We start from the raw sequence: 57404 nt of genomic DNA on the forward strand, positions 1-57404 counted from the left end.
GGCAGGTCTCTTCAGCGTTTATCGGTACCGACGCCTTTCAGGAGATCGACGTTCTTGGCCTGTCATTAGCCTGCACTAAACACAGCTTCCTCGTTGAATCGCTGGATGATTTACCCTCGGTGATGGCGGAAGCTTTCGCCATCGCGCAGTCCGGCCGTCCGGGACCGGTACTGGTCGACATCCCCAAAGATATTCAGATTGCCAGCGGTGACCTGACGCCGCACCTGCTGCCGGTTGAAGAAGCACTGAGCCATTCACCGCAGCACATTGCCGAAGCGCGCGCGCTGATGGCGCAGGCGCAAAAACCGATGCTGTATATCGGCGGCGGTGTCGGCATGGCGCAGGCCGTCCCGGCGCTGCGGGCTATGGCGCAGGAGACCGGCATCCCGATGGTTTCTACCCTGAAAGGACTGGGCAGCGCCGAAGCCAGCAGCGATCTCTATCTCGGTATGCTCGGCATGCACGGCACCAAAGCGGCCAACCTGGCGGTGCAATCCTGTGATTTGCTGATTGCCGTCGGCGCACGTTTCGACGACCGCGTCACCGGTAAGCTGGATACCTTCGCGCCGCACGCCAGCGTCATTCATATCGATATCGATCCGGCGGAATTAAACAAACTGCGTCGCGCTCACGTTTCGCTGCAGGGCGATCTCAACCAGGTGTTGCCGGCGCTGAGCATGCCGCTGCAGATCGACGGCTGGCGTACTGAAGTTAAAGCGATGAACGCGGAGTTCGCGTGGCGTTACGACCATCCCGGCGAGGCGATCTACGCGCCGCTGCTGCTGAAGCAGTTGTCAGATCGTAAACCTGACAGCGCGGTGGTAACCACCGACGTTGGCCAGCACCAGATGTGGGCGGCGCAGCACATGCGCTTCAGCGCGCCGGAAAACTTCATCACCTCCAGCGGCCTGGGCACCATGGGCTTTGGGCTGCCGGCTGCGGTGGGCGCGCAGGTTGCCCGTCCGGATGACACCGTTATCTGCGTGTCCGGTGACGGCTCAATCATGATGAATATTCAGGAGCTGGGCACCATCAAGCGTAAGCAGCTGCCGGTAAAAATCCTGCTGCTGGATAACCAGCGTCTTGGCATGGTTCGCCAGTGGCAGCAGCTGTTCTTTGATGGTCGCTACAGCGAAACCATCCTCACCGATAACCCCGATTTCCTCACGCTGGCCAGCGCCTTTGATATTCCGGGCCAGCGCATTAGCCGTAAAGATCAGGTCGACGCCGCGATTGATGCTCTGCTGAACAGTGAAGGTCCTTACTTCCTGCATGTTGCGATTGATGAGCATGAAAACGTCTGGCCACTGGTACCGCCGGGTGCCAGCAACGCAAACATGATGGAGAAAACCGTATGAACCAGCATCAATTGTCTATCGAAGCCCGCTTTCGCCCTGAAATATTGGAGCGCATTTTGCGCGTCGTGCGTCACCGTGGCTTCCAGGTCTGCGCGATGAATATGGCGTCCGCCGTCAATGCGGAGAACATTAATATCGAAATGACCGTTGCCAGCCAGCGCTCTGTCGATTTACTGTCTTCGCAGTTAAGCAAACTTATGGATGTCGCCTGTGTCGAGATCCAGCAACAGACAACACAACAAATCCGCGCCTAGTCGCCAAAGGAAATAACAATGAGTACGAAGAAAGCAGACTTTATCTGGTTCAATGGAGAGATGGTTAAGTGGGAAGACGCCAAGGTTAGCGTTATGTCTCACGCACTGCATTACGGCACCTCTGTGTTCGAAGGCGTTCGCTGCTACGACTCACACAAAGGTCCGGTGGTGTTCCGTCACCGTGAACACATGCAGCGTCTGCACGACTCCGCCAAAATTTACCGTTTCCCGATCAAAGCCAGCGTGGATGAGTTGATGGAAGCGTGCCGCGAAGTCATCCGCGTCAATAAACTGAAGAGCGCCTACATTCGTCCGCTGGCCTTTGTCGGCGACGTGGGCCTCGGCGTTAACCCGCCAGACGGCTTCACCACCGATGTGATCATCGCTGCGTTCCCGTGGGGGGCTTACCTGGGCGCCGAAGCGCTGGAGCAGGGCATTAACGCCATGGTTTCTTCCTGGAATCGCGTGGCGCCAAATACCCTGCCAACCGCGGCGAAAGCAGGCGGTAACTATCTCTCTTCCCTGCTGGTTGGCAGCGAAGCGCGCCGCCACGGCTATCAGGAAGGTATCGCGCTGGATACACAGGGTTATATCTCCGAAGGTGCTGGCGAAAACCTGTTTGAAGTGAAAGACGGCATCCTGTTCACCCCGCCGTTCACCTCTTCAGCGCTGCCGGGCATCACCCGCGACGCAATCATCAAGCTGGCGAAGGATCTCGGTATCGAAGTGCGCGAGCAGGTGCTGTCACGCGAATCGCTGTACCTGGCGGATGAAGTGTTCATGTCCGGTACTGCCGCAGAGATCACGCCGGTACGCAGCGTGGACGGCATCCAGGTGGGTGAGGGCAAACGTGGCCCGGTGACCACCAAAATCCAGCAGGCGTTCTTTGGCCTGTTCACCGGCGAAACCGAAGACAAGTACGGCTGGCTGGATCAGGTGAATCCATAACAAGACAGTAACGCGGGTGCAGCAGCGCCCGCGTCATTTTTCAGACTGGAGTAAATAGAGCATGCCTAAGTACCGTTCCGCCACCACCACCCATGGTCGTAACATGGCGGGTGCCCGTGCCCTGTGGCGCGCCACCGGAATGACCGACGACGATTTCGGTAAGCCGATTATCGCCGTGGTTAACTCCTTCACCCAATTCGTACCGGGCCACGTGCACCTGCGCGATCTTGGCAAACTGGTTGCTGAGCAAATCGAAGCCGCGGGTGGTGTAGCCAAAGAGTTCAACACCATCGCGGTGGATGACGGTATTGCCATGGGTCATGGCGGCATGCTGTATTCACTGCCTTCACGCGAGCTGATTGCCGACTCCGTGGAATATATGGTGAACGCCCACTGCGCCGACGCCATGGTGTGTATCTCCAACTGTGACAAAATCACCCCCGGCATGCTGATGGCCTCGCTGCGCCTCAACATTCCGGTGATCTTTGTCTCCGGCGGTCCGATGGAAGCCGGTAAAACCAAGCTGTCAGACAAAATCATCAAGCTGGATCTGGTGGACGCGATGATTCAGGGTGCGAACCCGAACGTCAGCGATGCCGACAGCGAACAGATTGAGCGTTCAGCCTGCCCGACCTGCGGCTCGTGCTCCGGCATGTTCACCGCCAACTCCATGAACTGTCTGACCGAAGCGCTGGGCCTGTCGCAGCCGGGCAACGGCTCGCTGCTGGCAACCCACGCCGATCGTAAAGACCTGTTCATCAACGCCGGCAAGCGCATCGTTAACCTGACCAAACAGTACTACGAGCAGGATGATGCGCGCGTGCTGCCGCGTAACATCGCCAGCAAAGCCGCGTTCGAAAACGCCATGACGCTGGATATCGCCATGGGCGGTTCCACCAATACCGTGCTGCACCTGCTGGCCGCCGCGCAGGAAGGCGAGATCGATTTCAACATTTCCGACATCGATCGCCTGTCACGCAAAGTGCCGCACCTGTGCAAAGTGGCGCCGAGCACACAGAAATATCATATGGAAGATGTGCACCGCGCGGGCGGGGTAATCGGTATTCTTGGCGAGCTGGATCGTGCCGGCCTGCTGCACACCGACGTGCGCAACGTGCTGGGTCTCAACCTGCGCGAAACCCTCGATCAGTACGACATCATGCTGACCAAAGACGAAGCGGTGAAGAAGATGTTCCGCGCCGGCCCGGCGGGCATCCGTACTACCCAGGCGTTCTCACAGGACTGCCGCTGGGATACGCTGGATGACGATCGTCAGGAAGGCTGTATCCGCACGCGCGAACACGCATTCTCTCAGGATGGCGGTCTGGCAGTGCTGTACGGCAACATGGCGGAAGATGGCTGCATCGTGAAAACCGCCGGCGTCGACAAAGAGATCCTCACCTTTAAAGGTCCGGCAAAAGTGTATGAAAGCCAGGACGATGCGGTGGAAGCGATTCTCGGCGGCAAAGTGGTCGCCGGTGACGTGGTGGTGATCCGCTACGAAGGGCCGAAAGGCGGTCCGGGCATGCAGGAAATGCTCTATCCGACCACTTATCTGAAATCGATGGGCCTTGGCAAAAGCTGTGCGCTGATCACTGACGGACGCTTCTCGGGCGGCACCTCGGGCCTCTCCATTGGCCACGCATCACCGGAAGCAGCGAACGGCGGCACCATCGCGCTGGTTAAAGATGGCGACATCATTGAAATCGATATCCCGAATCGCGGCATTAAGCTGGCGGTACCGGATAACGAACTGCATGCCCGTCGTGAAGAAGAGGAAGCGCGTGGTGAAGCGGCTTATACGCCGCACGGTCGCGTGCGTCAGGTCTCCTTCGCACTGCGTGCTTATGCATCGCTCGCCACCAGCGCTGACAAGGGCGCGGTGCGCGATAAGTCTAAGCTGGGAGGCTAATCTCTGATGGCTGAGTCTCAACCGCTTTCCGCGTCGCCCAATGGCGCGGAGTATCTGCGCGCGGTGCTGCGTGCGCCTGTGTACGAAATTGCCCAGGTGACGCCGCTGCAAAAAATGGAAAAAATTTCGTCGCGTCTTGGCAACACCATTCTGGTGAAGCGCGAAGATCGCCAGCCGGTGCACAGCTTCAAGCTGCGCGGTGCCTACGCCATGATTGCCGGGCTGACGGAAGAGCAGAAAGCGCGCGGCGTGGTTACTGCTTCGGCGGGCAACCATGCGCAGGGCGTGGCGCTCTCGGCCAGCACGCTCGGCATCAGGTCACTGATTGTGATGCCAGTGGCGACGGCGGATATCAAGGTTGATGCAGTGCGCGCGTTTGGCGGTGAGGCTTACCTGTTCGGAGCAAACTTTGACGAGGCAAAAGCCAAAGCGATTGAGCTGGCGGAGCAGCAGGGTTACACCTTCGTGCCGCCGTTTGATCATCCGGCGGTGATTGCCGGTCAGGGCACGCTGGCGATGGAGCTGTTGCAGCAGGATGCGCATCTCGATCGCGTGTTTGTGCCGGTAGGCGGCGGCGGTTTAGCGGCGGGTGTGGCGGTACTGATTAAACAGCTGATGCCGCAAATCAAGGTTATCGCGGTCGAGTCGCAGGACTCTGCCTGCCTGAAGGCGGCGCTTGATGCCGGCGAGCCGGTGGATTTGCCGCGCGTCGGGCTGTTTGCCGAAGGCGTGGCGGTCAAGCGTATCGGCAGCGAAACTTTCCGCCTGTGCAAGGAATACCTCGACGACATTATCACCGTAGACAGCGATGCCATCTGCGCGGCGATGAAGGATCTGTTCGAGGATGTGCGAGCGGTGGCGGAGCCTTCCGGCGCGCTGGCGCTGGCGGGCATGAAGAAGTACATCCAGCAGCACGACATCAAAGGCGAGCGGCTGGCGCACGTGCTGTCGGGCGCCAACGTCAACTTCCACGGTCTGCGCTATGTCTCCGAGCGCTGTGAACTGGGTGAGCAGCGTGAAGCGCTGCTGGCGGTCACCATTCCTGAGCAGCAGGGCAGTTTCCTGCGCTTCTGCCAGACGCTGGGCGGCCGCGCGGTGACCGAGTTCAACTACCGTTATGCCGATGCCGACAACGCCTGCATCTTTGTTGGCGTGCGTTTAACGCGCGGCCTTGAGGAGCGCAGCGAAATCATCAGCCAGCTGGCTGAAGGCGGCTATCAGGTGGTGGATTTGTCGGATGATGAGATGGCGAAGCTGCACGTGCGCTACATGGTGGGCGGACGCCCGTCAAAACCGCTGCGCGAACGGCTGTTCAGCTTCGAATTCCCGGAAGCACCGGGCGCGCTGCTGAAGTTCCTGCAGACGCTGGGCGCGCACTGGAACATTTCGCTGTTCCACTATCGCAGCCACGGCACCGATTTTGGTCGCGTGCTGGCGGCGTTCGAAATCAACGACAAAGAGCCGGATTTCGACACTCACCTCAACGCGCTCGGCTATGAGTGGCACGACGAAGCCAGTAATCCGGCATTTCGCTTCTTCCTCGCCGGCTAAACTACAGCAGGTGCCAGAAAGCATTGATCAGCGGCTCCCCGAGCCGCTTTTTTTGTACGCATACGCCAAGCTCCAGCGGCGCCACCGATTCGACATTCTCCAGCGTCAGCACGCGATTGCGCACCGGTTCCGGACTGTTTTCCAGCACCACATCCGGCAGCAGCGCGATGCCGCAGCCCAGCGCCACCATCGACACAATCGCCTCATGGCCAGACACCGTGGCGTAAATCTGCGGGTTGGCAATGCGGTGGCGGCGAAACCATAAATCAATACCGCGCCGCGCCGGCCCCTGATCCGGCAGGATAAAGGGAATCTGCGACCAGTCCGGCTGTTCCTGCGTCGCCTGGCTGCGCACCGGGCAGGGCAGCGCCGGGGCGATCAGCACCAGCGGGATCAAACCCAGCGGTGTAAAATCGATACTGGCGGGCAGCGACTCCGGCCGGCCGGCGATGGCCAGATCCGCTTCGCCGGACTGCACCATTTCAATGGCATCGGCAGCGTCGCCGGTGGTGAGTTTGATCTCCACCTGCGGATGCTCCGCGCGAAAGCGGTCGAGAATTGGCGGCAGATGGCTGTAGGCGGCGGTTACCGAGCAGAACAGGCGCAGCTCGCCGCTCAGCGACGGACCGTTCAGGTCCATGACATGGCGCAGTTGCTGATACTGCAGCAGGGTCTGCTGGGCGAACTGACGCAGCCGCTCGCCGGCTTCGGTCAGCGTCACGGTGCGGTTGTCGCGCAGGAACAGCGCGTGTCCGACATCCTCTTCCAGCCGCTGAATCTGGCGTGATAATGTCGACGGGCTGACGTGCATGGCGCGCGCGGTGCGGCCAAAGTGGCAGCTTTCCGCCAGGTGAAGAAACAGTTTCAGGTCTCGTAAATCCATGCGCGTTTTGCCCTCAGCGTGATGTTGCAAATTCTGCAATGTGACGTTGTTAATATATCAATTTAAGCAACAGATTTCCTGTCATATGATGGGGTCATTCGCGGCGCTAAATCCGGCGCCGTTACTGAACAAAAGCAAACACAACATCTGAGCGGAGTACCCATGGCTAACTACTTCAACACATTGAATCTGCGCAATCAGTTAGCGCAGTTAGGCAAATGTCGCTTCATGTCGCGCGATGAATTCGCGGATGGCGCTAGCTTCCTGAAAGGTAAGAAAGTGGTCATCGTCGGCTGCGGCGCGCAGGGCCTGAACCAGGGTCTGAACATGCGTGACTCTGGCCTCGATGTGTCTTACGCACTGCGCGCTGAAGCCATCGCTGAGAAGCGTGCGTCGTTCCGTAAAGCCACCGAAAACGGTTTTAAAGTGGGTACTTACGAAGAGCTGATCCCGCAGGCGGATCTGGTGGTTAACCTGACCCCGGACAAGCAGCACTCTGCCGTTGTGCAGGCCGTTCAGCCGCTGATGAAAGACGGTGCCGCGCTGGGTTACTCTCACGGTTTCAACATCGTCGAAGTGGGCGAGACCATCCGTAAAGACATCACCGTGGTGATGGTGGCACCGAAGTGCCCGGGTACCGAAGTGCGTGAAGAGTACAAACGTGGCTTCGGCGTTCCAACGCTGATCGCTGTTCACCCGGAAAACGATCCAAAAGGCGAAGGCATGGCGATTGCCAAAGCCTGGGCTGCAGCTACCGGCGGCGACCGTGCAGGCGTGCTGGAATCGTCCTTCGTGGCAGAAGTCAAATCAGACCTGATGGGCGAGCAGACCATTCTGTGCGGTATGCTGCAGGCCGGTTCACTGCTGTGCTTCGACAAGCTGGTGGCTGAAGGTCACGACGCGGCGTACACCGAGAAACTGATTCAGTTCGGCTGGGAAACCATCACCGAATCGCTGAAGTTTGGCGGCATCACGCTGATGATGGATCGTCTGTCTAATCCGGCAAAAATCCGTGCTTACGCGCTGTCTGAGCAGCTGAAAACCATCATGGCACCGCTGTTCCAGAAGCACATGGATGACATCATCTCGGGTGAATTCTCTTCCGGTATGATGGCTGACTGGGCGAACGACGACAAAAACCTGCTGACCTGGCGTGAAGAGACCGGCAAAACCGCGTTCGAAAATGCCCCGCAGTTCGAAGGCAAAATCGACGAGCAGGAGTATTACGACAAAGGCGTGGTCATGGTCGCGATGGTGAAAGCGGGCGTTGAGCTGGCATTCGAAACCATGGTTGACGCGGGCATCATCGAAGAGTCGGCTTACTATGAATCGCTGCACGAGCTGCCGCTGATTGCCAACACCATCGCCCGTAAGCGTCTGTATGAAATGAACGTGGTAATTTCCGATACCGCAGAATACGGTAACTACCTGTTCTCCTTCGCGGCCGTTCCGCTGCTGAAAGAGTTCATGACCACGCTGCAGCCTGGCGATCTGGGCAAAGCGGTGGAAGGCACGCAGGTGGATAACGCGCAGCTGCGCGACGTGAACGAAGCGATCCGCCAGCATCCAATCGAAGCCGTTGGCCGCAAACTGCGTGGCTATATGACCGACATGAAACGCATCGCCGTCGCGGGTTAAGGCACGCGAGACACAGTTTTCAGCCCAATCAAACCCCGGCCTGCCGGGGTTTTTTTATGTCTTATGTCTGGGGGCAGAAGGGTTTTTTCACCCTCACCCTGGCCCTCTCCCGCTGGCGGGAGAGGGAACCGTTCGGTGCGGGCTGATGTTTCTACACTTATCTATCAACATCGCGCGGACGCTCCCTCTCCCGTTTACGGGAGAGGGCCGGGGTGAGGGCCAGGGTGAGGGACACACCGCACCATCCCCACACCACCAATAAAAAACCCGGCCGGAGCCGGGTTCTGTCCTACACGCAATCAATCACACCGCTTCATACAGCGTCTGATGGCGCGTCTCTTTACAGGCGATCAGCGCGATCAGCGTCAGCACCGCCATGGAGGCCAGATAGAAGCCCACCGCCTGCAAGCCGTAGTTCGCATTCAGCCAGGTCGCAATATAAGGCGCCACCGAGGCACCAAGAATCGACGACAGGTTGTAAGAGAACGACGCGCCGGTATAGCGTACTTCGGTCGGGAACAGTTCTGGCAGCAGCGCGCCCATCGGGCCGAATGTCAGACCCATAATACTCAGGCCGAGCAGCAGGAAGCCCATCACCAGAATCTGCGAGCCGGAGCCGAGCAGCAGCGGGAACATCAGCGCAAAGGCGATGATCATCAGCGTAATGGTGATCATCGTTTTGCGACGGCCAAAACGGTCCGCCAGCAGGCCGGCAATCGGCACCATCACGCCAAAACCGATGACCGCCACCATCAGCATCCACAGGAAGCTGTTACGCGAATAGCCGAGACCAACAGGCGCCGGCGCGGTGCCGTAGCTCATCGAATACACCGTCATAATGTAGAAAAGTGTATAGGTCGCCAGCATGATAAACGTGCCAAGAATGGTCGCGGTCATATGCTTGCTCAGCAGCGTACCGATAGGGATCCGCACCTGTTTCTTCTCTTTCTGCACTTTGGCAAACACCGGGCTCTCATGCAGCGACACGCGCACATACAGACCGATAATCACCAGCACCGCAGAGAGCACAAACGGTACGCGCCAGCCCCAGTTCATGAACTGCTCATCGGTCAGCAGCCACGAGAGCAGCAGGAACGTGCCGTTAGCAAAGAAGAAGCCAATCGGTGCGCCCAGCTGCGGGAACGAGCCGTACAGCGCACGTTTCTTCGCCGGGGCGTTCTCGGTGGCCAGCAGCGCTGCGCCGCCCCATTCGCCGCCCAGTCCCAGGCCCTGACCAAAACGCGCCAGCGCCAGCAGCAGCGGTGCCGCCACGCCAATGGTCTGATAACCCGGCAGCAGGCCGATCAGTACGGTAGAAACGCCCATGGTCAGCAGCGAGGCAACCAGCGTCGCTTTACGGCCCACGCGGTCGCCAAAGTGACCAAACAGCGCGGAGCCAATAGGGCGCGCAACAAAGGCGATAGCGAAGGTCGCCAGCGATTGCAGTGTGGCAACCGTAGCGTCACCCTGCGGGAAGAAGATATGCGGAAAAACAATTACCGCGGCGGTGGCATAGATATAGAAATCGAAGAATTCGATCGCAGTGCCGACCAGTGAGGCAACTACCACTTTACTGCGTGAGTTAACCGGTGTGCCGTCGTGTGGTTGGTCGGGTGTTTCGGAGATGGAGGCTTGCATAACTGTTTCTTAATTGTAAATGTAAACAAAGAATCTTACGCACCTGTTTTGCCGCATTCAATGACGAAAAACCGCGTCACACCGGCCTTTAGCGGTGAAAAAGTGGATAATTTCTGAGTTACGGCAATCGGCGGCGGATGGGAAGGGGAAGCGCGGCTTTTCTGGCGTGATTCTCTGCAAAAGGGCCAAATAAAAGTGACCCTCCAGCGTTTCCTGCTGGTTTTTGCTGCTTTAATAGCCAGCAGGAAACATTTTTTGCTGTTGCGGCAAATGTAACTGAATTGTCGCGTTAGGCAGAGTGATGCGGTTGCGACATCTCGGGATCATCCTTGTATTTTGCGGTGGCGATCCACGCGGCGCAGAACAGCGTCAGACGCGCGAAAAAGTAGAAGAAGGCCATCAGCCCCAGCACCGATCCAAAGGCAGCACCGGAGGGCGACGTCGCCAGCTTCGGCAGCGTCAGCGTCATAACAAACTTGATCACCTCAAACCCAATCGCCGCCAGCAGCGTACCGCGCAGCAGCGCTTTTTTGCGTGGCTTGTGGCGCGGCAGGATCCAGAAAATCCACAGGAACAGCAGATAGTTGGCGAAGATGGAAATCGACAGCGCAATGATGGTCATCGCCGGCCGCAGCCACTCGATATCGCCCAGCCCCAGCGCATTCACGATCGCCGCCTGCGCTGCGCCGGCAATCGAGGTCAGCGACAGCGTAATCACCAGCGCCAGCATCAGACCCAGCAGCGAAACCAGGTCGCGCAGATACTTCTTCCACCACTTCTCCTGGTCATCGGGCGTGCGTTCCCATACGTCACGCGACTGAGCGCGCACCGCTTCGCGCAGGTTACCCATCCAGTTGATGCCGGAGTAGAGCGCCAGCAGCAAACCGGTCAGGCCCACGGTCGCGCGCTGCTGAATCGCGGTATTGACGGTATTTTTCAGCGTGGTGGCCAGCGTCGGGTCGCTGATGCTGTTAACGATTTTGTTGATCAACTCGGAAAGCAGGTCCTGATTGGACGCCAGCACAAAGCCGACCGCCGCAAAGGAGACCATCAAAATCGGTATCAGCGAAAGAAAGGAAAAATAGGTGATCGCCGCACCAAACTGGCTGCCGAGGCGATCGTTAAAGCGCTCCAGCGCGCGCAAAAAGTGCGCCACTGCCGGGATCGCCTGAAACCAGGCGGCAAAGCGTGAAACGCGCCTGATCGAGCCATCCACCGTTTTGTTGCCGGTTTTGATATCAATCAGCGGCTTAGCTTCAGCCGCTGAGGCTTTTGTGGTTTTGTCCGTCATAGACCTTCTGCATCCTGTTCACAGCGAAAATAAAATTATAGCCTGCCCGTTCAGGTCACGTATTCCTGCAGCACCTGACTCAGCCACTCCATAAACACCCGCACGCGGCGCGCCACGTTGCGACGGTGAGGATAGAGCAGGGAAATCGGCATCGGTTTGGCCGGGAAGTGGTGCAGCACTTCGACCAGCTGGCCGGATTCCAGCAGCGGCTGCACGCCAATCGCCGGTACCTGAATAATGCCCAGCCCGGCAATACAGGCGGCGCGATAGGTCTCAGTGCTGTTTACCGTCACCACGCCGCCGGTCTGCACGTAGTGGCACTGTTTGCCATCAAAGTACTCAAAGCCCGGCGAGGGCTGCCCCAGCTGCTGGGTATAGTGCACCATGGCGTGCTGGCCGAGATCGTCCAGCCGCACCGGCATGCCGAAGCGGGAAAGGTAGCCAGGGCTGGCGCAGTTGATCAAGGCGTGCGAGCCAATTTTTCGCGCAATCAGGCCGGAATCTTTCAGTTCGCCAACGCGCAACACGCAGTCAAAGCCCTCGCGAATCACATCAACCTGGCGATCGCTGCTGCTCAGCTCAATCTCCACGCCCGGATAGTGCTGCAAAAACTCCGGCAGGCGCGGCAGGATAAAACCGGTTGCCATCGCCACCGACATATCGACGCGCAGCTTACCGCTCAGCGTGGCAGGATCGTGCTGGAACAGGCTGTCCATATCATCCAGCATCGACAGCAAATCCAGGCAGCGATCGTAATACACCAGCCCATCCTGGGTGAGATGCACACGGCGCGTGGTGCGATGCAGCAAACGTGTGCCCATCTGGTTTTCCAGCGCCTGCAGCTGGCGGGACACGCTGCCCTTGGGTAAACCCAGACTCTCAGCCGCGCGGGTAAAACTGCCCATTTCTGCCACCCGCACAAACACCTGCATAGCGTGAATTTTATCCATGTTGTTCACCGATTGTTGTTGTTAGTGAAACAGTGCTGTGTATTCCCCTGCGTTTATAGATCAATTATTCGCGAATATCCTTAATCCGTGTTCAATTTTCCAACCGGAGCGAAACATGTCTCATAAAATTGCATTGATTACCGGCGGTAACCGCGGTCTGGGCAAGAATGGCGCGCTAAAACTGGCCGCTAAGGGCGTCGACATTCTATTTACCTGGCGCGGTCATGCTGAAGAAGCGCAGGCGGTCGTGAAGGAGATTGAGGCGTTGGGCGCGCGTGCGGTGGCGCTGCAGCTGGATGTGGGCGACAGTAAGCAGTTCGATGACTTTGCGGCGCGGGTCAAAGCAACGCTGAACGAGACCTGGCAGCGCGATAGCTTCGATTATTTAGTGAACAACGCTGGCCACGGTCATTACAAGCTGCTGGCCGAAACCAGTGAAGAGGAGTTTGATGCGCTGGTGAATGTGCATTTTAAAGGGCCGTATTTCCTGACGCAGAAACTGCTGCCGCTGATCGCCGATGGTGGACGCATCCTGAACATTTCCAGCGGTCTGACGCGCATGACGCTGCCGGGTTCAGGTACTTACGCCGCCATGAAAGGGGCGATGGAAGTGCTGACGCGCTATCAGGCGAATGAGCTGGGCGAGCGCCGCATTCGCGTCAACATTCTGGCGCCAGGGGCGATTGAAACCGACTTTGGCGGCGGTCGCGTGCGCGACACGAAAGATCTGAACGCGCATATCGCTTCAGTGACCGCGCTGGGCCGCGTTGGTCTGCCGGATGACATCGGTGATGCCATCAGCGCGATCCTGAGCGACGAAACCGGCTGGATTACCGCCCAGCGTATCGAGGCCTCCGGCGGTCAGGCACTGTAAAAACATCGCGCTGCGACCGAATCGTGTTAACGAACGGAGCAGCGCCCGTTTTACACCTCAATCGTGCCATCAATCAGGGTGAGGGTTTGCCCGCCGATCCAGATTGTCTCATCGGCAAAACGCACCACAATGCGACCGGCACGCTGGATGGCGCTGCCCTGACGCGCACAGTAATCCTGCCGCTGGCCCTGCGCCGCCAGATAGCGTGCCAGACAGGCGTTGGCGCTGCCGGTGACCGGATCTTCGACCAGGCTACCGTTCTCGACCAGCAGCGCGCGCACCTCGTACTGCGCCTCTGCGTCCTGCGGCAGCGGGCCAAACAGGGCGATACCGTTCACACCCGCATGCTGCTGCAGCCGCAGTAAATCGTCCGCCTGGGTGACCACCTCCAGCACCGCCTGCGCGCTGCTTATCGGAATTAATAGCCAGCGAATCCCCATATCCGCCACGGCTGGCGTCTGGCTGAGGTCGAACGCGTCACTGTGCAGTGCGCTGCTCATCAGCGCATCGCTGAACGGCGTCAGGCTGGCGTCCGGCGCGGCAAAGGCCAGCGTACCGTCAGCGCCAATCTGCACCTCCACCAGGCCTACGCCGCACTCCTGCACGATCTTACCCGCTGTTTTCAGGGGCCAGCCGGCTTCCAGCAAGGCATGCGCGGTGCCAAGCGTGGGGTGTCCGGCAAACGGCAGTTCGCCGCCAGGCGTAAAGATGCGCACACGATAGTCGGCTGTGGCATCCTGTGGGGGCAGCACGAAGGTGGTTTCCGACAGATTGGTCCAGCGTGCGATGGCCGCCAGCTGTGCATCGCTCAGACCCCGGGCATCCATAATCACCGCCAGCGGATTGCCGCTGAACGCGCCTGTGGAGAACACATCCACTTGTTTAAACGCCACCTGCATGTTCGCTCCTTTCCTCATTGAGGTTGTCTGAAATCCGGATTTACATCCTGCTGATTGCTTAAGGCGTCTAACAGGACTATGAATAGATTAACAATTCTGCCAGCGGAGTCCGCTATGTTAAAAATTCTGGGCCGTAACTCGTCAATCAACGTTCGTAAAGTGCTGTGGCTCTGTTCAGAGCTGGATATTGCCTGGGAGCACGAGCCGTGGGGCGAAGACCCGCAGTCGTTGCACTCACCGCAGTTTATGGCGCTTAATCCCAACGCCATGGTGCCGGTGATCATCGAAGATGACTTCGTGATGTGGGAGTCCAACGCGATTCTGCGCTATCTCGCCAACAGCAACGGCGGTGAATGGCTCTACCCGGATAATCCGCGCGCGCGTGCGCCGGTCGATCAGTGGATGGACTGGCAGGCCACCGAGCTCAACACCTCATGGCGCTATGCTTTTATGTCGCTGGTGCGCAATTCGCCAGCCCATCAGGATCCGCGCCTGCTGGCTGCCGCCATCAAAGGCTGGAGCCACACCATGGGTATTCTTAATCAGCAGCTGGAAAAAACCGGGCGCTACGTCGCGGGCCGTAACTTTACCCTGGCCGATATTCCGGTTGGCCTGGCGGTGAACCGCTGGTTTGAAACCCCGCTCGACCATCCGGACTTTCCCGCCGTGCAAACCTATTATGAGCGCCTGACCGAACGCGAGGGTTACACCACCTGGGGCCGCAACGGTAAGCCCTGATCCTGACCCGGCGCGATACCGGTGATTTCACAGGCCAGCGCGCCGGTGCGTTTCAGTGCCCAGGTGTAACGCTCATCAAACGGATAGCAGCAGGAGAGACGCAGCGCATGGCGATAGCGATCGCTCAGTGAATAGAGCGCGCCCGGCGTGACGCAAATTTGCTCCTGCAACAGGCGATGGAACATCTCCACCGTGTCAACCTTACCCGGCAGCTCGACCCAAAACACAAAGCCGCCGCGCGGCAGGGTAGCGCGCGTGCCCTGCGGGAAATGAAGGGCAATGATGCCGCGCGCCGCATCCAGATTGGCGGCATAGCGACGCCGCAGCGAACGCAGATGGTGATCATAACCGCCGCTGGCGAGGAATTCGGCCAGCGTTTCGCTCAGCAGTTTTGATTCGGTCATCGACGATACCGCTTTCAGCCGCGCAATCGCCGGGTGGAAGCGGCCGGCAGCCGTCCAGCCCACGCGAAAATCGGGCGCGACGGTTTTGGTGAAGCTGGTGCAGTAAATCACCCAGCCGTCGCGGTCAAAGGCTTTAACCGGCGGCGACAGCGGCCAGTCAAACTGCAATTCGTCATACAGCCCATCTTCCAGCAGCGGAACGTGGTAAGTATTCACTAACTTCGCGAGACGCTTTTTATTTTCCAGCGGCATCACGTAGCCCAGCGGATTCTGCGCGCCCGGCATGGCGATCAGCGCCTGAATGCGCTGCTCCTGCAGCAGCATCTCCAGCGCGTCCAGCGACAGGCCGTTTTGCGGATCGGTGGGGATTTCCAGCGCCTTCAGCCCGAGTGAGGCCAGCAGCGGGAACAAAAAGAAGTAGGTCGGCGATTCCAGCCCGACGCAGTCGCCCGGCTTCGTCACCGCACGCAGCGCCAGCTGCAGCGCTTCCATGCAGCCGTGGGTCAGGGTGATGTCCGCGACAGTCAGATTCAGGCCGGTGTGCAGGCTACGGCGCGCAATCTCCTCCCGTAAGCGCTCACTACCCGGCGGAAGCGCGTAGCGACCAATGATGTCGTTATCGCGGCGAATAAGGGAGGCGGTAATGCGTCCCAGTTTCGCCGCCGGAAACAGCTCACTATCCTGCGGGCAGGCCAGCGAAATATTGGTGTAGTCGGGGTGATTCTGCGCGGCGAACACCTGCTCGATCAGTTCCAGTTTTTGCGTGCTGGGGTCATTAACGCTGGCGCTCATTGGCCTGAGCGGTCGCGTCACCGCGGGCAGCACGCCACGCACGTAATAGCCCGACTGCGGACGGGCTTCTATCAGGCCGCGATCTTCAAGGATATGCCAGGCACTTAGCACGGTATTGATGCTGACCTGGTGCGACTGTGCCACGCGCCGGATGGCCGGCAGGCGCTTACCCGGCTTCAACGTGCCCTGATGGATAGATTCGGCAAAACTGTCCGCCAGCTGCTGGTACAGCGTCTGGCCGGATGAGAGAGGAAGGGACACAAAAGCCTCCGCGCGCGATAGGTACAATTTAAAATTGCCTTAACTGTATCCATCACAATAGTCATTTTGTGTCTCTGTTGCCATTGTAATTTGCGCATTAGCATGGTGTTTCGTTGATTCTCAGGGAAACGCACCATGCTCGATCCATCCTTCTTTAGCTACGTTACGGTGATGTCGATTACACCGGGTCCGAACAATCTGTTACTGGCCACGTCCGGCGTCAATTTTGGCTTCCGGCGCACGCTGCCGATGCTGTTTGGCATCCTGCTCGGCTGTGCGTTACAGATGCTGCTGGCGAGCGTGGCGCTGGAGCTGCTGTTGCACTGGATGGCGTCTGTGCGGTTGCCGCTGACGGTGGTGGGATGCAGCTATTTGCTGTGGCTGTCGTGGAAAATCTTCCGCGCCGGTGCGCCGCAGCTGCGCGAACGTCCGCGTCCGATGACCCTGCTGGGCGGCGTGTGTTTCCAGGCGGTGAATCCCAAAGCCTGGCTGATGGTCACCAACGTGGCGCTGATGTACGCCAACAGCAATGGTGTGCTGGCGGTGCTGCTCGGCTTTGCCGCCCTCAACCTGCCGTGCATTTTAATCTGGGCAGCGCTGGGCGATCGGCTGCGCCATCACCTGCAGATTGCGTGGAAACGTCAGGCATTCAACACGCTAATGGCGCTGTCGCTGGTGGCGACCACCGGCTGGATGCTCTATGACGCGCTGCTATTGAGCTGATGCCACGGCGTTTGATGGCGCGATAAGCAGGAGCACAATATGGGGGGCTGGTCAGTTAACGAAGCCGTACGACGCACCCTGATGTAGCGGCGCGATTTATCGCGCAATGTGCAATGTATTGTGCCGCTAACAAACGCGCGCTTCCTGGTGAATAAATCCCTGGCTGAACCGTCAGGGATTGCGTCATCCAAAAGGCGACACCGTAATCAAAAAAAAGAGGCCGCTATTGCGGCCTCAGGCAGGTCTGTATTTACCGGTGAAGGGACAGGCGTCGCCGCTTACTTGCCCACCACATGGGCGGTTTCACGGCCTTCGTCGTTGGCGGCTTCCGGCGTGATGACCGGTGCGTAATCCAGCTGCAGCACGCGACTGGTTTCGGCCAGCACCTTCTCGGTCAGCGCCACGTCGCCGTTCAGCTTGCGGCCCCACGACGGGATTACCGCGCGGATTTTGGTTTGCCACTCTGGCGAGCGCATCTGCTCCGGGAACACTTTCGCCATCAGCTCCAGCATAATCGGTGCTGCGGTGGAGGCGCCTGGTGACGCGCCCAGCAGCGCAGAGATCGAGCCGTCGGCCGAGGTGACCACTTCGGTACCGAGACGCAGCACGCCGCCCTCTTTCTCATCATTTTTGATGATTTGCACGCGCTGACCGGCCGTGACCAGCTTCCAGTCTTCCTGTTTTGCCTGCGGCACATAAGCGCGCAGCGCTTCCATACGATCGTCATCGCTCTGCAGCACCTGATCGACCAGATATTTCACCAGATCGAAGCTTTTCAGCCCAACCTGCATCATCGGCAGCAGGTTACTGCTGTTCATCGCGCCGAACATATCCAGCAGCGAGCCCTGCTTGAGGAATTTGGTGGAGAAGGTCGCAAACGGGCCAAACAGCAGCACCTGCTTGCCATCCAGTACGCGGGTATCAACATGCGGTACCGACATCGGTGGTGCGCCCACGCTGGCTTTGCCGTACACCTTCGCCATGTGCTGCGCCACTACGTCCGGGTTTTCCGTGACGAGGAACGAGCCGCCCACCGGGAAACCGGCGTAGCCTTTTACTTCCGGGATGCCGGTTTTTTGCAGCAGCGGCAGCGCGGCACCGCCGGCACCGATAAACAGCTGGCGCGCGGTCAGCACGCGCGACTCACCGCTGGCGAGGTTGTGCAGGCTTACCTGCCAGCGCCCATCGCTCAGGCGCTTGATGTCGCGTACTTCCTGACGCAGACGCAGGCGGAAATTCTCTTTCTTCTCCAGCGCAGCAATCAGCTGGCGCGTCACCTCACCGAAGTTAACGTCGGTGCCCATGTCGGTCCAGGTGGCCGCCACTTTCTGCTTGCGGTCGCGCCCGTTCATCACCAGCGGAATCCACTCAGCGATCTGGTCACGATCTTCGGAATAGTTCATGCCGCGGAACAGGGTGCTTTTCTGCAGCGCCTGGAAGCGCTTGCGCAGGAAAGCCACGTTGGCCTCGCCCCAGACAAAACTCATGTGCGGCGTGCTGTGAATAAAGCTTTGTGGATTACTCAGGTTGCCTTTCTGTACGTGATACGCCCAGAACTGGCGGGAAATCTGGAAGGATTCGTTAATCGCCACCGCTTTGGCAATGTCGATGCTGCCATCCGCTCTTTCGGGCGTATAGTTCAGCTCGGCCAGCGCCGCGTGGCCGGTGCCGGCATTGTTCCAGCCGTTAGAGGATTCGACTGCGACATCATCCAGCCGCTCGACCATCTCAATCGACCAGTCTGGCTCGAGATCCTGCAGCCAGGTGCCTAAGGTAGCACTCATCACGCCTGCGCCGATCAGCAGGACATCTACGTCTTTTCGTTCCTGAAGGTGTGTGCTTTCCATGCCAGCGGCGGCTAGCGCCAGATTTACCGCAGTGTTGCTCATGAGGCGACATCTCCTCTCTGTTGCCCTGAAGCTCAACAGGTTCGCAGGCGAAACAGCCACGCTTTTTGCAAGCGCGTTGCGCTATTTCTCAAAGGTTAAGACTCAGGTTTAAGCCATAGGTGTGATAACGGTTAACTGCACGTTATGCATATGCATTCGAATATAACATTCTCGTATCGGAATTAAACGTTTGTTTATTTTTTAAATGCAGAAATGATTCAGCATAAGAATTAATCAGCCCGACGGCGCTGTCATAAGGGATTTTTATCCCCTAATCAGGCAGTTATAGTAACGTAGTTGTTGCGGCAGTGTGAGGGAAATGGAGAGGGTTGATTTCACACGGTGAGCTGGATCACAAATTAACGCATTGAAAAAGATAGGTTTTAGCGAAATTGATTTTTTATGCGGATTTTATGTTGCCTGATGTTTCGCCAGATCGTGTAAAAATAATGTTACATTTGTGTGACTTTTAATTTGGGCACCGTGTCAGGCGCCCGTCAGAAGAAAAATGCATCACGTACACCGTTCAGCGCAGCTGGAACCAGCGGCGCCAGACGAAGCGGATAATGAAAAACTCAACGGTACCCAGCAGCAAAAACCAGACGCAGAACACCATGGTGTACAGCTGATTCACATCCTGCAGATGCAGAGCCTGCTGCAGCTGTTTTGCCAGCGCCACGCCAAACGAAGGGGCGGGCAGCAGTAGCGCCGAAAGAAAGCCCAGCAGCAGAATGCCGCCCGGGATGATCAGCGTTTCAAACGGGTTTTTCATCGCATCATTCCAAATCAGTTAGCGCGGGCATTAGCGCATAAAACCGCGGCGCGGTGCAATCCCCGCAGTAGCGCGCGCTAAGAAATTTCTTCTATTCCATCCACTTAGCTGCAGAAATAGCGGCAGTTAAGAGTTATAGCCTTTGCTATACTTAAACCCATGATTTTGTTGTCTTTTTTTTGGCGGGTTGGCGTGCTAGACTGCGCGCACTTTTTCATTACTGAACCCGATATGCGGACAAAGTGCAGGCTTAATCGTCTTATTTCACCGCATTGACTGAAAACCATGACATTTATCGCAACCCTGATTCTGGCCTTTGGTATGTCGATGGACGCTTTCGCTGCAGCACTGGGCAAAGGCGCGTCGCTGTATCGTCCGGGCTTCAAAGAAGCATTACGCACAGGGCTGATTTTTGGCGTCATTGAAATGCTGACGCCGCTGGTGGGCTGGGCCATCGGGCTGGCCGCCAGCCACTACATTATGGCGTGGGATCACTGGGTGGCATTTGGTCTGCTGGGCATTCTTGGCGGACGAATGATCATGGAAGGTTTCCGTCAGACGGCCGATGAGCCGTGCGAAGCGCCGCAGCGCCACGGCTTTATGGTACTGGCGCTGACGGCGGTAGCGACCAGCCTTGATGCGCTGGCGGTGGGGGTTGGCCTCGCGTTCCTGCAGGTTAACATTGTGCTCACCGCGCTCACCATCGGTGCGGCTACCACTATCATGGCGACCACCGGTGTGCTGGTCGGCCGCTTTATCGGTCCGGTAATGGGCAAATGGGCGGAAGTGCTGGGCGGCGTGGTACTGATCAGCATTGGCTGCACCATCCTGATTGAGCACTTAGGGCTGTTCCGTTAACGTCTGGCACGATGGGGTGGGCGCGTTTTTGTGATCTGGTTCAAAAATAATTGCGTGAAAAATGCGCGGGCGTTATAATTTTCACGTAATTCTTCAACAATTTTTGTATCAGGTGCACCATGAAACGTTTTTTCCGCTCCGTGTTTCGCTCTTATGTTGAGACCTTCAAACACGTACCGCCGGGCGCCTTAAACTAAGCGCTCCGCCAGAAACCCTCGATAATCGCGGTCAGGGATCGACCTGTGGTTATCACCCGGCGCCGTTCCCCTCTGCGCATCTCTGTCACCAAAACTCACAAACATTAATTACTTTACCCTCAGGTCATACCGCTTTTCCGTCTGGCTTTTGATAACCTGCGCGCAAATTCTCTATAACATTGAGGCCATCATGCAGCTGTGCAGTTTTTCTCTTATTGACCAGGCAAGAAAAAGTTATGGCATCGTGCAACCCGACGGCGTGATCGATCTCGGTGCGCGGCTGGGCGACAGCTGTCCGGATTTGAAAACTCTGCTACAGCGCGGTGGCCTGAGTGACCTGCAGGTGTACCTGAGCGAGCCGGTGGACTATGCCTTCAGCGCGATTCGCTTCCTGCCGGTGGTGGAAAACCCAGGCAAAGTCTTCTGCGTTGGTATGAACTATGCCGACAAGCGCCAGGAGTTTGCCGCCACGCTCGACGCGCCGACGCTGTTCGTACGCTTTGCCGATTCGCTGGCAGCACACGAGCAGCCCCTGCTGAAACCGGCGACCACGGCTGAATTTGATTACGAAGGCGAGCTGGCGGTGATCATCGGCAAGGCTGCTTATCAGGTAAAAGCCGCCGATGCGCTACAGCATGTAGCGGGCTACAGCTGCTTTATGGATGCCACGGTGCGCGACATGCAGTTCACCTGGTTTACCGCAGGCAAAAACTGGCAGCAAACCGGCGGCTTTGGCCCGTGGATGACCACCGCCGACGACATCCCGGACCCGCAGCAGCTGGCGATCAAAACCTGGCTGAATCAGCGCGAAGTGCAGAACGATACCACGGCCAGCATGGTGCATCCGGTGGCGAAGATCATTGAATACATCTCGGCGTTTAGTCCGCTGTCACCGGGCGATGTCATCATCACCGGCTCACCGGGCGGCGTGGGGAAAAAGCGTACGCCACCGCTATTTATGTTCCCTGGCGATGAGATCGAAGTGGAAATTGAGAAGATTGGCCGTCTGCGCCACCGCATCGTCTGACACGCTGTTACGCGGTGGCGAACGTTGCACAGCCACCGCGCTACCGCTTAAATAAATATTCAACAATACGAAATGTCCCGAATTTATATTTAAATGGCGCAGATTTAGTTATCAGGTTAAATAATTATTGTTAAGTTAATTTTCCTGCGATGTATTGCGTAAATATTTTTGTGATCGCCAACTAATTCCCTCGCTTTGCTATAGTTAAAATTAAAAGCAGCGGCGTATTATCGTCCACTGCCGATTCCGGCATGGAAATAAGGGATGATAATGAAAACCATCAGTCGCGAGATCATTAACGATCTCATTGACCGCGTGGGCGGTCGGGAAAATATTCTGTCACTTTCGCACTGTATTACCCGCCTGCGCTTTGTGCTGCAGGATGTCGACAAGGCCGATCCAGAGGCCATCCGCGCCACGCCCGGCGTTAAAGGATGCTTTAATTCTGCCGGACAGTTTCAGGTAATTATTGGAACCGAAGTTGACACTTATTATAAAGCGTTAGTTGAAGCACTAAATATTAGTGAGACCTCTAAGGAGCAGATTAAATCTGCGGCGCGCAGCCAGATGAAATGGCACGAGGCATTATTATCCCATTTTGCTGAGATATTTTTCCCGTTATTACCGGCGTTAATTAGCGGCGGTTTAATTCTCGGTTTCCGTAACGTGCTCGGCGATATTGCCGTGGCGGATGATAAAACCCTGGTGCAGCTCTATCCCGGTGTGAAAGGGCTGTACGATTTCCTCTGGCTGATCGGTGAAGCGATCTTCTTCTATTTGCCTGTGGGGATTTGCTGGTCGGTGGTGCGCAAGCTGGGCGGTACGCCAATCCTGGGGATTGTGCTGGGCATTACGCTGGTTTCACCGCAGCTGATGAATGCGTATCTGATTGGCAGCCAGGTGCCGGAAGTGTGGAACTTCGGCTGGTTCAGCATTGATCGGGTCGGCTATCAGGCGCAGGTGATCCCGGCGCTGCTGGCCGGGCTGGCGCTGGCGAAAATCGAACTGGCGCTAAAACGTATCGTGCCCGCCTATCTGACGCTGGTGGTGGTGCCGGTGTGTGCGCTGCTGCTGTCGGTTTTCCTCGCCCACAGCCTGATTGGCCCGTTTGGCCGTCTGATCGGCGACGGCATCGCCTTTGCGGTACGTCATCTGATGACCGGCAGTTTCGCGCCGATTGGTGCCGCGCTGTTTGGCTTCCTGTATGCGCCGATGGTGATCACCGGCGTGCATCAGACCACGCTGGCGGTTGATCTGCAGATGATTCAGAGCATGGGCGGCACGCCGGTGTGGCCGCTGATTGCGCTGTCCAATATTGCACAGGGTGCTGCGGTGGTCGGCATCATTATCGCTAACAAAGATCGTGCTGAACGCGACCTCACCGTGCCGGCCGCCATTTCAGCGTGGCTCGGCGTAACGGAGCCGGCGATGTACGGCGTCAACCTCAAGTACCGCTACCCTATGCTGTGCGCCATGATTGGCTCTGCGCTGGCGGCGCTGCTGTGCGGCCTCAACGGCGTGATGGCCAACGGCATCGGCGTGGGCGGCTTGCCGGGTATTCTCTCGATTCAGCCACAGTACTGGACGGTTTACTCGCTGGCGATTCTGGTGGCGATTCTGGTTCCGCTGCTGCTGACCATCATCATCACCAAACGTAAAGCGGCAACCGCCATCATCAGCCAGGCAGAGGTGCAACATGAACAGGCACGCTGAATATCCCTGGTGGCGCCAGGCGGTGATCTACCAAATCTATCCCAAAAGTTTTCAGGACAGCGGGGCGCGCGGCACCGGCGATCTCAACGGCGTGATCCAGCGGCTGGATTATCTGCAGCAGCTGGGCGTCGATGCGCTGTGGCTGACGCCGATCTATGTGTCGCCGCAGATCGATAACGGTTACGACGTGGCGGATTACACCGCCATCGATCCCGCCTATGGCACCATGGCCGACTTTGACCACCTGCTGGCGGAGACGCACCGGCGCGGTATGCGCATGGTGCTGGATATGGTGTTCAACCACACCTCGACCGAGCATGCCTGGTTTAAGCGTGCCGAAGCCGGTGAACAGCCGTACGTCGATTTTTATATCTGGCGCGACGGGGTGCCCGGTACGCCACCCAACAACTGGCAGTCTAAGTTTGGCGGCAGCGCCTGGGCGTGGAACGAACGGCGTCAGCAATACTATCTGCACCTGTACGCGCCGGAGCAGGCCGATCTCAACTGGGAAAACCCGGCGGTGCGCGAGGCGTTAAAGCAGGTGTGCCATTTCTGGGCGGATCGAGGCGTCGATGGATTGCGGCTTGATGTGATCAACCTGGTGTCGAAGCACCAGGATTTTAGCGACGATCTGCCCGGCCATGACGGGCGGCGCTTTTACACCGATGGTCCGCGCATCCATGACTACCTGCAGGAGTTCAACCGCGATGTGTTCACGCCGCGCGGGCTGATGACGGTGGGGGAAATGTCCTCGACCACGCTGGTCAACTGCCAGCGCTATGCTTCGCTGGCGCAAAACGAGCTGTCGATGACCTTTAACTTCCATCATCTCAAGGTGGATTATCCCCAGGGCGACAAATGGACGCTGGCGGCCCCGGACTTCGTTCAGCTCAAGGCGATTTTTGCGGAGTGGCAGCGCGGGATGCACGACGTGGCGTGGAATGCGCTGTTCTGGTGTAACCACGATCAGCCGCGTATCGTCACGCGCTTTGGTGATGAAGGTGCGCTGCGCATCGCCTCGGCAAAATGCTTTGCGATGCTGCTGCACGGCATGCAGGGCACGCCCTATATCTATCAGGGCGAAGAGCTGGGGATGACCAACCCTCATTTTACCCGCATTGAGCAGTATCAGGACATCGAGAGCCACAACATCCACGCTGCGTGGCTGGCGCAGGGCAAGCCGGAGGCGGCAATCCTGGCGATACTGGCCAGCAAATCGCGCGATAACAGCCGCTCGCCGATGCTGTGGGACAGCAGCGCCAATGCCGGCTTCACGCGGGGTGAGCCGTGGATAGGCGTGGCGGATAACTATACGCTGATCAACGCGGCTAACGCGCTGCTCGACAGCAACTCGGTGTTCTATGGCTACCAAACGCTGATTCGGCTGCGTAAGCGTTACGCTATCTTCACCGAGGGCGATTATCAGGATCTGGCACCGGAAGCGTCACACATCTGGTGTTATCGTCGCAATTCGCCGCGTGAAAGCCTGCTGGTGGTGGCGAACCTGAGTCACAGTGCGCAGCCACTGCTGTTGCCGGAAGTTGAAGGCAACTGGCAGGTACTGATGAGTAATTACAGTGAGGCATCGCCGCCTGGGGCATTGACGCACCTGCGGCCTTTTGAAGCGGTGTATTACTACCAGTCGTAACGGAGAAAACCGGCGGCGCGTTTCAGCAATGAGCAGAGCGCGCCGCCAGCACTCACTTCAGTGTGCCACATTCCGCCACGGCGAGATAATCGGTATACAGCTGCGGCGAACCGGAAAAGGACGCCAGCTGCTTCCACTCTTCATACATCTGTTTGGTATCCCGGTGCGCGCGCGCAAAGTCAGCCGCGCTGGCGGTGGCGATATCAGGCTGCGGATAAAACACATTCAGCGCCGCTTCACTCTCAATCTCCATCATCACCACATAGCCGTCCAGCCGGTTGCCGCTGTGGCCTTTCAGCAGATGAAACTTCCAGCCGGGATAATCAACGATACGCGCGGCATTCTGCGCGATGAATTGCTCAAATTCCTGCGGCTGCACGCCCGGTCGCAGCGCCAGATAGTGGGTACCGAGAATGCGCGCGGTGCCGCTGCGGGCATCAAAGCGCGGGCCACCCGACAGCGTACTGTGAGGATTCTCTGCCAGCAGATCGAAATGGGTGAAAATCGTCGGGCGCCGCGCGAAGGTCGCCAGCTGGCGCCACTCGCTGAGCAGCGCATCCGCGTCGGGATGCAGATGCCAGAAGTGCTCTGCCTCGGCGGTAAGTTCACCGTCATCCTGCATAAAGCGCGCGCGCTGTGCCGCATCTTTCATTTCAAACAGCATCAGGTATTGATCGACGCGCTCGCCGCGCAGACCGCGAAACAGCGTCCAGCGCCAGCCGGGATAGCACGGCAGATGCACGCCTTTTTCGCGCACGAAGGTTTCAAACTGTTCAGCGGTGACGCCCGCTTCGGTGTCGATGGCGATATAAAAAAAGCTATAAACAGACTGGGACATAACAGGCTCCAGGCACGCCGTCGCGTGCCGTTGAGAGGTAAGGGCGGTTTAGTCGAACTGGGTATTGATGATGGCTTCTACCAGCACGCGGCCGGCGGGGGTGAGCGTGACGTAGCGGCCATCGCTGTGCACTAACTCGCGCTGCTGCAACTCACGCAGCGCACGGGCGATGGTCGGCTGGGCAAACAGGCTGACGCCAAACTTCTGCTGAAACAGCACATCGTCGAGCGGAATCAGCGTTGACAGCGCCATCTTGCAGCCGTTGATGGCCTGCTGATCCGGCGACATACCGCGCACCGAGGCGATCGGCAGCTCACCGTTATCCAGTGCGCGCTGATAATCGGCGTAGTCGGTCAGGTTAATCAGCTCCGCGCCGGCACATTTGGAGCTGCCGCCAAGGCCAATCGCCACTTCCGGTGCCTGCTGGTCGAGATCGGTAATGATCGCTTTCCACTTCTCCGGCGGTGCGCTGCGATGGTGGAAATACATGGTGGGATGTTCAAGGTAATCGCCATCCAGCCACTGCTCGGCCAGCGCGCGCATCTGATACTGCTGACCCAGACTGGGCATCGCCGCATTCTTACGCTGCCAGGCATTTTCTCCCTCCGCCGACACGCCGGTGCGGCTCTCGGCGAACGGCTTCATGTGCAGCTTGGTGAACACCAGATGCGACAGGTCAAGCGCGCGCGCCTGCTGCAGATCGTCACGCACGTCATCCACCGTTTGTCCCAGCAGGCCATACATCAGATCGACGCTGACCAGGGCGAAGCCCAGCTCGCGCGCATCACGAATCACCTTGTAGCAGGCATCCGCGCTGTGCAGGCGACCACAGCCTTTGATCAGGCGGTCTGAGAATGACTGCGCGCCAAACGACAGTTTGCTGAAGCCCAGTTCACGCAGCTGCGCGAGGAATTCGCGCGTCAGCGTGCCGGGCTCGCCTTCGAAGCGCAGCGTGGCCTCGCGGAAGTTGAAATGGTTGCGGTAAAAATCCATTAAGCGCCGCAGCTCATCCGGTGGCAGCAGCGAGGGCGTGCCGCCGAACAGGTTGAACTCACCCACCGGCACTTCACCCAGCGCCGGCAACTGCGCCAGCCACAGTTTCGCCTCCTGAATGTTGCGATCGACGATATCGCGGAACAGCTCAGGCGCGCGCGGCGACTGCGGATTTACAATCACCGTAGGAAACTGGCAAAAGTGGCACTTGTAGCGGCAGGTGGGGATATACGCCCACAGATGAATTTGCGGCGCATGGCTCAGGCTGTGCTGCATGGCGCGGAAAAAATTCGGCAGCGGAAAATCGTCGATATCACCGGGAAACACATGGCAGCCAAAAGGATCATGCACCACGTATTCCAGCAAATCGGCGTTTTCCGGCCGGCTAAGCACCTCGCATATGGCCGGGCGAGGATAGTGACGATCGATATCCTGCAGGGATTGCAGCCAGGCAGCACGCATCAGAATACCCCGCCGTTTGCAAAGTAGTTATGCGCCTCACCGGATTCGCGATCTTCGCAGTAATACCAGACAAAGCGGGCGAAATCATTTTCCGTCACCTGGGCAAAGCAGGCCGGCAGCGGCGGTGGCTCGCCAATCTCTGCGCCGACGGCACGACGCAGCGCGGCAAACAGCTCATGGCGGAATTCAAAATAGAGGCGAAACGCCGGGGTTTTGTAGCTGTGAATCGGCAGGAAATCGGTCACGCTCATCTCCTGCATCATGCTGTGAATGCGGGCGAACAGGCGTTCAGCCACCTCTGGCGTGAAGAAATTAATCACCGCGGCGTTGTCGCGCAGCAGCGACGGATTCAGCAGCACCGGCAGCACCAGATTTTTTGGCACGTAATCTTTAATCGAGTAGTGCCACGCCTGCTGCGCCTGCTCTGCGCTGACATCGGTGAACGGCGTCAGTGCGGTGAGCGTGGGTCGCACATCTTTCATGATGATGGTGCCGTTATGGCCGTAGGCCACACCTTCAATCACTTCGTGCAGCAGGTTATCCACCCGGCGGCTGTTGATCTGCACGCGGGAGTTGGGCGCATACACCGGTTTGCCGCCGGCGGCGATCACCTTGATGCCAAAATCCCAGTCGTCTGACAGATGTTCAACAAACTCACCGTTTTTCAGCTGGTAAAAAATCTCGATGCCGCCCACTTCGTCGTACAGCTGCTTTTCGACGCCAAAGCCTTTGCCGTCCGGAAAGCCGCCAAACAGGGAGAAGGAAGCGTGGCGGCAGCGCAGCGTTTTATCAATCTCCGTATACAGCCGCGGGCGCTCGTGGAAATCCGCGGTTTCGTAGTAGTAGTTACAGGTGCCCAGATCGCCGTTTTGCGCAATCATGGTGCCGACCAGTTCGTCGATCCACAGCGCATCAACGGTGCAGTCCGCATCGGCCGAAAGAATGTAGTGCTTGCGCTGAAAACCGCTGGCCTCGTCGCGCAGACCGGCGCGCTGTGAGGCGAAATCCATGCCTTTTTTCCGCGCCGAAGAGACGCCCTGCACCGTCTCCTGCAGCTGATGAATTGTCAGCTGCGGATGCTGCGCGGCAAAGGCTTCAATCAGCGCGACCGAATTATCGGTGGAATTATTATCCACCATGATCACTTCCAGATTATCAAAATTAAACAATCCGCCGGGTGAACGCTGCTGCAATATTGATTCCAGCACCGCGTTAATACGTGCTGCCTCGTTATAAACCGGCAGCACGACAGAAATAAAACAACGGTTATCCATAGTCACTCCTTAACTACACATTAAATATCTGCCGGAAGATGTGATCCGACAGCAGGGATTTTCCTTTCTGATAATTGCGCGTGGCGATGGCGTCGCGGCGTGCGTCATCCTGTAATAAGGCACTGACGCGCTGAATAAAATCGGCATCCGGCAGGCCATCATGGCTGGCGGAAATCGCCATCAGTTCGCCTTCAAAACCGTACTGGCCATACACCTCGTGATAATATTCATAGCGGGTGGCGATATAACAACGCTGATGGCTGATCGCCTCGCCAATCGGATTACCGTAGCTGTCGTAATCCCATGCGGTTAAAAACGACACCACATCGCAGGCGTGATAAAGATCCTGAATGGTGGTGGCCTGTGGATTACGCTCCATGAAGTCGTGATTTAACGCGCCAAAAAAGATGACGTAACGCTCCAGCTGGAACCGGCTAATTAACTGCTTCAATGCGTGATAATGCACGCTGTCTTCCAGCGGATCGCCGGCGACCATTAAATAAACGCGCTGTGGCTGATGCTGCGCGATAAGTTCACTGTTCAGCGCATGCAACAGGTGAATATCCCGATCGAGTCGCTTAGCCGGAATAATTCGCGTGGTGCGGGCAATCACCTTGTCCTGCGCCAGCAACCCAAACTGGCGGCGTAAATCTTTGCGCGGATGGCTCGGGTCAAAAGGATAGGTATTACGCATCACCTCGATTTCGACCTGATGTTCGCACCAGGCCGCCAGCTGTGAGGCCAGTGCCTGGTTCAGCGTGACGTAGGTAATATGCGGCGAGGGCTGCGGCCTGACGGCATGTGGCCAGGGCGCGCTGCCGTAACGCGATGAAGTGGATTCGCTGTTCCACATCAGGTCATGGTCGCGCCACAACACAAACCGGCCGAGCTGTTTAGCGGCGCCGTATTGCGCAATCGCCAGATAGAGCGCGCGGGTAAAAATAATATTATCCGGCAGCGTCCCGTTCTCAATGATTAAATAATTGATATCCAGCGCCTGCCATTTTGCGCACAGCGCGTTTGCCACCGCCTGTGCCATCTTTTCCGTCTGCTGCACCAGGATTTTTTCTGCGGCGGCATCCAGCGTCTGGCTATGATTAATCAGTACGTCATGAATATATTGCAGGAAGGCCGGGTTATAACCTTCCACCTGACGGATTTCATCATGCCGGACTAAGGTAAAATGATGCTTTAGCGAATTAATTTCATTTTCGGAATAGGGGCGTCCGAAGTTTCCCTTATCAATTTTTATGTCGTAGCCGATATCAAGAAAGGAGTTGATTCCCTGCTCGCGTAAACGAACGGCAATTTTAGTGGCTTCTACCGTAATACCCGATAATGCCACGGCATCAAAAGAGATAAAAAGGGCCTTGCGTTGTAAATCCATTTGGTCACCACGCTCATACCTGAACATTAATAGTGACTGAACGGTAAGTTAAATTATCCGGTCAAACTTTGATCTAATCCACAAAAGTTTACTGTGGCTAATTAATTAACCTTCGTTAATGCATTAATGGATAATAATGCACTGAGGGTGGTAATTTATAATATTCGTCTTTGAGTTTTGTCTTAAAATAATAACTATTACCGGCGTGTTTAGCAGTATATTTTCCTTATTTCGGGCTTAATAGTGCTGGATAGTAATTGCCATCATGCAGTTTAATTTATCTGATCAGATGCAGAATCAGGCGATAACGCGGCGGCTGGAATAGGTGTGGCGGGCGGATGAAGAAAGGGTGCGCATAACCTGCGCACCCGGAGAAGAGCATTAAGCAGAAACCCTGGTGTTACACCCCATCGGTGATCGGTTTTCTGACCAGCAGCAGGTAAGCCAGCGCGCCGACCACCGTGACGCCAGCACATATCATCAGCGCGAGGCTGAACGATTTGGTGGTATCCAGCACCCAGCCGGTAATTACTGGCGCAAAAGAGGCGAAAACAAAGCTGGCAAAGTTCTGGATACTGCCCACTGACGCCGTCATGCGCGCTGTGACGTTAGCGTGGATCAGGCCCCAGCATGAGGTACCGGCAAAGTGAATGCAGAACAGCGCCATACCAATCAGCGTCACCGCGCTGGTGGTGTCGGTGGCGCGCGTCACAAAGGTGGTAAAGGCGGCGGAGAGCAGCATGCCGCTGACAATCGACACCTTGCGCACTTTCACCGCGTCGAAACCGCGACGCACCAGCGCATCCACCACGTAACCGTTGAGCAGCATGCCCGCCGCGCCGAACAGGAAAGGAATGGCGGCCAGCAGGCCGGTGCTTTTCAGGTCCAGATGATAGGTCGACTGCAGATAGCCCGGCAGCCAGGCGATGTACAGCCACGCGGTATAGTTGATGCCGCTGAAGCCAATCATCATGCCCCACATGGTGCGCTGCTTAAACAGCCCACGCCACTCGGCGAAACTCAGCGGCTCTTTGCGTGACGCCACGCTGCCCGCCTGCAGATAGTGAATCTCTTCACCGCTCAGCTTGTTGTTATCCCGGTCGCGATAGGTGAGATACCAGCCAATGGCGAGAAACATGCCCAGCACGCCGATGGTGACAAACATGCCGCGCCAGCCCATCACCAGCATCATCGCCGCCAGAATCGGCGGTGCCACCGACAGACCAATCATCGACGCCGCGTTAAACATCCCCATCGGCATACCGCGATCTTTGATGTTGAACCAGTCGTTGATCACCTTCACGCCGCACGGGTTCATCGGCGCTTCGCCAATGCCCAGCCCGATGCGCACCAGCACAAATTGCGTGAAGTTATGCACCAGCCCGGCCGCCGCCTGGAACAGTGACCAGAAGAACATGCCGATGGCCAGCATAATGCGCGGGCCTTTGCGATCGAGCAGCGCGCCGCACGGCAGCTGGGCTAAACCGTAGGCCAGCGAAAACGCCGACAGCAACACGCCAATCTCGGTGGCCGATAAGCCCAGCTCCTCGCGGATGGTCATGTTAGCTACCGACAGCGAGCTGCGGTCAAGGTAGTTGATGATGGCGGCGAACAGCAGCAACAGCATGGCGGTGATTTGAATCTTACGGATGCGCGGAGAGCGCACCACATCGGCGCGCGCCGGCACATAATCCTGCCCGGCGTGCTCGGGTGCTGGCGCGGTGGTGCCGCCGCGTGTTGATGTATTTTCCATTGCAACCTCCCAGGTTCGGGTACTTATCGTTATCAGTCTTGGGGTTCCTGCGGCAGCGAAACGGGCTGCCCTAAGGGGCTGCCTTCGAGACTAGAAGTAAACCGCGGGAGATGTTGCAAACATGTTTCTGATTCGTGCGGGCGCTTATGCTTTGTGGTTTTTAATCGGTTTTTAATTGTACTGCCGGATAGAGCGGATCATTGAGTGTTTGGCGGTTCTGAGATGCGCATGCAGCGCGCACAGCGCGTCCACATCCTGGCGGCTGATGAGCGCGGTGAGAATCGCCATATGCTCCTCCAGCGCGACGATGTTGCGTTGTTTCAGGTCGCTTTCATCCCACTGATAATGCGAGTGAAAAATCACAGAGATAATTTCCAGTGACTGGTTGAAAAACGGATTGTTGGCGGCGGAGAGAATCAGCGTATGCATCTCTTTATCCAGCGCGGCAAACTGGCGGTAGTTGCTGGCGATGGTGTCGCGCAGCGCGCGATGACGATCCAGCAGATCGTGCGCCTGCACCCAGCGTTCATCACCGGCGGCGAGGTTAAGAAAGCGGGTCAGCGCGTGCGTTTCCAGCATTTCGCGCAGTTCAAACAGCTTTTCGGCGTACTCCTGATCGAATTTCTTCATTCGCCAGTGGCCGCGCTTAACCGGTTCCAGCAGGTTATAACGCATAAAGCGCAGCAGGAACTCGCGCACCACCACCGGGCTGACCCGCACCTGCTGCGCCAGCTGCAGCTCGGTAAAGCTATCGCCCGGCATCAGCAAACGCTGGTTAATCAGGTTAAAAAACGCCTGCTCAAACTGCACCGCCTGTTGGTCGATCGGTGGGCTGAGTACGCTAAACCCATCCTCCTCGCAGGGATCGCGCACGATGACGTAGGTCTCAGCCACTTTTTCCAGCACGCCGCGCTGATGCAGATGCTGCAGCGTGTGGCGCACCGTGGTGCGGCTGATATTAAACATCTCGGCGAGCGCTGCCTGCGGAGGCAACGGCGAGCGCACATGGCGGCGGGCAATGGCTTCCAGCATTTGATTGATGACGTTCTGGCGCAGATTCTGGCTTCGGCTCATACGGCCCTCCGGTTTTTTATGCATTAAAAACCACACAAAGCCCAAAAAAATCGCGCTGCCTCACACTTCGCACAGCGCAACCTCCCGCCGCGGTCGATTTTCGCCATAACTGCGTGAACAGCCCAGGAGGAAACGATGACGAACATGAAAACGCTGGTGGTCGCCGAACCGCGCAGCATGGTGTGGCAGCAGCGCAGCGTACCGACGCCTGCCGCGCACGAAGTCCTGATCAAACCGATTGCCGCCGGCATTTGCGGCACCGATATTCACGCCTGGGCCGGCAATCAGCCGTTTTTCTCCTATCCGCGCGTGCTCGGTCATGAGCTGTGCGGTGAAGTGGTGGCGCTGGGCGCGGCGGCGCAGGGATTTCAGCCAGGGCAGCGCGTGGCGCTGATTCCTTACGTGGCCTGTCAGCGTTGCGACGCCTGCTTAAGCGGCAAAACCAACTGCTGTGAACAGATTTCAGTGATTGGCGTGCATCAGGACGGGGGTTTTTGCGAGTTTCTCAGCGTGCCGGACACTAATTTGCTGGCGGTTGACGATGTGGCGCCTGAAGCAGCGGCACTGATCGAGCCCTTTGCCATCAGCGCCCATGCGGTGCGACGCGCGGCGCTGGTCGCCGATGAGCAGGTGCTGGTGGTCGGGGCCGGACCGATTGGCCTGGGCGTCGCGGCGATTGCCGCCGCAGCCGGTGCACAGGTGGTGGTGGCCGATACCAGCGCTCAGCGGCGCGCGCACGTTGCGCAGCAGTTGCAGCTGGCGACGATCGATCCGCTGGCCGATGATTTTATCGCCGCGCTGCGTGCAGAGTTTGGCGGGCGGCTGGCCGCCAAAGTGATTGACGCCACCGGCAGTCCGGCGGCGATGAACAGCGCCGTGCAGCTGATTCGTCACGGCGGCACCATCGTGTTTGTTGGCCTGCACAAAGGCGATCTGGTGATCCCCGACACCGAGTTTCACAAAAAGGAGACCACGCTGCTGGGCAGCCGCAACGCCACGCGGGAAGACTTCGACAAAGTGCGCGCCCTGATGGCCAGCGGTCAGCTGCGGGCCGATATGATGCTCAACCGCCATTACGACTTCTCGACGCTGGCCGAGACTTTTGAGCCCGGGGTGATCAACAACCCTGAGCTGATCAAAGGCGTCATCCATTTCGCCCGCTAGAGAGAGTGTCAGGCGCGCAGCGTGGCAAAAAAATGTTGCCGTACCGCCTCGGCATCGACGCCCAGACACAACCGCTGGGCGCGCAGGCCGGCGAACGGATCGTCGCGCGAGGCGAGGTTGCTCACGCGCTGCAGCGTCTGGCCGCGGCTGATGCCTTCGGTCACCACGCGCACCGGCGCTGTCGTCACGCTGAACGCCTGCGGCAGCGCCAGCCACGACAGCGTCAGGGTATCGTGCAGCGCCATGCCATCAAATCCTTCTTTTTGCAGGCTGTAAGCCAGATAAGGCCGGCAGATGGCACTTAACACCGGCTGATTTAGCTGGCGCACTTCCTCTCCGCTGATCAGCACCTTGTGCGTCACATCCAGCGGCAGCATCACCACCGGCAGCGCCGAGGCCAGCACCTGATCGGCGGCATGCGGATCTTTCCAGATATTGAACTCAGCGAACGGCGTCACGTTGCCGGCGTGGCCGTCGGTGCCAAACGCGCCGCCCATGATCACCAGCTCTTTCACCAGCGGAATGATGTCTGGCGCCTGGTTGATGGCACAGGCGATATTGGTCAGCGGCCCGATTGCCACCAGGGTAATCGCGTGCGGCTGCGCGCGTACGCTGTCGATGATGAACTGTACCGCGCTGTCGGCGACATCGCTATACGGGTTATCGAAGGCATCGCCGAGACCGTCTGCGCCGTGCAGGATGGCCGGTGCGGAAGGGGCCAGCGCCAGCGGACGCGAACAGCCGCGATACACCGGCGCGCTGATGTTCATCTTTGCACAGAACAGCCGGGCGTTTTTTACCGCCTGGCCAACCGCGACATTGCCAAACACCGTGGTGATGCCCAGCAGCTGCTGCGTGCGCGCCGCATACGCCAGCGCAAAGGCGTCATCCACGCCGATATCAGTATCAAAAATCAGGGTACGCATCGGAATCTCCTCGCTGATGATGTCTGCCACGGTAAAACATAATTGTTCCCGACGATACGCTGACGGCAGGTGAATATTGTCACCTCCGCCGCGCCAGCGTATTATCGTGCCTCTGAGGTGATGGCGTGCCACCTTACCCAACCGCCCTCTGGTTACAGACGGCTGATGACGCCTGGCAACTTGCTTATCCCTGCGCGGGAGACGGCGGTGTGTCAGGTGTAGTTTCTGTCCTGCCGCGGCCCTGCGCGTATCTCAATTCAGGAGCTCCAGACTATGCTGAAGTCGCTGTTCGCGGTCATGATCGGTGGTGCCATCGGTTGCACGCTGCGCTGGCTTATCTCTTTGCGTTTCAATACGTTATTCCCCAACCTGCCGCCAGGTACGCTGATCGTTAATCTGGTCGGTGGCTTTATTATTGGCGCGGCGATGGCGTGGTTTGTGCGCAATCCGCACATCGATCCCGTATGGAAACTGCTGATCGTCACCGGCCTGTGCGGCGGGCTGACGACGTTTTCGACCTTCTCGGCCGAGATCGTGGTGTTGCTACAATCAGGAAAATACCTGTGGGCAATGTCGAGCGTGATGGTGCATGTCATCGGTTCATTGCTGATGACCTTTGCCGGTTTCGCCGTGGTGAACCTGCTGGGCTAAACGACACGCTTGAAATCACCCTTAAGAGGGGGATACTGATCAGGATGCTGTGCGGGTGGCGCACAGCCTCTGTCACCGCTTTATCCGGATGATTAAGGAGCTGTTGATGTCTGCAAACCCGAAATTCCTTAACCTGGTGCTGTTAAACGGTGAATCGGCGCAAAAGCTGCAGGCGGCGCGTGCCGCCGGGTTCGATCAGGTTGAAATGTGGCGGGAAGAGGTTACTGAGCACACGGCGGCGCTGGCCGCGCAGCTGAACCTGGGCTTTACCAATCTGCAGGTGCTGCGTGACTTTACCGGCGCGCCGGACAGCGAACGGCTGCAAAAGCGCGCCGAACTGCGTGATTTCATTCGCGTCGCGCAATCGCTGGGCTGCGATACCATTCAGGCGCCGGCAACCACGCGCGAAGACTGCGTTGCGGAGCGCATTGATGAAGATCTGCGCTGGCTGGCCTCGGAAGCCGCGCGCTATAACATGCGCATCATGTATGAACCGATGGCGTGGTGCAGCGTCGACAATACGCTGCCGCTGGCGTGGCAGCGTTTGCAGCGGCTGGATCAGCCCAATATCGGGCTGGTGGTCGATCTGTTCCACATCTGCGCACGCGGTGGCGATGCCTCTCAGCTCGACGGCATTCCGGCCGACCGCATTTATGAAGTGCAGCTGTGTGATATGGCGCAGATGCCGCCGCAGGAAAAGCAGGCGCTGAGTGATTATGCGCGCCATCAGCGCTTACTGCCCGGCGACGGCATCATTGAAGTGGAACGCTTTGTCGATAAGCTGAAAAGTGCAGGCTATCGCGGTCCGGTGGGCATCGAAGTTTTTAACGATCGCCTCAAAGCACAGCCGCCGGAAGCGGCCGCGCGTCAGGCGTGGCAGGCGCTGCAGCGCTACTGGCCTTAATCCTGCAGGCACTGGGCGATGTAGGCCGCTGCCTGCATCGCGCCGTGGCTGGAAATGGTGTGACCGGTGGTGGGTTCATACTGTGCGGTGACCGCGACGCCCGCGCTCTGCAGGCGCTGCGCGGCGGAGACGGTTTCGCTGAACGGGATGACCTCATCGGCTTTGCCGTGAATCAGCAGCGCGGAGGCATGCGGCGGCGGCGTGAGCGCCTCGTCAAAGGCCAGGCGACCGGAGAAGGCCACCACACCAGCCAGCGGATAGCGTCCGGAGGCCAGCGCATCCAGCGCCATGATCGAGCCCTGCGAGAATCCCACCAGAATCACCTTTTGCCACGCGCCGGCCATCGCGTGCTGCGCCATCAGCTGCTGCAGCGTGGCGTCAAAGGCGTCGCGCGCAGCCCGTACGCGTGCCGGACGGTTTTCCGGCGTGATGCCGGTCAGGCTGAACCACTGATAGCCCATGGCGTGTTCAAAGGGAAAGGGCGCATCGGGCGCGGCAAATGCCACGTCGGGCAGCAGCGCTGACCAGTGTTGCCCCAGCACCGCCAAATCCGCGCCATTACTGCCGACGCCATGTAAAAACACCACTAACGCTTTTGCCATTGCCCTGCTCCTTAAAAACCGTAGTCCGCCATATCCGGTCCCGCTGGCACGATGCCGTTGGGATTCAGCGCTTTAATCGAATAATAGCCCTGTTTGATGTGGTCGATGTTCACCGTTTGCCGCACGCCGGAGACCGCCAGCACACTCTTCAGATAACGATCGAGCAGCGGGTAATCGCGCAGGCGGCGCAGGTTGCATTTGAACAGGCCGTGATAGGCGACGTCAAAGCGTATCAGGGTCACGAACAGGCGGATATCGGCTTCGGTCAGTCGTTCACCCAGCAGAAAAGTGCGGCCATCTTTCAGCCGTTGCTCCAGCTCATCCAGCTGCTCAAACACCTCATTAAACGCCTGCTGATAGCTCACCTGGGTGGTAGCGAAACCGGTGCGATAAACGCCGTTATTGAGACGCGGGTAGATCGTTGCGTTCAGCGCGTCGATCTCCGGGCGCAGATCCTCAGGGTAGAGATCGAGCCGGTTGTCTGCCAGATCGCCAAAGCCGCTGTTGAACATGCGCAGAATATCCGCCGACTCATTGTTAACGATGGTCTGGGTTTTTTTATCCCACAGCACCGGCACGGTGGCGCGCCCGGTGAAGTCGGCGTCGGCGCGCGTATACAGCTGGTGGAGATACTCAGCGTTGTTCAGCGGGTCGCGATCGGCACCGGGATAATCGCCGAAGCGCCAGCCCTGCGCGCCAAGCTGCGGCTCAACCACCGACACGCTGACAATCTGCTCCAGCCCTTTCAGGCTGCGTGCAATGAGCGTGCGCGAGGCCCACGGGCAGATCAGCGCGACGTACAGATGATAGCGATCCGGCCCGGCGGCAAATTCGCTGCTGCCATCGGCGCTAATCCAGTGACGAAAGCTGGAAGTCTGGCGTACAAAGCCACCCTGTTTATCGGTGGCCTGAACCGGATGCCACTCTGCGCTCCACTTACCGTTTACCAACATCGCTCTGCTCCTCTAAAGTGATGTCAGCAGCTTACCGTGCTGCCGTTATGCTGATAATCCGGGCAAAACGGCTTTGATTGTTTCCAGAATGGAAGGAATCAGCCGGGCGGATGCAGGCGGAAGTGCTCGGCCAGAAAGTCGATCAGCAGGCGGGTTTTCTGCGCCAGATGGCGCGCGGGCGGATACAGGGCAAACAGGCCCATGGCTGGCGGCGCAAAGTCCTCCAGCAGCGTGACGATTTCGCCCCGCTGCAGCGCCGGTGCAGCGATAAAACCGGGCAGACGTGCAATGCCGAGGCCGGCCAGCGCCGCCTGCAGGCAGGCTTCGGTATTGGAGAAGCAAAGGCGGCCGCGAATCGGCATGCTGACGCTGTCGCCGCACGGCGTGACGAACGGCCAGTGCCACGGATCGCGAAAGTTGGTATCGCTGATGCACTGATGCGTCGCCAGATCGCGCCAGTGCTGCGGCGTGCCGTGCTGCAGCAGATAGCCGGGCGCGGCGGCGAGGCGAATTGGCACCTCGCCCAGACGGCGCGCAATCAGGCTGCTGTCGTCCAGCTTGCCGATGCGGATCGCCATATCGAAGCCTTCATCGACGATATTCACGGCGCGGTCGGAGAAGTTGACGTCCAGCTCAATCAGCGGATAGTGACGCGCGAACGCCACCAGCACGCTGGCCAGCACCGCGGTGCCGAAGGTGCCGGGTGCGCTAATCTTCAGGCGGCCGGTGGGCGAGCGGGCATTCTCCTGCACCGTGGCATCCAGCGCGTCGAACGCCTCCAGCAGGGTTTTCACCCGCTCGTAATAGGCGCGGCCGATCTCGGTGGGCGACAGCGCCCGTGTGCTGCGCTTGAACAGCTGCACGCCAAGCTGCTGCTCCAGACGCGACACCAGCTTTGACGCCTGGCCGCTGCTGGTGCCGAGCCGGGCGGCGGCACCGGCAAAACTGCCGACTTCGAGTACGGCGACAAACATGCGATCACAATCAAGACGATCCATGGCATTTCCTGCAAGGAAAAGGGTGAGTATACACAGGCGAAGTGAAAAATCGTGGCACGGGCCGCGACAGCAATGTGCGCAGCATGGCGCAACGACCCGCTTTACATTCAGTGCGCCGCACCTTTCGCACGGCGGCAAAACCTGCTGAACTAGGCATTCGCCTTAAGCTGGCCGGGAGCCACCAATGCCTTTGCTTCACCTGTCATCGCTGGCGGAGATCACCGCTGCCGAATGGGATGCGCTGTTACCTGACAATCAACCTTTTTTACGTCACGCCTTCCTGCTCGCGCTGGAGGAGAGTGGCAGCGTGCGCGCGGAAAACGGCTGGCAGCCGGATCATCTGCTGTGGCGCGAAGACGGCAGGCTGCGTGCGGCGCTGCCGGGCTACCGTAAACGCAACTCGTGGGGCGAATATGTGTTCGATCACGCGTGGGCCGATGCCTGCCAGCGTGCCGGCATCGCCTATTACCCCAAATGGCTCGGCGCCATTCCGTTCAGCCCGGTGACCGGTGCGCGTCTGCTGGGCGACGAGACGGCCATCATCCCGATGCTGGAAGCGCTGCCCGATGCGTTGCAGCGGCACGGCTTAAGCGGGGCGCATATCAACTTCACCACGCCGCACGCCAACGCGCTGCTGGCAACCCAGCCGGACTGGCTGGCGCGTCTCGGCGTGCAGTATCACTGGCACAATCGCGGCTACCGCGATTTTCACGACTTTCTCGACACGCTGATGTCGCGCAAACGCAAGCAGCTGCGCAAAGAGCGTGAACAGGTGGCCAGCAGCGGCTTTGCGTTTAACTGGTATCGCGGCGATGAGCTGCGTGAAGATCAGTGGGATTTTGTGTATACCTGCTACGCCAACACCTACGCGGTGCGCGGCCAGCGTCCCTATCTGACGCGCTCCTTCTTCAGCCTGCTGGCGGAGCGGATGCCGCAGGCGATTCGCGTGGTGATCGCCACGCTACAGCAGCAGCCCGCCGCCATGGCCTTCTGTCTGATGGATGACGACACGCTGTATGGCCGCTACTGGGGCTGTCTGGCGGAGTTTGACCGGCTGCACTTCGAGACCTGTTTCTACCAGGGCATGGATTTCGCCATCGCCGAAGGGCTGCAGCGCTTTGATGCCGGTGCGCAGGGCGAGCACAAGCTGGTGCGCGGCTTTGAACCGCAACTCACCCACTCCTGGCACTATCTGTGCCATCCGGGGCTGCGTGATGCGGTCGGGGATTTTCTGCAGCAGGAGCGGGCAGGGGTACACGCCTGGGCACAGGAAGCGCGCGACGCCCTGCCTTACCGGCGCGGCGATTAATCGACGCCGACAAATCCGCCGGTCTGATGCTGCCACAGGCGCGCGTACAGCCCGCCGTGCGCCAGCAGTTCGTGATGGTTACCCATCTCAACAATACCGCCATTTTCCAGCACCACCAGCCGGTCCATTTTCGCGATGGTCGACAGGCGATGGGCGATGGCGATCACCGTTTTGCCCTGCATCAGCGTCTCCAGGCTCTCCTGAATCGCCGCTTCCACTTCAGAGTCGAGCGCCGACGTGGCTTCATCCATGATCAGAACCGGCGCATCTTTCAGCAGCACGCGGGCGATGGCAATGCGCTGGCGCTGGCCGCCAGAGAGTTTGACGCCGCGCTCGCCGACGTGCGCATCCAGCCCGGTACGGCCCTGCGGATCGGAGAGCAGCGGGATAAACTCGTCGGCGCGGGCGCGCACAATCGCCGCCTGCAGTTCGGCTTCGCTGGCATCCGGACGACCGTACAGCAGGTTTTCGCGAATCGAGCGGTGCAGCAGCGACGTATCCTGGGTGATCATGCCAATCTGACTGCGCAGGCTCGCCTGTGTGACCTGCGCGATGTCCTGATCGTCAATCAGGATGCGCCCGCCGTTGATGTCATACAGCCGCAGCAGCAGGTTCACCAGCGTCGATTTACCGGCGCCGGACGGGCCAATCAGACCGATTTTCTCGCCAGGCTTGATATTGAGATTCAGGCGGTTAATCACCTGGCGGCCGCCGCCGTAGTCAAAACGCACATCCTCAAAGCGGATCTGGCCACGCATCACCTGCAGCTTTTTCGCCTGCGGCGCATCCTGCACGCTGAGCGGTTGCGCAATGGTGTTCAGGCCATCCTGCACCATGCCGATGTTTTCGAAGATGCCGTTCACCACCCACATGATCCAGCCGGACATGTTCACCAGGCGAATCACCAGCCCGGTGGCCAGCGCGATGGCGCCTACGCTGATCAGCGACTGGCTCCACAGCCACAGCGCGAGGCCGGAGGTGCTGACAATCAGCAGGCCATTGAGCGTCGACAGCGTGATATCCATGCTGGTCACCATGCGGCTGGCATGCTGGGTTTTGTCGGTCTGCTCCTGAATGGCGTCGCGCGCGTAGCGTTTTTCCAGATCGTTATGGGCAAACAGTTTCAGGGTAGCGATGTTGGTATAACCGTCAACGATGGTGCCCATCAGCTTCGAGCGCGCCTCGGATGACACCACCGAGCGCTGCTTAACGCGCGGCACAAAGAAGCGCAGCGACAAACTGTACGCCACAATCCAGACGATTAGCGGAATCATCAGGCGCCAGTCAGCTTCCGCGAACAGCACCAGTGAGGTCACGGCGTAAATCACCACGTGCCAGATGGCATCCACCAGCTGAACCGCCGAGTCACGCAGCGAGTTACCGGTTTGCATGATGCGCTGGGCGATACGGCCGGCAAAATCGTTCTGGAAGAAATTGAGGCTCTGCCGCAGCACATAGTTGTGATGCTGCCAGCGAATCATACTGGTCATGCTGGGGTTAATGCTTTGATGCACCAGCATATCGTGCAGCGCGATCACCACCGGCCGCAGCACCAGCGCCACCGCCGCCATCCACAGCAGAATCGGCCAGTTATCGCTGAACAGCGTAGCGGGCGTGGTGTGATTGACCAGATCGATAATACGGCTGAGATAGCTAAACAGCGCCACTTCGATCAGCGCCTGCGCCAGTCCGACAATCAGCAGCGCGACAAAACTTGGCCACACCTGACGCAGATAATAGAGGTAAAACGGCCACACTCTGGCGGGTGGGGAATCGGTGGGGGCATCCTGAAAAATATTGATAAAACGTTCAAAACGACGATACAACATAAGGCCACTCTTTCCGATCGGTGAGAGTTAACAGCTTAGTGCAACTGAACAGGGATTATCGACATGGATTTGCAGATTCGCGGACGCGAACCGGGCGATGCCGCCGCCTATCAACGTTTATACAGTCATCCCGAGGTGTATCGCTGGACCACGCAGCTGCCGTTTCCCAGCGTCGCCACCTGGCAGAAAAAATTCGAGCGTATGGACAGCGAAGGCTATATCGGTTTTGTGGCGGAAATCGACGGGCAGATGGTGGGCGAGCTGACGCTGTTTACCGAACAGCGGCCGCGTACGCGTCACAGCATCAGTTTTGGTATTGGCGTCGATCCGGCGTTTAGCGGTCGTGGCATCGGCGAGCGGCTGATCCGCACGGGTATCGACTATGCCTTTAACTGGCTGGGCGTGATTCGCGTTGAGCTGGAAGTGTTTCACGACAACCAGCGCGCGCTGCGTCTGTATCAGCGCCTGGGCTTTGAGCAGGAAGGCGTGAAGCGCAAGGCCTGCCTGCGCGAGGGCGAGTACCACGACATTATCGTCATGGCGATACTGCGCGAGTGATGGTTGCGTCGGCCTGCACCAGGGCGCCCGGTAACCAGGTCGCCATAAATGGCGCCCCTACAGTGTTCACAGAATATCTGTAGGGTGCGCATTCATGCGCACCAGGCAATCCAGGTCGCCATAAATGACGCCCCTACAGTGCTCACAGAATATCTGTAGGGTGCGCATTGATGCGCACCAGGCAGCTCAGCTCGCCACAATCGCGCCCCCGCAGTGTCCGTCGGCTACTGGCTGCGCTCGACGTATTTTTGCATATTTTCTTTGGTCACCAGCTCGAACGGGATCCACACGTGTGAAGCCACTTTCTCGCCTTTAATCAGCTTCTGCGCCACGTCTACCGAGGTTTTGCCCTGACCGATGGCGTCCTGAAACACCGTCACCTGCATCTTGTCCTGCGCCAGAGCCTTCAGGCCGTCCGGCGTGGCGTCGATGCCGCCCACCAGAATCTTTTTATTGCTCTTTGCCAGCGCCATTGCCGCACCAATCGCCATCTCATCGTTATTGGCCGCGACGATATCGATCGCTTCACCGTTGCCAATCCAGTTGAGCATCAGGTCCATGCCTTCGTTGCGCGCATAGTTTGCTGGCTGCTTCTGTACCACTTTCATGCCTGGGTATTTCGCCACCACCTGCTCGACATCTTTGGTGCGCTGCAGCGCGCCGGCATCGGTCAGGTTGCCGATCATGATCGCCACGTTACCTTTATAATTCGCCAGTTTAGCCAGCGCCTCCATTTGCAGCGTGCCGGATTCGCGTTCGTCCGAACCAACAAACACTACGCCGGGCGGCAGGGTTTTATCGCCTGGCGTGCGGTTGACGTACACCAGCGGTATTTTCGCCTGCTGTGCCAGTCGGGTTAGCTGTGGTGTGCTGGCGGAATCCACCGGATCGACGATGATGGCATCCACGCCGGCGCTGATAAAACTCTGTACCTGGTCGGTCTGGCGGCCGACATCGCCGCGCGCATCTTCAAACTGGGCATCCAGCCCGCGCGCTTTGGCTTCTTTATCAATGGCATGACGAATAATGGTTAGGAAGTTCTGGTCAAAATAGGCCATCGACACGCCAATCTTCTCCGCCAGCGCGGAGGCCGAACTGGTCAGCAGGCCAAGTAACAGTATCGCCTTGAGGGTTTTCATCGCAGACTCCAGAGTAAGCTGTTTATTAGAATAAATTTTTCATTGGTGTTGAAAATGGCTCAATGAAATCATTTTCAGCCTACGAGCCGGCAGCAGAGCTGGCAATCTGCTGCGTGGTAATTTGCTGTGCAGCGCACAATTTGCCCGACGCGCATGGATGCTTTGCCTGCTCATAGTGATCGCGCAAACTCTTTTCTCAGCGCTGGCGCACATTCCGCGGCGAAAGCCAGCACGGATTAAAAATTTTGTGCGCTACCGCACCTGGCTTTGTGTCAGCGACCAAAACCCGCGCCGTTTCGCCGCGCGGATTCCTTCATTCGCACAATGACCAGAGCAACACTGGCTTCCTATAGTTGCTGAACAGGGAAATCTGCGCGGTATTCCTGACCATCATCGCTTCGGGGCAGGATGCTCCTCCATCAAGGAATTCAGCCTATGTTGCAACGCAAAAACCGCAGCCAGAACAGCCATGTGCGTATCTGGATCCTTTGCCTGATTCTGTTCCTGTCAGTGGTCGCTTATGCCGATCGCTCGATCCTGTCGATCTCCGGCTCGGCGATCAAACAGGAGTTTGGCCTGTCGGCGATCCAGCTCGGCCTGATCCTTTCGGCCTTCAGCTGGGCGTATGTCATCGGCCAGATCCCCGGCGGATTGATTCTCGATCGCTTCGGCACCAAAAAGGTCTACGGCGTGACGCTGGCGCTGTGGTCGGTTTCGACCCTGCTGATGGGATTTGTCGGTGAGTTTTCCAGTGGCATGACCATGGCGCTGACGCTGATGTTTGCGCTGCGCTTCGCGCTGGGCCTGATTGAGGCACCGAGCTTTCCCGCTAACGCCCGCGCAGTCATCATGTGGTTCCCGGGCGCAGAGCGCGGACGCGCATCGTCGCTGTTTGCCTCGGCACAATACTTTGCCGTGGCGATATTCTCACCGCTCTCCGGCTGGCTGGTGTCGCGTTATGGCTGGGAATGGCCATTCTTTGTGCTCGGCGGCATCGGCGTGTTGGCGGTGTTTGTCTGGGCGGGCTATATGCGCAGCCCGCGTCAGCATCCGCACGTTTCCGCCAGCGAGTTGCATTACATTGAACAGGGCGGCGCGCTGGTGGATATCGACGCCGCGCAAACGCTGCGGGCGCGGCCACCGGTCAGCAAAGCGATGTTCAAAACATTGCTCACCAACCGCATGCTGTGGTGCGCCTACCTCGGCCAGTATTGCACCATCGCGCTTAGCTACTTCTTCATTACCTGGTTCCCGATCTATTTGGTGCAGGCGCGCGGCATGAACATTCTGGATGCCGGTTTCGCCACCATTGCACCGGCGCTGTTTGGCTTTCTGGGCGGCATCAGCGGTGGCTATATCTCAGATATGCTGCTGGCGTGCGGCTGGAGCCTGTCGTGGGCGCGCAAAACGCCGTACATCATTGGCATGCTGATGGCCGCCTCGCTGATTCTGGCGGCGGTGATCCCTTCCAACGCCGGCATTATCGCCATCATGTCGTTTGCCTTCTTCGGCAAAGGCGTGGCGGCGGGCGCGGGCACCTGGACCGTGGTCAGCGATACGGCACCCAAAGAAGCGGTTGGCCTCGCCGGCGCGATCTTCAACGGTATCGGTAACATGGCGGGCTTTATCACGCCGCTGTTGTTTGGCGTGATCGTTGGCCTGACCGGCAGTTACAGCATCGGCCTGGTGTTCGTCGGTGCGCACTGTGTCGTCGCGGCACTGCTGTTCCTGCTGGTGATGGGCCCGATTGAACGCGTAGGCGATCGGTCTGAGGTTGCCGATCTGGAATCCCGATCGGAAATAAACTATGATGTTAAAAAGTGCACTTGAGCACTGTGCATGAGTGCACTATTTTACCTGCTGGTTCGTAAGACAGGCAGGGAAGCAGGATGGGTTCAATCAGGGCGTTTCGTCAGGCCTGGCTGGCACAATTTTATACCCATGGGACACCGCATGCGCAGATTCCGCGTGCGATTGAATCAGCGCTGGCGCGTAAGCTGGATATCATTCATGCCGCCACTTCGCATCAGGATCTGCGTTCGCCGCCGGGTAACCGTTTTGAAGCGTTAAAGCCGCCGCTGCTGGGTTATTATTCGATTCGGGTTAACGCGCAGTATCGGCTAATTTTCCAGTGGGCAAAAGGCGAAGCCTGGGATCTGTATCTGGATCCGCACCGCTACAAAAAATAGCGCTAACGATCCCTTCTGGCCCGCTACCCGTACCAAAGAGAGCACCTTATGAAACAAGCAATGCGCAAACCCACCAGCGTGGGGGACGTCCTGCAGTATGAATTTCTCGAACCGCTCAACCTCAAAGTGAATGATCTGGCGGAGATGCTGAATGTGCATCGCAACACCGTCAGCGCGCTGGTGAATAACAACCGTAAACTCAGCACTGAGATGGCCTACCGGCTGGCACGGGTTTTCGCCACCTCGATTGAATTCTGGCTTAACCTGCAGCGTCATCTCGATCAGTGGGAAGTGGAAAATGACGCCAGAACGCAGGAGGAGTTAAGCCGTGTCATGACGCTGAGTGCCTTTTTAGCCCAGCGCGGCACGCAGGTTGCCTGAACCTGTCCCGACCAGTCACGCCGCCCTGAAGATTTTTTGCTCAGCTGCCGATATCACTCCTTACCATCCACTGATATTAAGGAGCGATATCGTGATAAAGCTGATTACCGTTGACGAGCTGCGGCCAGGCATGTTTATCCACAAGCTTGAGGTCTGGTGGATCAAGGACAAACGCATTCGCAACCAGATGCTGATCACCGATAAGCGTCAGATCGCCCTGATCCGTAACGAGGGGATCCAGCAGGTATGGATCGATCCCGAGCGGTCGGTGCGCGCGCCTGCCACGCCGCAGCCGAAAAAAGACATTCCACAGACGCCGTTTTTCCGCGAGATGGATCAGGCGCAGTGCATCTTCAACCAGGGCAAGCCGCAGGTGCTGGCGATGTTCAACGAAGCGCGCATGGGGCAGGGCCTCGATCTTGCCTTTACCCTTGAGCTGGTCGATGAAATTGCCGGATCGATTACCCGCGAGCCAACCGCGCTGCTCAGCGTGGCGCGGCTGAAAAATCATGACGATTACACTTACCTGCACTCCATGGCGGTGTGCGGTCTGATGATTTCGCTGGGCAAGAAAATGGGGCTGGATGAGCAGCAGCTGCGTCGCGTGGGCATGGGCGGATTGCTGCATGACGTCGGTAAAGCCGCGGTGCCGCTGACCATCCTCAACAAGCCGGATAAGCTCACCGACGAAGAGTTTACGATTATGCGCCAGCATCCAATCGTCGGTGCGCAAATGCTGATGGAAGCCCATGCGGATGAAGATTTGCTGGATATTGCGCTGCATCACCATGAAAAATTCGATGGCAGCGGCTATCCGCATCGGCTGCAGGGCGAAGAGATCTCGCTCTACGCACGCATGGCGGCGGTGTGTGACGTCTACGACGCGGTGACCTCCGATCGCCCGTATCGCAAAGGCTGGACGCCGGCTGAGGCGATGCACAATATGCTGAGCTGGCGCGGCCACTTTGACAGTGCGCTGCTGCACGCGTTTGTGCGCACCATCGGTATTTATCCGGTGGGCTCGCTGGTACGGCTGGCTTCCGGGCGCGTGGCGCTGGTGGTGCAGGCCGGGGAAAAATCGCTGCTGAAGCCCAAAGTGCATGTGTTCTGGTCGCTGCATTCGCAGCGCGAGGTCAAACCGGAAGCGCTGGACCTCGGCGACAGCTTCTGCACCGATACCATCACCGGCGCTGAGGACAGCGGCTTGTGGCACAACGTTGACCTGAACCGCATCTGGGCGCTGGAAAGCGCCTGATCTGCCCGCGTTTTTATACTTTCTTTACGCCCGCTCTGCGCCTTTTTACCCCTTCTTTATGCCGCGCCGCGCATGCTTGCTGCACTACCAAATCCTCTGGAGGTTGCTGTGAGTGTGGGCGTGATAGCCGGCATCGTGCTGGTATTTTTATTACTGGGCTACCTGATTTATGCCCTGCTTAATGCGGAGGCATTCTGATGGCGGCGAATGCGTTTTTACTGATTGCGTGCTATCTGCTGGTGCTGATGGTGCTGGCGCAGCCGCTGGGCCGCTTGCTGGCGCTGATGGTGGCGGATAAACCCCTGCTAACGCGCAGCGAACGCGTGCTGTGGCGTCTGGCCGGCGTTGACGGCGCGGCGATGCGCTGGCCGCACTATCTGCTGGCCATCCTGCTGTTTAACGCGCTCGGCTTTGTGCTGCTGCTGGCGATGCTGATGGGGCAAGGCGCGCTGCCGCTCAATCCTCAGCATCTGCCTGGCCTGAGCTGGGATCTGGCGCTCAATACGGCGATCAGCTTTGTCACCAACACCAACTGGCAGGCGTACGCGGGCGAGAGCACGCTGAGTTACTTCAGCCAGATGGCGGGCTTAACGGTGCAAAACTTCCTTTCGGCGGCAACCGGTATTGCGGTGGCGTTTGCGCTGATGCGCGGTTTTGCTAACCGTTCGCTGGAAACGCTCGGCAATGCCTGGCGCGACCTGACGCGCATCACCGTCTACGTGCTGCTGCCGATTAGCCTGCTGATGGCACTGTTTTTTGTCAGCCAGGGCAGCATTCAGAACTTTGAACCCTATCATGCCTTCACCACGCTGGAAGGCGCGCAGCAAACGCTGCCGCTCGGGCCGGTGGCTTCGCAGGAAGCGATCAAAATGCTCGGCACCAACGGCGGCGGTTTCTTCAACGCCAACTCGGCGCATCCGTTTGAAAACCCGACGGCACTGACCAACTTTGTGCAGATGCTGAGCATCTTCCTGATCCCGGCCGCGCTGTGTTTTGCCTTTGGTCAGCAGCTGGGCGATCGCCGTCAGGGCCATATGCTGCTGTGGGCCATGAGCATCATGTTTGTGCTGGCGGTGGTCGCGGTGATGTGGGCTGAGCTGCGCGGCAATCCGCACTTTCTGACCCTGGGCGCTGATAGCGCGATCAACATGGAAGGCAAGGAGACACGCTTCGGCATTCTCAACTCCAGCCTGTTTGCGGTGATCACCACCGCGGCGTCGTGCGGCGCGGTAAACGCCATGCATGACTCCTTCACTGCGCTGGGCGGCATGGTGCCGATGTGGCTGATGCAGCTGGGCGAAGTGGTGTTTGGCGGCGTCGGTGCCGGCTTGTACGGCATGCTGCTGTTCGTGCTGCTCGGGGTGTTTATCGCCGGTCTGATGATTGGCCGTACGCCGGAGTACATGGGCAAAAAGATCGATGTGTGGGAGATGAAAATGACCGCGCTGGCGATTCTGGTGACGCCGACGCTGGTGCTGCTGGGTACTGCGCTGGCGATGATGACCGAAGCCGGACGCGCCGGTATGGCCAACCCTGGCATTCACGGCTTCAGCGAGGTGCTGTATGCGGTGTCGTCGGCGGCCAACAACAACGGCAGCGCCTTCGCCGGTCTCAGCGCCAACACCCCGTTCTGGAACCTGCTGCTGGGCTTCTGCATGCTGGTCGGCCGCTTCGGCATCATCATTCCGGTGCTGGCCATTGCCGGTTCGCTGGCGGCGAAGAAAATTCAGCCGGTGGGCAACGGCACGCTGCCGACTCACGGCCCGCTGTTTATCGCACTGCTGGTGGGCACCGTGCTGCTGGTGGGTGCGCTGACCTTCGTTCCCGCGCTGGCGCTTGGCCCGGTGGCGGAACATCTGCAACTTATTCAGGGATAACGGAATCATGAGTCGTCAACAACTGGCGCTGTTTGATGCGGCGCTGACGCGCACCGCGATGCTGGATGCGGTGAAAAAACTCGATCCGCGCGTACAGTTTCGCAACCCGGTGATGTTTCTGGTGTGGATCGGCAGCGTGCTCACCTCGCTGCTGGCCATCGGTATGGCGGCGGGGCAGCTGAACGGCAGCGCCGGCTTTACCGCGGCGGTCGCCATCTGGCTGTGGTTTACCGTGCTGTTCGCTAACTTCGCCGAAGCGCTGGCGGAAGGGCGCAGCAAGGCGCAGGCCAACAGCCTGAAAGGGGTGAACAAGCACAGCGATGCGAAGAAACTGGCGGAACCGTTTCACGGTGCGCAGTGGCGGCCGGTGGCGGCCGATACGCTGCGCAAAGGCGATGTGGTGCTGGTGGAAGCCGGCGACATCATCCCGTGCGACGGTGAAGTGCTGGAGGGCGGCGCATCGGTCGATGAGAGCGCCATTACCGGCGAATCGGCACCGGTGATTCGTGAATCCGGCGGGGATTTTGCCTCGGTAACCGGCGGGACGCGCATCCTGTCGGACTGGCTGGTGATTCAGTGCAGCGTCAATCCGGGCGAAACTTTCCTCGACCGCATGATCGCCATGGTGGAAGGCGCGAAACGCCGCAAAACGCCCAACGAAATCGCCCTGACCATTCTGCTGGTGTCGCTGACCATTGTGTTCCTGCTGGCGACCGCCACGCTGTGGCCGTTTTCCGCCTGGGGCGGCACGCCGGTTAGCGTGACGGTGCTGGTGGCGCTGCTGGTGTGCCTGATTCCCACCACTATCGGCGGACTGCTGTCGGCGATTGGCGTGGCGGGCATGAGCCGCATGCTGGGAGCCAACGTGATCGCCACCAGCGGGCGCGCCGTGGAGGCTGCCGGTGACGTCGATGTGCTGATGCTGGACAAAACCGGCACCATCACGCTCGGTAACCGCCAGGCGACGCAGTTCCTGCCCGCGCCGGGCGTCAGCGAGCAGCAGCTGGCCGACGCGGCGCAGCTGGCATCGCTGGCCGATGAGACGCCGGAAGGGCGCAGCATCGTGGTGCTGGCGAAGCAGAAATTTAACCTGCGCGAACGCGATCTCAGCAGCATGGGCGCCAGCTTTATCCCGTTCTCCGCGCAGACGCGCATGAGCGGCGTCAACGTGCAGGATCGCCTGATCCGCAAAGGCGCGGTCGACGCGGTACGCCGTCATATCGAAGCCAGCCACGGCAGCTTCCCGGCTGAGGTTAATGCCCGGGTGGAAGAGGTGGCGCGCGCCGGCGGTACGCCGCTGGTGGTGGCCGAAGGCGCACAAGTGCTGGGCGTGGTGGCGTTAAAGGACATCGTTAAAGGCGGCATCAAGGAACGTTTCGCCGAGCTACGCAAGATGGGCATCAAAACGGTGATGATCACCGGTGATAACCCGTTAACCGCCGCGGCGATTGCGGCGGAAGCCGGTGTCGATGACTTCCTGTCGGAAGCGACGCCGGAAGCCAAGCTGGCGCTGATTCGCCAGTATCAGGCGGAAGGGCGCCTGGTGGCGATGACCGGCGACGGCACCAACGATGCGCCCGCGCTGGCGCAGGCTGACGTGGCGGTGGCGATGAACTCCGGCACCCAGGCGGCGAAAGAGGCGGGCAACATGGTCGATCTTGACTCGAACCCGACCAAACTGCTGGAAGTGGTGCACATCGGCAAACAGATGCTGATGACGCGCGGTTCGCTTACCACCTTCAGTATCGCCAACGATGTAGCGAAATACTTCGCCATCATCCCGGCGGCGTTTGCCGTGACCTATCCGCAGCTCAATATGCTGAACGTGATGGCGCTGCATTCACCGGCCTCGGCGATTCTGTCGGCGGTGATCTTTAACGCGCTGGTGATTGTGTTTTTGATTCCGCTGGCGCTGAAAGGCGTGAGCTATCGGCCGATGAGCGCGGCGGCGCTGCTGCGGCGCAATCTGTGGATTTATGGCGTAGGCGGTTTAGTGGTGCCGTTTATTGGCATTAAAGCGATCGACCTGCTGCTGACGCTGTCGGGCCTGGTGTAAGGAGAAGAGAAATGAGTCAGTTACGTCCGGCTATAGTATTGTTAGTGCTGCTTACCCTGCTGACCGGCGCGGTCTATCCGCTGCTGACCACCGGACTGGCGCAGTGGTGGTTTCCGTCGCAGGCCAACGGTTCGCTGATTGAGCGCGACGGCGCGGTGCGTGGCTCAGAGCAGATCGGTCAGGCGTTCAGCCAGCCGGGTCACTTCTGGGGCCGTCCATCGGCCACCAGCGACGTGCCGTACAACGCGCAGGCGTCAGGCGGCAGCAACCTTGCCGCCAGTAATCCGGCGCTGGATAAAGCGGTGGCGGAACGGGTTGCTGCGCTGCGCGCTGCCAATCCGCAGGCGCCGGCAGCGGTGCCGGTGGAGCTGGTAACCGCTTCAGGCAGCGGCCTGGATCCGGATATCTCCCCTGAAGCTGCGCTGTGGCAGGCACCGCGCGTTGCGGCAGCGCGCAACATGACGCTGAAAGACGTCGAGGCGCTGATTGCGCGCAACACCGAGCGCCCGCTGCTGCCGTTTATCGGCGAAGAAACGGTGAACGTGCTGCGGCTGAATATGGCGCTGGATGATTTGCAGGGATAGTTTCAAACCGCGCGAAGAATCGCGCCGCTACAAAAATGTGCACATACCGTAGCGGCGCAATTTATTGCGCAATGCCACATTGGTGCACGCGATAAAAATGGACCTCGCATGAACGACGAATTACCGCGCCCCGATCCCGATGCCCTGCTGCTCAATCACAGCGACAGCCATCGCGGTAAACTGAAAATCTACTTCGGCGCCTGCGCGGGCGTAGGGAAAACCTACGCCATGCTGCAGGAGGCGCAGCGCCTGCGTGCGCAGGGGCTGGACGTGCTGGCTGGCGTGGTCGAAACCCACGGCCGTGAAGAGACCGCCGCGCTGCTGCAGGGACTGGCGGTGCTGGCGCGGCGCGCCACTGGTCGGTCGCGCCATGCGGAATTCGACCTCGACGCCGCGCTGGCGCGCCATCCGGCGGTGATCCTGATGGATGAACTGGCGCACACCAACGTACAGGGCTCGCGCCATCCCAAGCGCTGGCAGGACATTGAAGAACTGCTGGATGCCGGTATCGACGTGATTACCACCGTCAACGTGCAGCATCTGGAGAGCCTGAATGACGTGGTGGGCGGCGTCACCGGCATTCAGGTGCGCGAAACCGTACCTGATCCCTTTTTCGACAGCGCCGATGAAGTGGTGCTGGTGGATTTGCCGCCGGACGATCTGCGTCAGCGGCTGAAAGAGGGCAAAGTGTACGTCGGCGACCGCGCCGAGCGCGCCATCGAAAATTTCTTCCGCAAAGGCAACCTGTTCGCGCTGCGTGAACTGGCGCTGCGCCGCACGGCCGACCGGGTAGACGATCAGATGCGCGCCTGGCGCGATCAGCAGGGGCGCGACAAAGTGTGGCACACGCGCGACGCGATTCTGCTGTGCATCGGTGACGACACCGGCAGTGAAAAGCTGGTACGCACCGCCGCCCGTCTCGCTGCCCGGCTCGGCAGCGAGTGGCATGCGGTGTATGTGGAAACGCCGCGCCTCAACCGACTGCCGGAAGCGCAGAGGCGCGCCATTCTGCGCACGCTGCAGCTGGCGCAGGAGCTGGGCGCGGAGACCGCCACGCTGTCCGATCCGGACGAGGCGCGCGCGGTGCTGCGCTATGCGCGCGAGCACAATCTCGGCAAAATTGTTACCGGCCGGCAGCCGCAGCGGCGCTGGCGACGCGACAGCTTTGCCCAGCGTCTCGGCGAGCTGGGGCCGGAGCTCGACCTGCTGGTAGTGGCGCTCGATGAGCCGGTGCGCGATGTGCCAGCGGCCCTGAGCGGCCAGCGTGCCAGCGGCGAGAAATGGCGGCTGCACCTGCGCGGGTGTCTGATGGCGATCGCGCTGTGCGTGCTGGTGACGCTGATTGGCCGCTGGTGGCTGGTGGAGTTTGATACCGCCAACGCGGTGATGATCTATCTGCTGGCGGTGGTGCTGGTGGCGCTGCGCTTTGGCCGCTGGCCGTCGGTGTTCGCCACGGTAATCAATATTCTGGCCTTCGACCTGGTGTTTGTGGCCCCCACCGGCACGGTGGCGGTATCGGATCTGCAATATCTGGTGACCTTTGCGGTGATGCTGGCGGTCGGGGTGATTGTCGGCAATCTCACCGCCGGCGTGCGCTATCAGGCGCGGGTGGCGCGCTACCGTGAACAGCGCGCGCGTCATCTGTATGAGATGGCGAAATCGCTCGGCAGCGCGCTGACGCCGCAGGATATCGCTGCTACCAGCCAGCGCGTCATTGAGGTGACGCTGCAGGCGCGCAGCCAGCTGCTGCTGCCCGACGAACAGGGTGAGCTGCAGTCGGCGGGTGAAAGCACCATCGGGACGCCGCCCGACCTCGGCATCGCCAAATGGAGCTACAGCAAAGGGCAACCGGCCGGTGCCGGCACCGATACGTTACCGGCGGTGCCGTACCAGATTCTGCCGCTGAAAAGCGGGGCACACTGCCGCGGCCTGCTGGTGGTTGAGCCGGACAACCTGCGCCAGCTGATGATTCCCGAACAGCAGCGGCTGGTGGAGACCTTTACGGTGCTGATTGCCAACGCGCTGGAACGCATGGCGCTGTCGCACAGCGAAGCCGCGTCACGGCTGGCCGCCGAGCGCGAGCAGCTGCGTAATGCGCTGCTGTCGGCGCTGTCCCACGATCTGCGCACGCCGCTGACGGTGCTGTTTGGCCAGGCCGAGATGCTGATGCTGGACCTCGCCAGCGAGCAGTCGAAATACGTCGGCCAGGCCAATCAGATCCGCGAACAGACGCTGAGCACCATCCGGCTGGTGAGTAACATGCTGGATATGGCGCGTATTCAGTCCGGCGGGCTGAATCTGCGCGAAGAGTGGGTGGCGCTGGACGAGGTGATTGGCGGCGCGCTAAGCAGCATGGGACCGTCGCTGAAAGGGCACGACTTTACGCTGGATTTACCGCCGGAGCTGGTCCTGATCAAAGGCGACAGCGCGATGCTGGAGCGGGTGTTTACTAACCTGATCGAAAACAGCCTGAAGTATGCCGGCAATGCCGCGCAGCACGGCATTCGCGCCTGGCGCGATAAAACCCGGCTGGAGATCGCTGTCTGGGATAACGGACCGGGCATTGCGCCGGAGAATCTGACGCGCATTTTTGACAAGTTTGCCCGCGGCGACAAGGAGTCGGCCGTGCCGGGCGTCGGGCTGGGGCTGGCCATCAGCAAAACCATTATTGAGTCACATCGCGGTCGCATCTGGGCGGAAAACCGGCCGCAGGGCGGGGCGGTGTTTCGCCTGTCGCTGCCGCTGCCAGTCGCGCCTGAAATTTCTGAAGAAGCACTGAAATAACTTCACATAAGTTCGGTTATACTCGATGGCTTGTCTGTTGATAAATGGGAACTTATGGAACGTTTTACCGAAAACCTGATGTATGCATCGCGCTGGCTGCTGGCACCGGTTTACATTGGACTTTCGCTGGGGCTGCTGGCGCTGACGGTTAAATTTTTTCAGGAAATTTTTCACCTGCTGCCCAACATTCTCAGCATCGCGGAAAACGATCTGATTCTGCTGCTGCTGTCGCTGGTGGATATGACGCTGGTCGGTGGCCTGCTGGTCATGGTGATGCTGTCCGGCTATGAGAACTTTGTCTCCAAGCTGGATATCGATGAAAGCAAAGAGAAGCTGAGCTGGCTCGGCAAGATGGATTCCGGCTCGCTGAAAAACAAAGTGGCAGCTTCGATTGTGGCGATCTCATCGATTCACCTGCTGCGTATTTTTATGGATGCGCGCAACGTCGCCAACGAAAAGCTGATGTGGTACGTGATCATCCACCTGACCTTCGTGCTGTCGGCCTTTGTGATGGGCTGGCTGGATAATATGTCGAAGGTTGAAAAGAAATCGTGACCTTTACGCACGAGCTGACCGATTACATCAGGTGCGCATCAATGCGCACCCTGTAAAAAACCCGCAGTGCCCCGTAGGGTCGCCATTCATGGCGACCTGTCCAGTTGCACCAGTTGCACCAGGTGCGCATCAATGCGCACCCTACAAAACCTGCAGTGCCCCGTAGGGTCGCCATTCATGGCGACCTGACCAGTTGCAGCAGGTGCACATGAATGCGCACCCTGTAAAAAACCGCAGTGTCCCGTAGGATCGCCATTTATGGCGACCTGGCCCCTTACCGCACCGGCTGCGTGCCGGTCAGCTGCGGCATCACGTCCCTGATCATCGCGAAAAAATGCTGCAGGCGGGCCGGATAATAACTGGCCCACGGGTAGGTCAGCCACACCGGCAGCGGCGGTGCCTGCCAGTCGGGCACCAGCTGCACCAGCGCGCCGCTGGCTAAATCCTCCTGCACCACCCATGACGACACAATCGCGGCACCCATGCCCGCCAGCGCGGCTTTACGCACCGCGTACAGGCTATCGCTGGCGAGGCGCGGGGCAATCGCCAGGTTGATCGGCTGGCCGTCGCTGAGACGCTGCAGCGCAATTTCGTTACGATAAAAACTGGTCAGCGCCAGCCACGGCATCTGCGTCAACTGGGTAACCTCTTTCACCGGCGCATGAGCCGCCAGCAGCGCCGGTGCCGCAACGACAAAGCGCGGCACTTCCGCCAGCAGCACTGCCACCACCGACGGATCGGTGGGCGCGCCGACCTGAATGGCGCAGTCAACGTTTTCACTGACAAAGTCCGGCGTGCGGTCGTTGAGCATCCACTCCACTGCCAGGCGCGGATAGCGCTGCAGATAATCCATCAGCGGCGCAATCAACTGATCCTGACCAAATGCATGCGGCGCACGCACGCGCAGCGTGCCGATCGGGTCGTCATTCGCGCCGGTTAACTCATCTTCCAGCGCGTGCCAGGTCGCCACCAGCTGCCGCGCCTGGGCATAGCAGCGTTCCCCGTCGTCGGTGAGTTTCAGCGCATGGGTGGTGCGTAAAATCAGTTTCAGACCGAGCCGCTGTTCCAGCGCCTGCAGACGGCGACTCACGGTGGGTTGGGTGGTGCCGAGCTGCGCCGCGGCCGCCGACAGCGAGCCGCTTTCAACAATGCGGATAAACGTCTGCATCAGTTCGATGCGGTCAACGCTGGTGAGTGTGCTCATACGTACCATGCATAACAGTTCTGTGTCATAGCAGTCTACCGCGTATGGCCGCAACGCGCTTTAATAAGCGCATTATCACGGGGGAAAACCACTATGTCTGCCATGTCTCAATCTTCTGCCATGCCTGCTGAAAAGCTGCCGGCACCGCTGGTGTTTACGCTGGCGGCCGGTGCCGGTCTCAGCGTGGCATCGATTTACTACAGCCAGCCGATGCTGGATATCATCAGTAAACAGTTCAATGTGGGCATTGGCAGCGTCGGTATGGTGCCGATGCTGACCCAGGCCGGTTACGCGCTGGGGATTCTGCTGCTGGCCCCGCTTGGTGACCGCCACGATCGCCGCACCATCATTCTGATTAAAGGCTTGCTGCTGGTCGCCGCGCTGCTGCTGTGCGGCTTTTCCGGCGGTATCAATGCGTTGCTGATCGCCAGCTTTGTTACCGGATTAACCGCTACCGTGGCGCAGGACATTGTGCCAGCGTCAGCGG

Annotated in this window: 51 protein-coding genes and 1 riboswitch (2 of these 52 running past the window's edge); of the genes, 30 read left to right on the forward strand and 21 right to left on the reverse strand. The window is 58.9% G+C overall.

Annotated elements, in window-relative coordinates:
- The 5 genes from ilvG to ilvA all read left to right on the forward strand — a co-directional run.
- Window positions 1-1358, forward strand: partial view of an acetolactate synthase 2 catalytic subunit gene (ilvG, locus tag AC6I79_RS00815; protein WP_021507917.1) — the 3' portion only. The gene continues 289 nt to the left of window position 1, outside the view; the window shows 1358 of its 1647 coding nt (coding positions 290-1647); the start codon falls outside the window, past its left edge; the stop codon is at window positions 1356-1358.
- Window positions 1355-1612 (forward strand): acetolactate synthase 2 small subunit, encoded by a 258-nt coding sequence (gene ilvM, locus AC6I79_RS00820; protein WP_008106624.1) that lies wholly within the window; start codon window positions 1355-1357, stop codon window positions 1610-1612. Before ilvG ends, ilvM begins: the two co-directional genes overlap by 4 nt.
- An 18-nt stretch (window positions 1613-1630) precedes the next feature.
- Window positions 1631-2560 (forward strand): branched-chain amino acid transaminase, encoded by a 930-nt coding sequence (locus AC6I79_RS00825; protein ID WP_021507916.1) that lies wholly within the window; start codon window positions 1631-1633, stop codon window positions 2558-2560.
- Between the two features lie 61 nt (window positions 2561-2621).
- The gene (gene ilvD, locus AC6I79_RS00830) at window positions 2622-4472 is read left to right on the forward strand and encodes a dihydroxy-acid dehydratase (RefSeq protein ID WP_021507915.1); all 1851 of its coding nucleotides are present in this window, start codon (window positions 2622-2624) and stop codon (window positions 4470-4472) included.
- A gap of 6 nt (window positions 4473-4478) precedes the next feature.
- Window positions 4479-6023 (forward strand): threonine ammonia-lyase, biosynthetic, encoded by a 1545-nt coding sequence (ilvA, locus tag AC6I79_RS00835; RefSeq protein WP_058775138.1) that lies wholly within the window; start codon window positions 4479-4481, stop codon window positions 6021-6023.
- 1 nt (window position 6024) lies between these two features.
- Here the strand turns inward: ilvA and ilvY are convergent, their stop codons facing one another.
- Entirely contained in the window at window positions 6025-6906 is an 882-nt protein-coding gene (ilvY, locus tag AC6I79_RS00840) for an HTH-type transcriptional activator IlvY (protein WP_021507913.1), read from the reverse strand.
- Window positions 6907-7068: 162 nt separating this feature from the next.
- Here ilvY and ilvC point away from each other — a divergent pair, with 162 nt between their 5' ends.
- Window positions 7069-8544: a ketol-acid reductoisomerase gene (gene ilvC / locus AC6I79_RS00845; protein ID WP_021507912.1), complete on the forward strand. Its 1476-nt coding sequence runs from the start codon at window positions 7069-7071 to the stop codon at window positions 8542-8544.
- Window positions 8545-8847: 303 nt separating this feature from the next.
- On the opposite strand, the gene AC6I79_RS00850 is transcribed toward ilvC, so the two are convergent.
- The 3 genes from AC6I79_RS00850 to AC6I79_RS00860 form a co-directional block, all read right to left on the reverse strand.
- On the reverse strand, window positions 8848-10182 hold the full coding sequence (locus AC6I79_RS00850; RefSeq protein ID WP_021507911.1) for an MFS transporter: 1335 nt from the start codon (window positions 10180-10182) through the stop codon (window positions 8848-8850).
- Window positions 10183-10471: 289 nt separating this feature from the next.
- Entirely contained in the window at window positions 10472-11473 is a 1002-nt protein-coding gene (gene yhjD, locus AC6I79_RS00855) for an inner membrane protein YhjD (RefSeq protein WP_058759376.1), read from the reverse strand.
- A gap of 50 nt (window positions 11474-11523) precedes the next feature.
- Window positions 11524-12423 carry a LysR family transcriptional regulator gene (locus AC6I79_RS00860; RefSeq protein ID WP_031279769.1) on the reverse strand — a complete coding sequence of 300 codons (900 nt, stop codon included), beginning with the start codon at window positions 12421-12423 and terminating at the stop codon, window positions 11524-11526.
- Between the two features lie 115 nt (window positions 12424-12538).
- On the opposite strand from AC6I79_RS00860, the gene AC6I79_RS00865 reads away from it, so the two are divergent.
- On the forward strand, window positions 12539-13297 hold the full coding sequence (locus tag AC6I79_RS00865) for an SDR family NAD(P)-dependent oxidoreductase (RefSeq protein WP_159377995.1): 759 nt from the start codon (window positions 12539-12541) through the stop codon (window positions 13295-13297).
- A gap of 50 nt (window positions 13298-13347) precedes the next feature.
- Here AC6I79_RS00865 and AC6I79_RS00870 read toward each other — a convergent pair whose 3' ends face one another.
- Window positions 13348-14196, reverse strand: a complete 849-nt coding sequence (locus AC6I79_RS00870; RefSeq protein ID WP_498027517.1) for a PhzF family phenazine biosynthesis protein — start codon at window positions 14194-14196, stop codon at window positions 13348-13350.
- Window positions 14197-14310: 114 nt separating this feature from the next.
- Here AC6I79_RS00870 and AC6I79_RS00875 point away from each other — a divergent pair, with 114 nt between their 5' ends.
- Window positions 14311-14934, forward strand: a complete 624-nt coding sequence (locus AC6I79_RS00875; RefSeq protein ID WP_021507906.1) for a glutathione S-transferase family protein — start codon at window positions 14311-14313, stop codon at window positions 14932-14934.
- Here the strand turns inward: AC6I79_RS00875 and AC6I79_RS00880 are convergent.
- The gene (locus tag AC6I79_RS00880) at window positions 14901-16391 is read right to left on the reverse strand and encodes an aminotransferase-like domain-containing protein (protein WP_058770989.1); all 1491 of its coding nucleotides are present in this window, start codon (window positions 16389-16391) and stop codon (window positions 14901-14903) included. The genes AC6I79_RS00875 and AC6I79_RS00880 overlap by 34 nt on opposite strands.
- Before the next feature lie 135 nt (window positions 16392-16526).
- Here AC6I79_RS00880 and AC6I79_RS00885 point away from each other — a divergent pair, with 135 nt between their 5' ends.
- Window positions 16527-17114, forward strand: coding sequence for a LysE family translocator (locus AC6I79_RS00885; RefSeq protein ID WP_058759374.1), 588 nt, complete (start codon window positions 16527-16529; stop codon window positions 17112-17114).
- A 278-nt stretch (window positions 17115-17392) separates the two neighbouring features.
- On the opposite strand, the gene mqo is transcribed toward AC6I79_RS00885, so the two are convergent.
- Together mqo and AC6I79_RS00895 are read right to left on the reverse strand one after the other, a co-directional pair.
- Window positions 17393-19003 carry a malate dehydrogenase (quinone) gene (mqo, locus tag AC6I79_RS00890; protein WP_021507903.1) on the reverse strand — a complete coding sequence of 537 codons (1611 nt, stop codon included), beginning with the start codon at window positions 19001-19003 and terminating at the stop codon, window positions 17393-17395.
- Between the two features lie 526 nt (window positions 19004-19529).
- Window positions 19530-19775, reverse strand: a complete 246-nt coding sequence (locus AC6I79_RS00895; RefSeq protein WP_010615729.1) for a DUF1158 domain-containing protein — start codon at window positions 19773-19775, stop codon at window positions 19530-19532.
- 285 nt (window positions 19776-20060) lie between these two features.
- Between AC6I79_RS00895 and mntP the strand changes: the two genes are divergently transcribed.
- The 5 genes from mntP (at window position 20061) to treC (ending at window position 25218) form a co-directional block, all read left to right on the forward strand.
- Complete coding sequence (gene mntP, locus AC6I79_RS00900; RefSeq protein WP_021507902.1) at window positions 20061-20633, forward strand: manganese efflux pump MntP; 573 nt, start codon at window positions 20061-20063, stop codon at window positions 20631-20633.
- A 119-nt stretch (window positions 20634-20752) separates the two neighbouring features.
- Entirely contained in the window at window positions 20753-20830 is a 78-nt protein-coding gene (gene azuC, locus AC6I79_RS00905) for a stress response protein AzuC (protein ID WP_125310475.1), read from the forward strand.
- Window positions 20831-21020: 190 nt separating this feature from the next.
- The gene (locus tag AC6I79_RS00910; RefSeq protein WP_104094200.1) at window positions 21021-21857 is read left to right on the forward strand and encodes a fumarylacetoacetate hydrolase family protein; all 837 of its coding nucleotides are present in this window, start codon (window positions 21021-21023) and stop codon (window positions 21855-21857) included.
- Between the two features lie 270 nt (window positions 21858-22127).
- A complete protein-coding gene (treB, locus tag AC6I79_RS00915) occupies window positions 22128-23570 on the forward strand; it encodes a PTS trehalose transporter subunit IIBC (protein WP_058770908.1) in 1443 nt (480 codons plus the stop codon).
- Window positions 23554-25218, forward strand: a complete 1665-nt coding sequence (treC, locus tag AC6I79_RS00920; RefSeq protein WP_159377998.1) for an alpha,alpha-phosphotrehalase — start codon at window positions 23554-23556, stop codon at window positions 25216-25218. The genes treB and treC overlap by 17 nt, the downstream gene beginning before the upstream one ends.
- Before the next feature lie 52 nt (window positions 25219-25270).
- Here treC and AC6I79_RS00925 read toward each other — a convergent pair whose 3' ends face one another.
- From AC6I79_RS00925 to AC6I79_RS00950, 6 genes are all read right to left on the reverse strand, one after another.
- Window positions 25271-26056, reverse strand: coding sequence for a hypothetical protein (locus AC6I79_RS00925; protein ID WP_159377999.1), 786 nt, complete (start codon window positions 26054-26056; stop codon window positions 25271-25273).
- 48 nt (window positions 26057-26104) lie between these two features.
- Window positions 26105-27511, reverse strand: a complete 1407-nt coding sequence (locus tag AC6I79_RS00930; protein ID WP_021507897.1) for a radical SAM protein — start codon at window positions 27509-27511, stop codon at window positions 26105-26107.
- Window positions 27511-28785: a glycosyltransferase family 2 protein gene (locus tag AC6I79_RS00935; protein WP_159378000.1), complete on the reverse strand. Its 1275-nt coding sequence runs from the start codon at window positions 28783-28785 to the stop codon at window positions 27511-27513. Before AC6I79_RS00935 ends, AC6I79_RS00930 begins: the two co-directional genes overlap by 1 nt.
- A 13-nt stretch (window positions 28786-28798) precedes the next feature.
- The gene (locus AC6I79_RS00940) at window positions 28799-30172 is read right to left on the reverse strand and encodes a glycosyltransferase family protein (protein ID WP_159378001.1); all 1374 of its coding nucleotides are present in this window, start codon (window positions 30170-30172) and stop codon (window positions 28799-28801) included.
- A 400-nt stretch (window positions 30173-30572) separates the two neighbouring features.
- On the reverse strand, window positions 30573-31925 hold the full coding sequence (locus AC6I79_RS00945; protein WP_021507894.1) for an MFS transporter: 1353 nt from the start codon (window positions 31923-31925) through the stop codon (window positions 30573-30575).
- A 171-nt stretch (window positions 31926-32096) separates the two neighbouring features.
- Window positions 32097-32999, reverse strand: a complete 903-nt coding sequence (locus AC6I79_RS00950; protein WP_498027518.1) for a GntR family transcriptional regulator — start codon at window positions 32997-32999, stop codon at window positions 32097-32099.
- A 135-nt stretch (window positions 33000-33134) separates the two neighbouring features.
- Between AC6I79_RS00950 and AC6I79_RS00955 the strand changes: the two genes are divergently transcribed.
- Entirely contained in the window at window positions 33135-34163 is a 1029-nt protein-coding gene (locus AC6I79_RS00955) for a zinc-binding alcohol dehydrogenase family protein (RefSeq protein WP_125310450.1), read from the forward strand.
- Between the two features lie 8 nt (window positions 34164-34171).
- On the opposite strand, the gene AC6I79_RS00960 is transcribed toward AC6I79_RS00955, so the two are convergent.
- Window positions 34172-35089 carry a nucleoside hydrolase gene (locus tag AC6I79_RS00960; RefSeq protein WP_159378002.1) on the reverse strand — a complete coding sequence of 306 codons (918 nt, stop codon included), beginning with the start codon at window positions 35087-35089 and terminating at the stop codon, window positions 34172-34174.
- A gap of 107 nt (window positions 35090-35196) precedes the next feature.
- A riboswitch (Fluoride riboswitch) is annotated at window positions 35197-35271 on the forward strand.
- Window positions 35272-35362: 91 nt separating this feature from the next.
- Between AC6I79_RS00960 and crcB the strand changes: the two genes are divergently transcribed.
- Window positions 35363-35740, forward strand: coding sequence for a fluoride efflux transporter CrcB (gene crcB / locus AC6I79_RS00965; RefSeq protein WP_021507890.1), 378 nt, complete (start codon window positions 35363-35365; stop codon window positions 35738-35740).
- Between the two features lie 106 nt (window positions 35741-35846).
- Window positions 35847-36644 (forward strand): sugar phosphate isomerase/epimerase family protein, encoded by a 798-nt coding sequence (locus tag AC6I79_RS00970; RefSeq protein WP_159378003.1) that lies wholly within the window; start codon window positions 35847-35849, stop codon window positions 36642-36644.
- Here the strand turns inward: AC6I79_RS00970 and AC6I79_RS00975 are convergent.
- The 3 genes from AC6I79_RS00975 to AC6I79_RS00985 all read right to left on the reverse strand — a co-directional run bounded on the left by AC6I79_RS00975 (window position 36641) and on the right by AC6I79_RS00985 (window position 39197).
- Entirely contained in the window at window positions 36641-37246 is a 606-nt protein-coding gene (locus AC6I79_RS00975; RefSeq protein WP_058759363.1) for an alpha/beta hydrolase, read from the reverse strand. The two genes, AC6I79_RS00970 and AC6I79_RS00975, sit on opposite strands and share 4 nt — an antisense overlap.
- An 11-nt stretch (window positions 37247-37257) precedes the next feature.
- On the reverse strand, window positions 37258-38199 hold the full coding sequence (locus AC6I79_RS00980) for a glutathione S-transferase family protein (RefSeq protein ID WP_136547232.1): 942 nt from the start codon (window positions 38197-38199) through the stop codon (window positions 37258-37260).
- 98 nt (window positions 38200-38297) lie between these two features.
- Window positions 38298-39197, reverse strand: coding sequence for a LysR family transcriptional regulator (locus AC6I79_RS00985; RefSeq protein ID WP_058759361.1), 900 nt, complete (start codon window positions 39195-39197; stop codon window positions 38298-38300).
- Between the two features lie 184 nt (window positions 39198-39381).
- On the opposite strand from AC6I79_RS00985, the gene AC6I79_RS00990 reads away from it, so the two are divergent.
- Window positions 39382-40506, forward strand: coding sequence for a GNAT family N-acetyltransferase (locus tag AC6I79_RS00990; protein WP_159378005.1), 1125 nt, complete (start codon window positions 39382-39384; stop codon window positions 40504-40506).
- Here AC6I79_RS00990 and AC6I79_RS00995 read toward each other — a convergent pair.
- Window positions 40503-42335 carry an ABC transporter ATP-binding protein gene (locus AC6I79_RS00995; RefSeq protein ID WP_159378006.1) on the reverse strand — a complete coding sequence of 611 codons (1833 nt, stop codon included), beginning with the start codon at window positions 42333-42335 and terminating at the stop codon, window positions 40503-40505. The two genes, AC6I79_RS00990 and AC6I79_RS00995, sit on opposite strands and share 4 nt — an antisense overlap.
- Window positions 42336-42398: 63 nt before the next feature.
- On the opposite strand from AC6I79_RS00995, the gene AC6I79_RS01000 reads away from it, so the two are divergent.
- Window positions 42399-42893 (forward strand): GNAT family N-acetyltransferase, encoded by a 495-nt coding sequence (locus AC6I79_RS01000; RefSeq protein WP_021507883.1) that lies wholly within the window; start codon window positions 42399-42401, stop codon window positions 42891-42893.
- A 224-nt stretch (window positions 42894-43117) separates the two neighbouring features.
- Here AC6I79_RS01000 and AC6I79_RS01005 read toward each other — a convergent pair whose 3' ends face one another.
- Window positions 43118-44032 (reverse strand): sugar ABC transporter substrate-binding protein, encoded by a 915-nt coding sequence (locus tag AC6I79_RS01005; protein ID WP_021507882.1) that lies wholly within the window; start codon window positions 44030-44032, stop codon window positions 43118-43120.
- A gap of 435 nt (window positions 44033-44467) precedes the next feature.
- Here AC6I79_RS01005 and AC6I79_RS01010 point away from each other — a divergent pair, with 435 nt between their 5' ends.
- From AC6I79_RS01010 to AC6I79_RS01055, 10 genes are all read left to right on the forward strand, one after another.
- Window positions 44468-45862 carry an MFS transporter gene (locus AC6I79_RS01010; RefSeq protein ID WP_159378007.1) on the forward strand — a complete coding sequence of 465 codons (1395 nt, stop codon included), beginning with the start codon at window positions 44468-44470 and terminating at the stop codon, window positions 45860-45862.
- 59 nt (window positions 45863-45921) lie between these two features.
- Window positions 45922-46221: a type II toxin-antitoxin system RelE/ParE family toxin gene (locus AC6I79_RS01015; RefSeq protein ID WP_059013049.1), complete on the forward strand. Its 300-nt coding sequence runs from the start codon at window positions 45922-45924 to the stop codon at window positions 46219-46221.
- 48 nt (window positions 46222-46269) lie between these two features.
- Entirely contained in the window at window positions 46270-46602 is a 333-nt protein-coding gene (locus AC6I79_RS01020; RefSeq protein WP_058775157.1) for a HigA family addiction module antitoxin, read from the forward strand.
- Window positions 46603-46693: 91 nt separating this feature from the next.
- On the forward strand, window positions 46694-47857 hold the full coding sequence (locus tag AC6I79_RS01025; protein ID WP_021507880.1) for an HD-GYP domain-containing protein: 1164 nt from the start codon (window positions 46694-46696) through the stop codon (window positions 47855-47857).
- A 108-nt stretch (window positions 47858-47965) separates the two neighbouring features.
- Window positions 47966-48055, forward strand: a complete 90-nt coding sequence (gene kdpF / locus AC6I79_RS01030; RefSeq protein ID WP_021507879.1) for a K(+)-transporting ATPase subunit F — start codon at window positions 47966-47968, stop codon at window positions 48053-48055.
- Window positions 48055-49734, forward strand: a complete 1680-nt coding sequence (gene kdpA, locus AC6I79_RS01035) for a potassium-transporting ATPase subunit KdpA (protein WP_058770924.1) — start codon at window positions 48055-48057, stop codon at window positions 49732-49734. Before kdpF ends, kdpA begins: the two co-directional genes overlap by 1 nt.
- Window positions 49735-49741: 7 nt before the next feature.
- Window positions 49742-51790 carry a potassium-transporting ATPase subunit KdpB gene (gene kdpB / locus AC6I79_RS01040; protein ID WP_021507877.1) on the forward strand — a complete coding sequence of 683 codons (2049 nt, stop codon included), beginning with the start codon at window positions 49742-49744 and terminating at the stop codon, window positions 51788-51790.
- 11 nt (window positions 51791-51801) lie between these two features.
- A complete protein-coding gene (kdpC, locus tag AC6I79_RS01045; protein WP_021507876.1) occupies window positions 51802-52374 on the forward strand; it encodes a potassium-transporting ATPase subunit KdpC in 573 nt (190 codons plus the stop codon).
- Between the two features lie 108 nt (window positions 52375-52482).
- Window positions 52483-55158, forward strand: coding sequence for a two-component system sensor histidine kinase KdpD (kdpD, locus tag AC6I79_RS01050; RefSeq protein ID WP_058780224.1), 2676 nt, complete (start codon window positions 52483-52485; stop codon window positions 55156-55158).
- Window positions 55159-55212: 54 nt separating this feature from the next.
- Entirely contained in the window at window positions 55213-55713 is a 501-nt protein-coding gene (locus AC6I79_RS01055; protein ID WP_021507874.1) for a TIGR00645 family protein, read from the forward strand.
- Between the two features lie 274 nt (window positions 55714-55987).
- On the opposite strand, the gene AC6I79_RS01060 is transcribed toward AC6I79_RS01055, so the two are convergent.
- Window positions 55988-56917 carry a LysR family transcriptional regulator gene (locus tag AC6I79_RS01060; protein WP_152390340.1) on the reverse strand — a complete coding sequence of 310 codons (930 nt, stop codon included), beginning with the start codon at window positions 56915-56917 and terminating at the stop codon, window positions 55988-55990.
- Window positions 56918-57010: 93 nt separating this feature from the next.
- Between AC6I79_RS01060 and AC6I79_RS01065 the strand changes: the two genes are divergently transcribed.
- Window positions 57011-57404 carry the 5' portion of an MFS transporter gene (locus AC6I79_RS01065; protein WP_152390341.1) on the forward strand. Its footprint extends 815 nt past the window's final position, so only the first 394 of its 1209 coding nucleotides appear in the window; its start codon is at window positions 57011-57013; the stop codon falls past the right edge of the window.

It is taken from the genome of gamma proteobacterium symbiont of Scutellera amethystina, from assembly GCF_059730845.1.

Excerpts from the sequence above, each read along its gene's own strand:
- ilvM (WP_008106624.1), top strand. The coding sequence starts at position 1,355 with ATGAACCAGCATCAATTGTCTATCGAAGCCCGCTTTCGCCCTGAAATA.
- AC6I79_RS00825 (WP_021507916.1), top strand. The coding sequence starts at position 1,631 with ATGAGTACGAAGAAAGCAGACTTTATCTGGTTCAATGGAGAGATGGTT.
- ilvD (WP_021507915.1), top strand. The coding sequence starts at position 2,622 with ATGCCTAAGTACCGTTCCGCCACCACCACCCATGGTCGTAACATGGCG.
- ilvA (WP_058775138.1), top strand. The coding sequence starts at position 4,479 with ATGGCTGAGTCTCAACCGCTTTCCGCGTCGCCCAATGGCGCGGAGTAT.
- ilvY (WP_021507913.1), bottom strand. The coding sequence starts at position 6,906 with ATGGATTTACGAGACCTGAAACTGTTTCTTCACCTGGCGGAAAGCTGC.
- ilvC (WP_021507912.1), top strand. The coding sequence starts at position 7,069 with ATGGCTAACTACTTCAACACATTGAATCTGCGCAATCAGTTAGCGCAG.
- AC6I79_RS00850 (WP_021507911.1), bottom strand. The coding sequence starts at position 10,182 with ATGCAAGCCTCCATCTCCGAAACACCCGACCAACCACACGACGGCACA.
- yhjD (WP_058759376.1), bottom strand. The coding sequence starts at position 11,473 with ATGACGGACAAAACCACAAAAGCCTCAGCGGCTGAAGCTAAGCCGCTG.
- AC6I79_RS00860 (WP_031279769.1), bottom strand. The coding sequence starts at position 12,423 with ATGGATAAAATTCACGCTATGCAGGTGTTTGTGCGGGTGGCAGAAATG.
- AC6I79_RS00865 (WP_159377995.1), top strand. The coding sequence starts at position 12,539 with ATGTCTCATAAAATTGCATTGATTACCGGCGGTAACCGCGGTCTGGGC.
- AC6I79_RS00870 (WP_498027517.1), bottom strand. The coding sequence starts at position 14,196 with ATGCAGGTGGCGTTTAAACAAGTGGATGTGTTCTCCACAGGCGCGTTC.
- AC6I79_RS00875 (WP_021507906.1), top strand. The coding sequence starts at position 14,311 with ATGTTAAAAATTCTGGGCCGTAACTCGTCAATCAACGTTCGTAAAGTG.
- AC6I79_RS00885 (WP_058759374.1), top strand. The coding sequence starts at position 16,527 with ATGCTCGATCCATCCTTCTTTAGCTACGTTACGGTGATGTCGATTACA.
- mqo (WP_021507903.1), bottom strand. The coding sequence starts at position 19,003 with ATGAGCAACACTGCGGTAAATCTGGCGCTAGCCGCCGCTGGCATGGAA.
- AC6I79_RS00895 (WP_010615729.1), bottom strand. The coding sequence starts at position 19,775 with ATGAAAAACCCGTTTGAAACGCTGATCATCCCGGGCGGCATTCTGCTG.
- mntP (WP_021507902.1), top strand. The coding sequence starts at position 20,061 with ATGACATTTATCGCAACCCTGATTCTGGCCTTTGGTATGTCGATGGAC.
- azuC (WP_125310475.1), top strand. The coding sequence starts at position 20,753 with ATGAAACGTTTTTTCCGCTCCGTGTTTCGCTCTTATGTTGAGACCTTC.
- AC6I79_RS00910 (WP_104094200.1), top strand. The coding sequence starts at position 21,021 with ATGCAGCTGTGCAGTTTTTCTCTTATTGACCAGGCAAGAAAAAGTTAT.
- treB (WP_058770908.1), top strand. The coding sequence starts at position 22,128 with ATGAAAACCATCAGTCGCGAGATCATTAACGATCTCATTGACCGCGTG.
- treC (WP_159377998.1), top strand. The coding sequence starts at position 23,554 with ATGAACAGGCACGCTGAATATCCCTGGTGGCGCCAGGCGGTGATCTAC.
- AC6I79_RS00925 (WP_159377999.1), bottom strand. The coding sequence starts at position 26,056 with ATGTCCCAGTCTGTTTATAGCTTTTTTTATATCGCCATCGACACCGAA.
- AC6I79_RS00930 (WP_021507897.1), bottom strand. The coding sequence starts at position 27,511 with ATGCGTGCTGCCTGGCTGCAATCCCTGCAGGATATCGATCGTCACTAT.
- AC6I79_RS00935 (WP_159378000.1), bottom strand. The coding sequence starts at position 28,785 with ATGGATAACCGTTGTTTTATTTCTGTCGTGCTGCCGGTTTATAACGAG.
- AC6I79_RS00940 (WP_159378001.1), bottom strand. The coding sequence starts at position 30,172 with ATGGATTTACAACGCAAGGCCCTTTTTATCTCTTTTGATGCCGTGGCA.
- AC6I79_RS00945 (WP_021507894.1), bottom strand. The coding sequence starts at position 31,925 with ATGGAAAATACATCAACACGCGGCGGCACCACCGCGCCAGCACCCGAG.
- AC6I79_RS00950 (WP_498027518.1), bottom strand. The coding sequence starts at position 32,999 with ATGAGCCGAAGCCAGAATCTGCGCCAGAACGTCATCAATCAAATGCTG.
- AC6I79_RS00955 (WP_125310450.1), top strand. The coding sequence starts at position 33,135 with ATGACGAACATGAAAACGCTGGTGGTCGCCGAACCGCGCAGCATGGTG.
- AC6I79_RS00960 (WP_159378002.1), bottom strand. The coding sequence starts at position 35,089 with ATGCGTACCCTGATTTTTGATACTGATATCGGCGTGGATGACGCCTTT.
- crcB (WP_021507890.1), top strand. The coding sequence starts at position 35,363 with ATGCTGAAGTCGCTGTTCGCGGTCATGATCGGTGGTGCCATCGGTTGC.
- AC6I79_RS00970 (WP_159378003.1), top strand. The coding sequence starts at position 35,847 with ATGTCTGCAAACCCGAAATTCCTTAACCTGGTGCTGTTAAACGGTGAA.
- AC6I79_RS00975 (WP_058759363.1), bottom strand. The coding sequence starts at position 37,246 with ATGGCAAAAGCGTTAGTGGTGTTTTTACATGGCGTCGGCAGTAATGGC.
- AC6I79_RS00980 (WP_136547232.1), bottom strand. The coding sequence starts at position 38,199 with ATGTTGGTAAACGGTAAGTGGAGCGCAGAGTGGCATCCGGTTCAGGCC.
- AC6I79_RS00985 (WP_058759361.1), bottom strand. The coding sequence starts at position 39,197 with ATGGATCGTCTTGATTGTGATCGCATGTTTGTCGCCGTACTCGAAGTC.
- AC6I79_RS00990 (WP_159378005.1), top strand. The coding sequence starts at position 39,382 with ATGCCTTTGCTTCACCTGTCATCGCTGGCGGAGATCACCGCTGCCGAA.
- AC6I79_RS00995 (WP_159378006.1), bottom strand. The coding sequence starts at position 42,335 with ATGTTGTATCGTCGTTTTGAACGTTTTATCAATATTTTTCAGGATGCC.
- AC6I79_RS01000 (WP_021507883.1), top strand. The coding sequence starts at position 42,399 with ATGGATTTGCAGATTCGCGGACGCGAACCGGGCGATGCCGCCGCCTAT.
- AC6I79_RS01005 (WP_021507882.1), bottom strand. The coding sequence starts at position 44,032 with ATGAAAACCCTCAAGGCGATACTGTTACTTGGCCTGCTGACCAGTTCG.
- AC6I79_RS01010 (WP_159378007.1), top strand. The coding sequence starts at position 44,468 with ATGTTGCAACGCAAAAACCGCAGCCAGAACAGCCATGTGCGTATCTGG.
- AC6I79_RS01015 (WP_059013049.1), top strand. The coding sequence starts at position 45,922 with ATGGGTTCAATCAGGGCGTTTCGTCAGGCCTGGCTGGCACAATTTTAT.
- AC6I79_RS01020 (WP_058775157.1), top strand. The coding sequence starts at position 46,270 with ATGAAACAAGCAATGCGCAAACCCACCAGCGTGGGGGACGTCCTGCAG.
- kdpA (WP_058770924.1), top strand. The coding sequence starts at position 48,055 with ATGGCGGCGAATGCGTTTTTACTGATTGCGTGCTATCTGCTGGTGCTG.
- kdpB (WP_021507877.1), top strand. The coding sequence starts at position 49,742 with ATGAGTCGTCAACAACTGGCGCTGTTTGATGCGGCGCTGACGCGCACC.
- kdpC (WP_021507876.1), top strand. The coding sequence starts at position 51,802 with ATGAGTCAGTTACGTCCGGCTATAGTATTGTTAGTGCTGCTTACCCTG.
- kdpD (WP_058780224.1), top strand. The coding sequence starts at position 52,483 with ATGAACGACGAATTACCGCGCCCCGATCCCGATGCCCTGCTGCTCAAT.
- AC6I79_RS01055 (WP_021507874.1), top strand. The coding sequence starts at position 55,213 with ATGGAACGTTTTACCGAAAACCTGATGTATGCATCGCGCTGGCTGCTG.
- AC6I79_RS01060 (WP_152390340.1), bottom strand. The coding sequence starts at position 56,917 with ATGAGCACACTCACCAGCGTTGACCGCATCGAACTGATGCAGACGTTT.